General features: G+C 47.4%; 53 protein-coding genes (2 of these 53 running past the window's edge). 43 read left to right on the top strand and 10 right to left on the bottom strand.

The window, feature by feature from the left end:
* The 10 genes from bshA to ACH33_RS12160 all read left to right on the top strand — a co-directional run.
* Positions 1 to 720, top strand: the 3' portion of a protein-coding gene (gene bshA, locus ACH33_RS12205; RefSeq protein WP_057899271.1) for an N-acetyl-alpha-D-glucosaminyl L-malate synthase BshA. The gene continues 423 nt to the left of window position 1, outside the view; only the last 720 of its 1,143 coding nucleotides appear in the window; its start codon lies beyond the left edge, outside the window; it ends in the stop codon at positions 718 to 720.
* Positions 717 to 1,937, top strand: coding sequence for a CCA tRNA nucleotidyltransferase (locus ACH33_RS12200; RefSeq protein ID WP_057899270.1), 1,221 nt, complete (start codon positions 717 to 719; stop codon positions 1,935 to 1,937). The genes bshA and ACH33_RS12200 overlap by 4 nt, the downstream gene beginning before the upstream one ends.
* The gene (locus ACH33_RS12195; protein ID WP_057899269.1) at positions 1,924 to 2,901 is read left to right on the top strand and encodes a biotin--[acetyl-CoA-carboxylase] ligase; all 978 of its coding nucleotides are present in this window, start codon (positions 1,924 to 1,926) and stop codon (positions 2,899 to 2,901) included. The genes ACH33_RS12200 and ACH33_RS12195 overlap by 14 nt, the downstream gene beginning before the upstream one ends.
* Before the next feature lie 300 nt (positions 2,902 to 3,201).
* A complete protein-coding gene (panB, locus tag ACH33_RS12190) occupies positions 3,202 to 4,056 on the top strand; it encodes a 3-methyl-2-oxobutanoate hydroxymethyltransferase (protein ID WP_057899268.1) in 855 nt (284 codons plus the stop codon).
* A complete protein-coding gene (gene panC, locus ACH33_RS12185) occupies positions 4,053 to 4,922 on the top strand; it encodes a pantoate--beta-alanine ligase (protein ID WP_057899267.1) in 870 nt (289 codons plus the stop codon). The genes panB and panC overlap by 4 nt, the downstream gene beginning before the upstream one ends.
* Positions 4,907 to 5,290, top strand: coding sequence for an aspartate 1-decarboxylase (gene panD, locus ACH33_RS12180; RefSeq protein WP_057899266.1), 384 nt, complete (start codon positions 4,907 to 4,909; stop codon positions 5,288 to 5,290). The genes panC and panD overlap by 16 nt, the downstream gene beginning before the upstream one ends.
* A 449-nt stretch (positions 5,291 to 5,739) precedes the next feature.
* Positions 5,740 to 7,143 (top strand): tetratricopeptide repeat protein, encoded by a 1,404-nt coding sequence (locus ACH33_RS12175; RefSeq protein ID WP_057899265.1) that lies wholly within the window; start codon positions 5,740 to 5,742, stop codon positions 7,141 to 7,143.
* Positions 7,144 to 7,246: 103 nt separating this feature from the next.
* On the top strand, positions 7,247 to 10,159 hold the full coding sequence (gene dinG, locus ACH33_RS12170) for an ATP-dependent DNA helicase DinG (protein WP_162265036.1): 2,913 nt from the start codon (positions 7,247 to 7,249) through the stop codon (positions 10,157 to 10,159).
* Positions 10,065 to 10,799: a redox-sensing transcriptional repressor Rex gene (locus ACH33_RS12165; protein ID WP_327850987.1), complete on the top strand. Its 735-nt coding sequence runs from the start codon at positions 10,065 to 10,067 to the stop codon at positions 10,797 to 10,799. Before dinG ends, ACH33_RS12165 begins: the two co-directional genes overlap by 95 nt.
* A gap of 45 nt (positions 10,800 to 10,844) precedes the next feature.
* Positions 10,845 to 12,146: an amidohydrolase family protein gene (locus tag ACH33_RS12160; protein ID WP_057899262.1), complete on the top strand. Its 1,302-nt coding sequence runs from the start codon at positions 10,845 to 10,847 to the stop codon at positions 12,144 to 12,146.
* 88 nt (positions 12,147 to 12,234) lie between these two features.
* On the opposite strand, the gene ACH33_RS12155 is transcribed toward ACH33_RS12160, so the two are convergent.
* Entirely contained in the window at positions 12,235 to 12,420 is a 186-nt protein-coding gene (locus ACH33_RS12155) for a hypothetical protein (RefSeq protein ID WP_057899261.1), read from the bottom strand.
* Between the two features lie 137 nt (positions 12,421 to 12,557).
* Here ACH33_RS12155 and ACH33_RS12150 point away from each other — a divergent pair, with 137 nt between their 5' ends.
* The 5 genes from ACH33_RS12150 to ACH33_RS12130 all read left to right on the top strand — a co-directional run bounded on the left by ACH33_RS12150 (position 12,558) and on the right by ACH33_RS12130 (position 18,103).
* Positions 12,558 to 13,046 (top strand): cell wall elongation regulator TseB-like domain-containing protein, encoded by a 489-nt coding sequence (locus tag ACH33_RS12150; RefSeq protein WP_057899260.1) that lies wholly within the window; start codon positions 12,558 to 12,560, stop codon positions 13,044 to 13,046.
* 128 nt (positions 13,047 to 13,174) lie between these two features.
* On the top strand, positions 13,175 to 14,353 hold the full coding sequence (locus tag ACH33_RS12145; RefSeq protein ID WP_057899259.1) for an RNA-guided endonuclease InsQ/TnpB family protein: 1,179 nt from the start codon (positions 13,175 to 13,177) through the stop codon (positions 14,351 to 14,353).
* A 371-nt stretch (positions 14,354 to 14,724) separates the two neighbouring features.
* A complete protein-coding gene (locus ACH33_RS12140) occupies positions 14,725 to 15,156 on the top strand; it encodes a hypothetical protein (RefSeq protein WP_162265035.1) in 432 nt (143 codons plus the stop codon).
* Positions 15,149 to 16,678: an AAA family ATPase gene (locus ACH33_RS12135; protein ID WP_057899257.1), complete on the top strand. Its 1,530-nt coding sequence runs from the start codon at positions 15,149 to 15,151 to the stop codon at positions 16,676 to 16,678. The genes ACH33_RS12140 and ACH33_RS12135 overlap by 8 nt, the downstream gene beginning before the upstream one ends.
* A gap of 246 nt (positions 16,679 to 16,924) precedes the next feature.
* Entirely contained in the window at positions 16,925 to 18,103 is a 1,179-nt protein-coding gene (locus ACH33_RS12130; RefSeq protein WP_057899256.1) for a pyridoxal phosphate-dependent aminotransferase, read from the top strand.
* Between the two features lie 88 nt (positions 18,104 to 18,191).
* Here ACH33_RS12130 and ACH33_RS12125 read toward each other — a convergent pair whose 3' ends face one another.
* Positions 18,192 to 18,722 carry a hypothetical protein gene (locus ACH33_RS12125; protein WP_057899255.1) on the bottom strand — a complete coding sequence of 177 codons (531 nt, stop codon included), beginning with the start codon at positions 18,720 to 18,722 and terminating at the stop codon, positions 18,192 to 18,194.
* Between the two features lie 320 nt (positions 18,723 to 19,042).
* Here ACH33_RS12125 and ACH33_RS12120 point away from each other — a divergent pair, with 320 nt between their 5' ends.
* Positions 19,043 to 19,786: a DnaD domain-containing protein gene (locus ACH33_RS12120; protein WP_057899254.1), complete on the top strand. Its 744-nt coding sequence runs from the start codon at positions 19,043 to 19,045 to the stop codon at positions 19,784 to 19,786.
* Positions 19,787 to 19,884: 98 nt separating this feature from the next.
* The gene (locus ACH33_RS12115; protein WP_057899253.1) at positions 19,885 to 20,292 is read left to right on the top strand and encodes a hypothetical protein; all 408 of its coding nucleotides are present in this window, start codon (positions 19,885 to 19,887) and stop codon (positions 20,290 to 20,292) included.
* Between the two features lie 79 nt (positions 20,293 to 20,371).
* Here the strand turns inward: ACH33_RS12115 and ACH33_RS19410 are convergent.
* Together ACH33_RS19410 and ppdK are read right to left on the bottom strand one after the other, a co-directional pair.
* Positions 20,372 to 21,549 (bottom strand): IS3 family transposase gene (locus tag ACH33_RS19410; RefSeq protein ID WP_409359893.1). Its coding sequence is split into 2 segments (ribosomal slippage): positions 20,372 to 21,273 and positions 21,273 to 21,549, totalling 1,179 coding nucleotides; the frame shifts between segments, so codons are not numbered across the junction.
* Between the two features lie 146 nt (positions 21,550 to 21,695).
* Positions 21,696 to 24,362: a pyruvate, phosphate dikinase gene (gene ppdK, locus ACH33_RS12100; RefSeq protein ID WP_057899251.1), complete on the bottom strand. Its 2,667-nt coding sequence runs from the start codon at positions 24,360 to 24,362 to the stop codon at positions 21,696 to 21,698.
* A 290-nt stretch (positions 24,363 to 24,652) separates the two neighbouring features.
* Between ppdK and ACH33_RS12095 the strand changes: the two genes are divergently transcribed.
* Both ACH33_RS12095 and ACH33_RS12090 read left to right on the top strand, forming a co-directional pair.
* A complete protein-coding gene (locus tag ACH33_RS12095) occupies positions 24,653 to 25,531 on the top strand; it encodes a sulfurtransferase (protein WP_335338941.1) in 879 nt (292 codons plus the stop codon).
* Between the two features lie 243 nt (positions 25,532 to 25,774).
* The gene (locus ACH33_RS12090; RefSeq protein ID WP_082706041.1) at positions 25,775 to 27,574 is read left to right on the top strand and encodes an ABC transporter ATP-binding protein; all 1,800 of its coding nucleotides are present in this window, start codon (positions 25,775 to 25,777) and stop codon (positions 27,572 to 27,574) included.
* Positions 27,575 to 27,589: 15 nt separating this feature from the next.
* Here ACH33_RS12090 and ACH33_RS12085 read toward each other — a convergent pair whose 3' ends face one another.
* On the bottom strand, positions 27,590 to 28,429 hold the full coding sequence (locus tag ACH33_RS12085; RefSeq protein WP_082706040.1) for a serine/threonine protein kinase: 840 nt from the start codon (positions 28,427 to 28,429) through the stop codon (positions 27,590 to 27,592).
* A gap of 251 nt (positions 28,430 to 28,680) precedes the next feature.
* Between ACH33_RS12085 and ACH33_RS12080 the strand changes: the two genes are divergently transcribed.
* The 12 genes from ACH33_RS12080 to ACH33_RS12025 all read left to right on the top strand — a co-directional run bounded on the left by ACH33_RS12080 (position 28,681) and on the right by ACH33_RS12025 (position 40,236).
* Positions 28,681 to 28,902 (top strand): hypothetical protein, encoded by a 222-nt coding sequence (locus ACH33_RS12080; protein WP_057899249.1) that lies wholly within the window; start codon positions 28,681 to 28,683, stop codon positions 28,900 to 28,902.
* A gap of 340 nt (positions 28,903 to 29,242) precedes the next feature.
* Positions 29,243 to 29,512, top strand: coding sequence for a hypothetical protein (locus ACH33_RS12075; RefSeq protein WP_057899248.1), 270 nt, complete (start codon positions 29,243 to 29,245; stop codon positions 29,510 to 29,512).
* Positions 29,513 to 29,808: 296 nt separating this feature from the next.
* Positions 29,809 to 31,092: an EF-P 5-aminopentanol modification-associated protein YfmF gene (gene yfmF / locus ACH33_RS12070; RefSeq protein ID WP_057899247.1), complete on the top strand. Its 1,284-nt coding sequence runs from the start codon at positions 29,809 to 29,811 to the stop codon at positions 31,090 to 31,092.
* Positions 31,093 to 32,382, top strand: a complete 1,290-nt coding sequence (gene yfmH / locus ACH33_RS12065) for an EF-P 5-aminopentanol modification-associated protein YfmH (RefSeq protein ID WP_057899246.1) — start codon at positions 31,093 to 31,095, stop codon at positions 32,380 to 32,382.
* A 21-nt stretch (positions 32,383 to 32,403) separates the two neighbouring features.
* The gene (gene ymfI / locus ACH33_RS12060) at positions 32,404 to 33,141 is read left to right on the top strand and encodes an elongation factor P 5-aminopentanone reductase (protein ID WP_057899245.1); all 738 of its coding nucleotides are present in this window, start codon (positions 32,404 to 32,406) and stop codon (positions 33,139 to 33,141) included.
* A gap of 98 nt (positions 33,142 to 33,239) precedes the next feature.
* On the top strand, positions 33,240 to 33,494 hold the full coding sequence (locus tag ACH33_RS12055; protein ID WP_057899244.1) for a DUF3243 domain-containing protein: 255 nt from the start codon (positions 33,240 to 33,242) through the stop codon (positions 33,492 to 33,494).
* Between the two features lie 162 nt (positions 33,495 to 33,656).
* A complete protein-coding gene (locus ACH33_RS12050) occupies positions 33,657 to 34,457 on the top strand; it encodes a DUF3388 domain-containing protein (protein ID WP_057899243.1) in 801 nt (266 codons plus the stop codon).
* A gap of 31 nt (positions 34,458 to 34,488) precedes the next feature.
* A complete protein-coding gene (locus ACH33_RS12045) occupies positions 34,489 to 35,337 on the top strand; it encodes a helix-turn-helix domain-containing protein (protein WP_057899242.1) in 849 nt (282 codons plus the stop codon).
* Positions 35,338 to 35,440: 103 nt separating this feature from the next.
* The gene (gene rimO / locus ACH33_RS12040) at positions 35,441 to 36,781 is read left to right on the top strand and encodes a 30S ribosomal protein S12 methylthiotransferase RimO (protein WP_057899241.1); all 1,341 of its coding nucleotides are present in this window, start codon (positions 35,441 to 35,443) and stop codon (positions 36,779 to 36,781) included.
* The gene (gene pgsA, locus ACH33_RS12035; RefSeq protein WP_057899240.1) at positions 36,782 to 37,360 is read left to right on the top strand and encodes a CDP-diacylglycerol--glycerol-3-phosphate 3-phosphatidyltransferase; all 579 of its coding nucleotides are present in this window, start codon (positions 36,782 to 36,784) and stop codon (positions 37,358 to 37,360) included.
* A gap of 50 nt (positions 37,361 to 37,410) precedes the next feature.
* On the top strand, positions 37,411 to 38,652 hold the full coding sequence (locus tag ACH33_RS12030) for a competence/damage-inducible protein A (RefSeq protein WP_057899239.1): 1,242 nt from the start codon (positions 37,411 to 37,413) through the stop codon (positions 38,650 to 38,652).
* A gap of 3 nt (positions 38,653 to 38,655) precedes the next feature.
* Positions 38,656 to 40,236, top strand: coding sequence for a DEAD/DEAH box helicase (locus ACH33_RS12025; RefSeq protein ID WP_057899238.1), 1,581 nt, complete (start codon positions 38,656 to 38,658; stop codon positions 40,234 to 40,236).
* A gap of 117 nt (positions 40,237 to 40,353) precedes the next feature.
* Here the strand turns inward: ACH33_RS12025 and bioA are convergent, their stop codons facing one another.
* The 3 genes from bioA to ACH33_RS12010 are packed head-to-tail and all read right to left on the bottom strand — an operon-like array spanning position 40,354 to position 43,102.
* Complete coding sequence (bioA, locus tag ACH33_RS12020; protein ID WP_057900362.1) at positions 40,354 to 41,712, bottom strand: adenosylmethionine--8-amino-7-oxononanoate transaminase; 1,359 nt, start codon at positions 41,710 to 41,712, stop codon at positions 40,354 to 40,356.
* A gap of 41 nt (positions 41,713 to 41,753) precedes the next feature.
* The gene (gene bioD, locus ACH33_RS12015) at positions 41,754 to 42,518 is read right to left on the bottom strand and encodes a dethiobiotin synthase (protein WP_057899237.1); all 765 of its coding nucleotides are present in this window, start codon (positions 42,516 to 42,518) and stop codon (positions 41,754 to 41,756) included.
* Positions 42,515 to 43,102 carry a biotin transporter BioY gene (locus ACH33_RS12010; RefSeq protein WP_057899236.1) on the bottom strand — a complete coding sequence of 196 codons (588 nt, stop codon included), beginning with the start codon at positions 43,100 to 43,102 and terminating at the stop codon, positions 42,515 to 42,517. Before ACH33_RS12010 ends, bioD begins: the two co-directional genes overlap by 4 nt.
* Positions 43,103 to 43,411: 309 nt before the next feature.
* On the opposite strand from ACH33_RS12010, the gene recA reads away from it, so the two are divergent.
* The 12 genes from recA (at position 43,412) to ACH33_RS11945 (ending at position 56,348) form a co-directional block, all read left to right on the top strand.
* Positions 43,412 to 44,467, top strand: coding sequence for a recombinase RecA (gene recA / locus ACH33_RS12005; RefSeq protein WP_057899235.1), 1,056 nt, complete (start codon positions 43,412 to 43,414; stop codon positions 44,465 to 44,467).
* 301 nt (positions 44,468 to 44,768) lie between these two features.
* Complete coding sequence (locus ACH33_RS12000) at positions 44,769 to 45,434, top strand: RecX family transcriptional regulator (RefSeq protein ID WP_082706038.1); 666 nt, start codon at positions 44,769 to 44,771, stop codon at positions 45,432 to 45,434.
* 222 nt (positions 45,435 to 45,656) lie between these two features.
* On the top strand, positions 45,657 to 47,198 hold the full coding sequence (rny, locus tag ACH33_RS11995) for a ribonuclease Y (RefSeq protein WP_057899233.1): 1,542 nt from the start codon (positions 45,657 to 45,659) through the stop codon (positions 47,196 to 47,198).
* Between the two features lie 69 nt (positions 47,199 to 47,267).
* Positions 47,268 to 48,065: a TIGR00282 family metallophosphoesterase gene (locus ACH33_RS11990; RefSeq protein WP_057899232.1), complete on the top strand. Its 798-nt coding sequence runs from the start codon at positions 47,268 to 47,270 to the stop codon at positions 48,063 to 48,065.
* A 117-nt stretch (positions 48,066 to 48,182) separates the two neighbouring features.
* Positions 48,183 to 48,443: a stage V sporulation protein S gene (locus ACH33_RS11985; RefSeq protein WP_057899231.1), complete on the top strand. Its 261-nt coding sequence runs from the start codon at positions 48,183 to 48,185 to the stop codon at positions 48,441 to 48,443.
* 447 nt (positions 48,444 to 48,890) lie between these two features.
* Positions 48,891 to 50,627 (top strand): 2-oxoacid:acceptor oxidoreductase subunit alpha, encoded by a 1,737-nt coding sequence (locus ACH33_RS11980; protein ID WP_057899230.1) that lies wholly within the window; start codon positions 48,891 to 48,893, stop codon positions 50,625 to 50,627.
* 1 nt (position 50,628) lies between these two features.
* Positions 50,629 to 51,495, top strand: coding sequence for a 2-oxoacid:ferredoxin oxidoreductase subunit beta (locus tag ACH33_RS11975; protein ID WP_057899229.1), 867 nt, complete (start codon positions 50,629 to 50,631; stop codon positions 51,493 to 51,495).
* Between the two features lie 146 nt (positions 51,496 to 51,641).
* Positions 51,642 to 52,382: an MBL fold metallo-hydrolase gene (locus tag ACH33_RS11970; RefSeq protein WP_057899228.1), complete on the top strand. Its 741-nt coding sequence runs from the start codon at positions 51,642 to 51,644 to the stop codon at positions 52,380 to 52,382.
* Complete coding sequence (locus ACH33_RS11965) at positions 52,379 to 52,963, top strand: tRNA 5-(aminomethyl)-2-thiouridylate-methyltransferase MnmM (RefSeq protein WP_236781878.1); 585 nt, start codon at positions 52,379 to 52,381, stop codon at positions 52,961 to 52,963. Before ACH33_RS11970 ends, ACH33_RS11965 begins: the two co-directional genes overlap by 4 nt.
* Before the next feature lie 681 nt (positions 52,964 to 53,644).
* Entirely contained in the window at positions 53,645 to 54,100 is a 456-nt protein-coding gene (locus tag ACH33_RS11955) for a chemotaxis protein CheX (protein ID WP_057899226.1), read from the top strand.
* A gap of 258 nt (positions 54,101 to 54,358) precedes the next feature.
* The gene (miaB, locus tag ACH33_RS11950; protein ID WP_082706036.1) at positions 54,359 to 55,879 is read left to right on the top strand and encodes a tRNA (N6-isopentenyl adenosine(37)-C2)-methylthiotransferase MiaB; all 1,521 of its coding nucleotides are present in this window, start codon (positions 54,359 to 54,361) and stop codon (positions 55,877 to 55,879) included.
* A gap of 7 nt (positions 55,880 to 55,886) precedes the next feature.
* Complete coding sequence (locus ACH33_RS11945) at positions 55,887 to 56,348, top strand: YlbF/YmcA family competence regulator (RefSeq protein ID WP_057900359.1); 462 nt, start codon at positions 55,887 to 55,889, stop codon at positions 56,346 to 56,348.
* A gap of 110 nt (positions 56,349 to 56,458) precedes the next feature.
* Here ACH33_RS11945 and ACH33_RS11940 read toward each other — a convergent pair whose 3' ends face one another.
* Positions 56,459 to 57,331 carry an ABC transporter permease gene (locus ACH33_RS11940; RefSeq protein ID WP_057900358.1) on the bottom strand — a complete coding sequence of 291 codons (873 nt, stop codon included), beginning with the start codon at positions 57,329 to 57,331 and terminating at the stop codon, positions 56,459 to 56,461.
* Positions 57,303 to 57,671, bottom strand: partial view of an ABC transporter ATP-binding protein gene (locus tag ACH33_RS11935; RefSeq protein ID WP_057899225.1) — the final stretch only. Its footprint extends 603 nt past the window's final position; the window shows 369 of its 972 coding nt (coding positions 604-972); the start codon falls outside the window, past its right edge; the stop codon is at positions 57,303 to 57,305. Before ACH33_RS11935 ends, ACH33_RS11940 begins: the two co-directional genes overlap by 29 nt.

Genomic DNA, 57,671 nt, shown 5'->3' with positions numbered 1-57,671 from the left:
AGCGATGCTGTAACGGCCGTATCACAAAGCTTAATCAATCAAACACGGGAAGTTCTTCAGGTTAAAACACCGATTGAGCTTATTTATAACTTTATTGATAAGCGCGAGTACTATCCGCGTGATATGTGCGACATACGTGAGGAGTATGCGCCGAACGGTGAGAAAGTCTTTATTCATATTTCCAATTTTCGCGCCGTAAAGCGGACGGACGATGTGGTGCGCATTTTCCATCATATTAAAAAGCGTCTCACCGCTAAACTGCTTATGATTGGCGAAGGGCCAGAGCTACCGGTCGTGCGGGATCTAGCGTCGGAACTGAATCTGCGCGAGGACGTAATTTTTCTCGGCAAACAGGAAGATATCGCATGTGTGTTGTCTATAGCGGATGTGCTCCTGCTTCCATCGGCCCAGGAAAGTTTCGGCTTGGTGGCTCTTGAGGCGATGGCATGCGGGAAACCCGTTATCGCAAGCAATGCCGGCGGGCTTCCGGAAGTGATCAAAGATGGGGAAACCGGATTTATTCGGCCGATTGGCGACGTGGAAGGCATGGCGCAAAAAGCGGTAGAACTCGTGTCTGACCCGGCGATGTATGAGCGCTTTTCACGTCAGGCGATCGAACGGGCGTACCATACGTTCTGCCATAAAAAAATCACCCGTCAGTATGAAGCCATTTACCGGCGCGTGCTAACCGGCGAAACGGAGCCGTGTCCGAAGTTATGAAAACGGACGTAATCGAAGCCGGAAAGCAAGTGCTCAAGAAGCTGGAGGAAGCTGGATACAGCGCTTATTTTGTCGGCGGATATGTACGCGATACGTTGCTTGGCCGACCTGTGCATGATCTTGACATTGCCACGTCAGCCAGACCCGAAGAGGTAATGGTGTTGTTTTCGCGCACCGTGCCTACCGGTCTTCAGCACGGGACGGTCACTGTGCTTGAAGGAGGAGTACCGCTCGAAGTAACGACATTTCGGACAGAGAGCGGGTATAAGGATCACCGTCGTCCGGACGAAGTACGGTTTGTTGCAACAATTGAGGAAGACCTTGCGCGCCGGGATTTTACGGTTAACGCGATGGCGCTTGATTTGCGCGGGCGCGTGGTTGATCCCTTTGGCGGTCAAAAAGATTTGCAAAACCGGATCATTCGTGCAGTTGGCGCACCGCAGGAACGGTTTGCCGAGGATGCGCTGCGCATGTTGCGCTGCATCCGTTTCGCCAGTCAGCTTGGGTTTGCCATTGACCGCACTACATATGAAGCAGTCCGGGAACTTGTGGAAGATATTCGCTATGTAGCCGTGGAACGTATCAATGCGGAATGGAACAAAGCGCTCGCCAGCCGTTATCCGGATCGGGCTGTAATGGATGTGTTGGAAACAGGGCTTGCCCGGGTTATGCCGGGGCTTAACGTATTGCTTTCCGGCAAGCAGGAGTGGAGCGAGACAGAGCGGGAACGACTTCGTGAAGTCAATGGTCTTGCCGCCCGCTGGTCGTATTTATTTTTAGTCTGCGGCCGGGAAGCGGACGTGGAGTCCGTGCTGCGCGCGCTGCGCAGCGAGAAAAAACTTATTAAATCGTGCCGGCAAATGATTGACTTGGTAGAGATGCTGCGGTTGCCGGAAGCGGAAGAAAGAAGCGAGAGATGGCTGCTTGAATACGGATGGGATGCGTTGAGCAACGCCGCTTCCTTATACGAAATCATATATCAGGCTGCAGGCGTCACGGCGCGCCTTGCGCGTACGTACGATGCTATGCAGGTGAAAACGCTCCAGGAGTTAGCTGTAAGTGGGGCGGAGCTACAGCAGGTGCTGGGCCGCAAGGGTGGACCGTGGATTCGCGCTATGTTACTGAGGCTTTCGCTTGATGTAAACAAAGGAGAGGTGCCTAATGAGCGGCACGCCTTATTATTGCAGACAAGGAAGGTAATCGATGAATATACGTGAGAATTTGTTGCAAATGTTTAAGCAGGCTGGCGGCGAATTTATCTCAGGCGAAGAAATTAGCCGCCGCTTAGGTGTTTCCCGGACGGCGATCTGGAAGCATATTGAAGAGTTCCGGGAAGAAGGGTATGTGTTTGAAGCGGTACGCCGCTCCGGTTATCGGCTCGTTTTTGCGCCGGACGTTATGATTGCTGAGGAAATTAAAGTGGGTCTTTCCACACGGGTGCTGGGCCAGAAGATTTATTATTATCCGTCGATTGATTCTACTCAGAACAAGTGCCAGGAACTGGCGAAAGAGGGTGCGCCGGAAGGTACGCTTGTGGTTGCTGATCAACAGACAGAAGGAAAAGGGAGACTTGGCCGTGTATGGCACTCTCCACCGGGCGCGAACATCTCCATGAGCCTTCTCTTGCGCCCGGCGCTTGAGTTACAAAAGTGCCCACAACTGACGCTTTTGACAGCGGTCGCTGTGGTGGAAACGCTGCATGAGTTTTGCGGCATTAGCGCCCAGATTAAATGGCCGAACGATATTTTGATTAACGGCAAGAAAGTGTGTGGCATTTTGACGGAATTGAATGCAGAATCCGACCGTATTCATTCTCTTATTGTTGGGATCGGACTGAATGTTAATACGCTGCCGGAACACTTTCCGGAAGACGTGCATGGGATTGCGACTTCGCTTCGCATCGAAAAGGGCGAACCGCTGCGGCGCGTGCCGTTGCTCCAGCAGATTTTGACACGGCTTGAAGAATTGTATGATCTATATCTTGCCAAAGGATTCGCTCCGGTGAAGAAACGTTGGGAAACGTATGCTGTTACGATCGGCAAAAAAGTGACGATTCGTACGCTGCAGGGATCGCTTTCGGGGTACGCTGAAGGCATTGACGAATCAGGTGTGCTGCTGGTGCGCCGGGAAGATGGTTCGGTAACGAAAGTGTATTCGGCCGATGTCGAAATCCATGGTTAAAAATTAGCAAATTTCAACATAAAGAAACAAAAAAGATTGATAAACCATCATTTTTAAGCTTATAATGAGGATGTCAGGGCCGTATCCACGCGGAATGGCACCAGGATGTGTTTTGTTGTTGTCAGTGAAAAAATATTTGAATCTGCTCTGAGCCGATGAGGACCGAGACAGAGGAAACAAGATGCGACCATATCCATAGAAAATGGTTTCAGTACGCCTTCTCCTCTGTTTGAAGGCGTTTTTCTGTGCCTTCAAGCGCCTTTTTTGCCTTAATCGCTCAAAGCGCAAGGAGGAATGAAAATGGGGGGCAATTCACCGATCACGACTCTCTCTTTAAAAGAAATGAAACGGAATGGACAACGCATCGTCATGCTGACCGCGTACGATTATCCGTCGGCTAAATTGGCGGACGAAGCAGGAGTCGATATGATTCTTGTCGGCGATTCGCTTGGCATGGTAGTGTTGGGGTATGATTCAACGCTACCGGTCACGCTCGACGATATGATCCATCATACGAAAGCGGTTACGCGTGGGGTAAAGCGTGCGTTTGTGGTGACGGACATGCCGTTTTTAACGTATCACGGCACGATCGAAGAAGCGCTGCGCAACGCCGGACGCATCATGCAGGAAGGGCTCGCTAAAGCCATAAAGATCGAAGGCGGAGCGGAGCTTGCACCGTTGATTCGCCGCTGCACGCAGGCTGGCATTCCGGTGGTGGGGCATATCGGACTAACTCCGCAGTCTGTACATCAACTTGGAGGATACAAAGTGCAAGGCAAAACGCCGGAAGCGGCTCAAAAGCTAATGGATGATGCGCTGGCGCTTGAGGAAGCGGGAGTATTTGCGCTTGTTATGGAATGCGTGCCAAAGCAACTTGCGGAGTTTATCTCACGTAAGCTTTCGATTCCGACGATTGGCATTGGTGCTGGAGCCGGCTGTGATGGTCAGGTACTGGTGTATCATGATATATTATCGTACGGCAGCGACCGCGTGCCAAAATTTGTGAAGAAGTACGCGGACGCGGGCTCACTCATCAAACAGGCGATTTCTAGATATGCGGAAGAAGTGCGCAGCGGAGCGTTCCCGGAAGATACGCATACGTTTGCAATAAGCGAAGAAGCACTTGAACAATTGTATGGAGGGGTGAAAGCATGAGAGTGGTCTCCTCCATTCGAGAGTTGCGGGCCATGCTGAAGGAAATGCGCCCAAAGACGATAGGTTTTGTGCCGACAATGGGCTATTTGCACGAAGGGCATTTGAGCCTTGTTGAGAAAGCGAAGGAAATGTCCGATGTGGTCGTTATGAGTATCTTTGTCAATCCGCTGCAATTTGGTCCGAATGAAGATCTAGAGAAATATCCGCGCGATATCGAGCGGGATTGTCGTCTCGCGGAAGCGCAAGGAGTGGACATCCTGTTCTTCCCACCGGTTGAAGAAATGTACCCGCCAGGAAGTAAAACAATCGTTTCTGTTAAAGAGATTACTGAATGTATGTGCGGCGCGTCGCGTCCAGGACATTTCGACGGCGTGGCAACTGTTGTGACCAAGCTGTTTAACATTGTGCAGCCAGATTACGCGTTTTTCGGTATGAAGGATGCACAACAGGTGGCAGTGATTACACAGATGGTTCGTGATTTAAACATTCCTGTTGAGATCGTGCCATGCCCGATTGTACGTGAAGCGGACGGGCTTGCGCTCAGTTCGCGCAATGTATATTTGTCCCCGGAAGAAAGGAAGCAAGCGCTTGTTTTGTCACGTTCGCTGAAACGGGCACAGGAAATGGTAGAATGCGGGGAACGTGACGCGACAGTGCTGCGTACAGCCATTGAATCCGTCATTCAAGAGAGCCCGCTGGCGGACATCGATTATATCGAAATCCGGAGTTATCCGGAGCTTGTGCCGCTTGAGGAACTGCGCGGCGACTGTCTTATTGCGCTTGCGGTGCGCTTCGGTCGCACGCGTCTTATTGACAATATTATGCTTGTGGCGAGTCAGGAGGATATTGCATGTTCCGTACGATGATGAAATCAAAAATCCACCGGGCGACGGTGACGGAAGCGAACTTGAATTATGTTGGCAGCGTCACGATTGATCGGGACATTATGGACGCCGTGGACATTTTGCCAAACGAGAAAGTACAGATTGTCAACAACAATAACGGCGCTCGTCTGGAAACATACGTAATTGAAGGGGAGCGCGGCAGCGGCGTAATCTGTTTGAATGGTGCAGCAGCCCGTCTCGTTCAGCCGGGCGATATCGTGATTATTATTTCCTATGCGATGATGACGAATGAGGAAGCGAAAACGTACAAGCCGAAAGTGGCCATTATGGATGAAAATAATCGGATTGAGCAGATGCTTGGTGAAGAGATTCATGCGACCGTGCTATAAGTAATGTGAATAGGGAATGGAATAAAACCGGCTTATCAGCCGCAGTCTTGGCAGGTTATTTTCGTGTCAAGACTGCGGCCAGCCGAGGTGGTGCCAAGCGAAAGAAACTTTATTGTAACGGAATTTTAATTTCTAAAAAATTTTGTCTTCTTTTACTGTAATTGTACCGTTTTTTCATGTCTGATTATCCTCCTTCACCCTAATTTCCGCACTGCATATTCATTTTTCTTTGCCGGATTAACTAATTCTTCAGTACTACTTATGAACTGGTTTATCGCCTGGTATGCCTTGATCAAAACTTCTTTTACACAATCCCCCACCTTTTTCTAATTATGAATATACGTATATTTGAAATTTTTTACAAATCAAGTATGACAGAATACGCTCATATTCTTTTCTCTTTTGTGTCACACTGAAAGTAATATGTTGATGCGAAAGGTGGTTTTTTTGTGCTGCTTTCCCACTATTTTGCCGCCCTTAAAGATCGGCTGAATCTCATTGAGCAACAGATGGAGACTGCATCGGAGGGTGACAGGAATCAATTGTATTGCGAAGTGCTGAAACTGCGCCAGATCAGCGATCGAATTGTTGAAGAATGGCTTAGTTTTGAAGACCGCCTTATTAAAGTACAGCGGATGTTTGAGGAAGCGGAAGATGCTTCCGTGTCTTCCCAGCTTCACGATGTAACGGCTGAAGAAGAGACGGAGGAAGAAATTTATTTGCCATATACGCTGGCGGCGACGTTTCGTCAAGGACAAGGTTATTTCACGCTATCCATGTACCATGAAGCGGTGGAGTCCTTCAGTAAAGTTCTGGAAGAGGCTCCCGATGTAGCTGTGGCCCGGCTATACCTCGCATTCGGCTTTCTCATGTCTGGGCGCCTGGATGTGGCATATCGCCAGTTTCATTTGTTGACGGAAACGTGTGTACATCCTTTTATTTGTGCCGCTTCATACAATGCGATGGGGTGTATTGCCATGATGGAAGGAAATCCCGAACAAGGGCTCGGCTGGTTTGAGCAGGCGCTGGGGGCATTCGACCAGTTTGCAGACGCCAGATATAACCAAGCGCTTGCACTGTGCCATCTCGGTCGGTACGAAGAAGCGATACAAACTGCTCGGCCATTGCTTAGAGGGACGGCTCCTGATGTGGATGTGCTTTTGTTGCTTGGTGCATGCTGCGCAAAAAGCCATCGCTTTGATGAAGCATACACGCTGCTTCAGCGCGCCGAGGCACTTGCATATCAGGGAAAGCAACACCAAGCGATCGCCCGCATTTATGAGCAGACTGGAAAGTTCGAGGAAGCGGCCCGTTGTTACCGTGAGATGCTGCCTGCGTCACGTGCCGATGCATCGGTGTGGCATGGATTGGGCTGGTCGCTTTGGCAGTCCGGCCAAAAAGAACAGGCACTTGCCTGCATGAAACGTGCGCTTACTCTGTCTCCGGATCAGCCGGATTACGCGTGTTCATACGCTTGGATTCTGCTGTGCGAAGGAGAGGCGGAAAGGGCATGGAAGGTGTTTGAACAGACGGCGCGTAAATATCAACATCCGTTGGCAAGAGCCGGCATGGTGGAAACTTTGCTCAAACAACACCACTTTGTTGCCGCTGAAGAAATCATAAGCAACCTATCCGAAGATCAAAACGCACATATACGGGCACTTGGTCAGTATTTGAAAGGACGGCTGTTGCTTATGCAGGGCAAACGTGAAGAAGCGCTAGAATATTTTTCACTCAGCCACAGGGCCGGCGTAATTCGGGAGAGCGGATTGTATGCCGGACTTCTTCACTATGCTGATGGCGCCCATGAAGAGGCGTACGAAAGGTGGAAAGAATTTATTCCGGCCCCATAAGCACCGGTTTTTCTTTTTTTATATTGCACTTCCTTTCTGAGTGATAGAAAATAATAAGTGCATCCCTCTCTTTGGAGAAGCGAAGGAAGCGGAAAATGATGAGGTGAAACGATTGAACACGTTTGTTGTGGTCGATTTTGAGACGACGGGCAATCGACCGAAAGAGGGGGATAAAATCATTCAAATCGGTACGGTGCTTATCCGGAATGGTAAAATTGCGGAACGGTTTTCAACCTTGGTTAACCCGCAGACTGAAATTCCCCCTTTTATTGAGAATTTAACGGGTATCACGAATGACATGGTGGTGCATGCTCCGATGATAGAGGAGGTGCTGCCGCCATTGTTGAAGATGTTAGATGGAGCTGTGTTTGTGGCTCATAACGTCTTTTTTGATCTGGCGTTTTTACAGAATGCGTTGCAGGAAGCGGGATATCATCCGTTTACCGGACCTTTGATTGACACGGTTGAGCTATCGCGTCTGTTGCTTCCAAGACAGGAAGGATATCGATTATCCGATCTGTCAGTTAGTCTCGACATTATGCATGAACATCCGCATCAGGCTGATTCCGATGCCGAGGCGACTGCGCATATTTTGTTGCATTTGCTTGAGAAATTACGCAATCTGCCGCTCGTTACGATTCAACATCTACAAAGGCTAAGCAGACTCTTTCATTCCGATATTCAGATGCTGCTATCGGACATTGAACACCAAAAAGTTCGTGAAGGTACGTACGAACCAGGAACAGATTTGGAAGTTATTCACCAAATCTGCTTGAAAAAGAGAAAAGCGATCAAACAAGAAAGTGGCAGATCACTGGAACAAGCGATTGATTTTGATGGGTTTGCCGATGGTCTGTTTGGGGAGCAGGGGTTATTAAAAAAATGTATGCCCGGCTTTGAGTTGCGCCCTGCTCAGGTTGCGATGATGAAACAGGTGTACGAATCATTTGCGTCAGGTCGACATCTTATGGTAGAAGCAGGCACAGGAACAGGTAAATCACTCGCGTATTTAATTCCTGCTGTCTTCTGGGCGAAGCAGCAGGAAGAGGTCGTTGTTGTTTCCACGCATACGATTCAACTGCAGGAGCAGATGTACACACGTGATTTGCCGATTTTGCAGGCGATATTTGGCGATGATGCGCCGCGTATTTCCATATTAAAAGGAAGAAATAATTATTTATGCCTGCGAAAGTTTTCACATAGTCTACAGGAAGAGCAGGATAATTACGATATTCAGTTAAGCAAGTCGCAAATGCTTGTCTGGTTGACGGAGACAGAGACAGGCGACGTGGAAGAAATCAGCCTCCCGTCCGGCGGACAGGTATATTGGAAACAGGTGCAGAGCGACGCGGGTTCATGTTTGAACCGACAGTGTCCCTGGTTTTCGCGGTGCTATTATCACCATGCGCGGCGCAAAGCTCAGCAAGCAGAAGTCATCGTAACGAATCACTCACTTTTATTCACCGACATGAATTCGGAGCATCGAATTGTTCCATCGTATAAGTATGCGGTTATTGATGAAGCGCATCACTTTGACGACGTAGCAAGTCGTCATTTAGGGGATACTATCTCTTCCTACCAACTGGAGGGTATGCTGCATCATCTGCACCCGGATCGCGGTGTGGGGCTGCTTGAAGAAGTAGAAGAGGCGGTACGGGCTTGGAGTATAGCTGATTATGAGGAAAGCAAACATCTTATTGAGGCGGCGTATCAGCAAATTCGCGAAGGAAAAGAAACGATCCGTGAGATGTACAATTTGCTTTATCAGTGGTCCCACCAGCGGGCGAAAGAAGGTGAAGAAATCGGGCATACGGTGCTTCGTTATAAACAGGAGCACTTAACAAGCCGCTGGGGACGCGCCGTTGTTTCTGCCGTGCGTAACAGCGTGGACTTATTGCTTGCCATCGGCAAGAGGTTGGAGGCGATTTACGCAAACATTCAAAGCGATGACGCGCCGATTGGCATGAAAGGACTTTTGACTGATTTAAACGGGGCTGTGCAGGATTGTCTCGAATACGCGGAGCTATTGCATCATATGTTGCTTACAGAAGATGAAGAGCATGTCTATTGGATTGAACTTGACACGCGCACAACCCGCAAAACGATTTATTTGCACCGCGTGCCGATCGATGTATCGAGCACGTTGCGCGAGCGTTTTTTCAACAAAAAAGAATCTGTCATTCTTACTTCGGCTACGCTAAGCGTCAATTCTTCTTTTGCTTACGCGACGGAACGGTTCGGGCTTGCGGACTTGCTCGCGGAGAACAAAGTAAGTACCATCGTGCTTTCCTCTCCGTTTAACTATAAGCAACAGATGCTCGTTTGCATCCCGAGTGAGGTACCGAATATCAAAGGTTCCTCGGAAGAACAATTTATCCGCGCGCTAATAGATTCACTGGCACGGGTGGCCGTTGCAACGAAAGGGCGAATGCTTGTCTTGTTTACTTCATATGCGATGTTGCGCGGCGTATATGAACATTTGAAAGAAAGGTTAAAAGAAGCGAACATTACTGTTCTGGGACACGGGGTGGACAGCGGTAGCCGCAGCAAATTAACCAAGCAGTTTCGCTCCCTGGAAGCCTGTGTATTGCTTGGCACGAGCAGCTTTTGGGAGGGTGTTGATATTCCTGGCGACGATCTATCCTGCCTTGCAATTGTTCGCCTTCCATTCGTCCCGCCGAATCATCCGCTTGTTGAAGCGCGTAACCAGCAGCTGGAGCAGCAAAACAAAAATGCTTTCATGCAGTTGTCCGTGCCTCAAGCGCTCATCCGGTTTAAGCAAGGATTCGGTCGCCTTGTGCGGACAGGAACGGACCGGGGGGTCGTGCTTATCTATGATCGACGCGTTATCGATGCTCGCTATGGCCGGCTATTTCTTCAGTCGTTACCTGAGACAAACGTAATTGTGAAGCCAACGGAAGATTTATTACCCGAAATTTCGGATTGGCTCGCAAGAACAAAAAGCGCAGAAAGAAACAGCAAGGAGGAAGCGACCGAGCCAAAACAGTGGGGGTAAGGTAAGAAGGAGAGGACAAAAAGTGAAAGTGCCAAAAATATCCGAAGCCGTTGTTAGAAGGCTTCCCGTTTATTTGCGTTATTTGAACAATTTAAAAGCAATGAACGTTCGTACCGTTTCATCGCAGCAGCTTGGCGAAGCGCTTGATTTAAACCCGGCACAAATTCGCAAGGATCTTGCCTGCTTTGGCGAGTTCGGCCGCAAGGGGATTGGCTATGAGGTTAACTATCTTGTGGAAAAAATCAAAAGCATTCTTAAGCTTGACAAGCAGGTTAACGTTTTGTTGGTCGGAGCGGGGCATCTTGGACATGCGATTAGCAATTACAACGCTTATTTAAAAGATAGTATGCGAATTGTCGCTATTTTTGATGCAGATCCGCATAAAATCGGTAAAAAAATCGTAAATATGATGATTCAACCATTGGAAGAATTGGCGAATACGGTAAAAGAAAAGAATATCCGCATTGCCATTATTGCGGTGCCAGCGGACGCAGCACAGGCGGTGGCCGATCGCCTTGTCGCCGCCGGTATTACTGGCATTCTAAATTTCGCACCAACGAATTTACGCGTGCCGGAAAACGTTCGCGTCCATGATGCGGATGTAACGATGGAACTGCATAGCTTGGCGTATTATTTATAAAAAATAGAGTAAGGAGGGAAGGCGCGCTTCCCGCGCGCCTCACATATTATGAAAACAATTATCATTCATGCAACAGTGCTTACAGTGAATAACACGAATGAAGTCATCTATGACGGAGCCATCGCATTTGAAAATGGGGTTCTTACATATGTAGGGCCAACGCCGGAAGAATTGGACACATACGGTGAAGTGATTGACGCGCAGGGTCGGATTGTTATGCCGGGCCTTGTGAATACGCATGGGCATACCGGCATGTCGCTTTTGCGTGGATATGCCGATGATCTGCCGCTACAGGAGTGGCTGGAGACGAAAATGTGGCCGCTGGAAGCGCAATTTACCGAAGAACATGTGCGCTGGGGCACTTCTTTGTCTATTGTTGAGATGCTGAAGACGGGTACGACGACATTTGTGGACATGTATGATCATATGGACATAGTAGCTGAGCTTACCGTCGCATCCGGCATGCGTGCCCGTTTGTGCCGCGGCGTTATCGGACTTTGCCCGCCGGAAGAACAAACGAGAAAACTCGAAGAGGCGAGTGCTTTTGCCGCGAAGTGGAACGGTGCGGCAAACGGGCGCGTTATGACAATGATGGCGCCGCACGGAGCTTACACTTGTCCTCCGGATTATATTGAGCGGATTGTGGCACGCGCCCATGAATTGGACTTGCCGGTGCATATTCATATGTCCGAGACGGAATGGGAAGTACAGCAAAATGTGAACGATTACGGCACCCGTCCGGTAGAGCATCTGGAGAAGCTTGGTGTATTTAACAGGCCGACGCTCGTTGCGCACGCTGTTCATTTAACGGATGAGGAATTGGATACGCTGGCGAAATATGATGTAAAAGTATCACACAATCCGATCAGTAATTTGAAGCTGGGCAGCGGTATTGCACGCGTGCCGGACATGATGGAACGGGGGATTTGTGTTTCGCTTGGAACGGATAGTTCTGCAAGCAATAATAACCTTGATTTATTTGAGGAAATGAAAATGGTGGCGCTTTTGCACAAGGGTCACCGCCAGAATCCGGTGCTCGTTCCGGCGACGGAGGCGCTGCGTATGGCAACGATTTATGGCGCAGAAGCGGTTTTTATGGAGGATCGAATTGGATCGTTGGAAGTCGGCAAACAGGCAGATTTTATTATTCTCGACTCCGGCAGGGTGTTTTTCCATCCGTCGCATGATCCGATTTCGCATGTGGTATACGCGGCGAGCGGGCGGGATGTAAAAGACGTATTCGTTCAAGGCGTGCAACTGGTGAAAGACGGCAGATGTTTGACGATGGATGAGGAAGCGGTTATTGAAAACGCAAACCGGATGTTTGCCAGACTGGAGAAAAAGTAAGGGAAAGAAAAAATTCCCCGCCGTTTGCGGCAGGGACAATGGAAGATGGATAGGTAGGGGAATTAAAATGCGAATCCTTGCCTGTGGTTTAAGGCCGTTCCATTATGATCCAAGAATGAAGGTTCGGCTGACGGAGAGATGCAAAATCATCTTCTCCCGCATGGCGAAACGGGGAGGAGAGAAGCATCCATGAAGGATTTCGTTCATCCGACAATAGCCTGGCCACTTCTTCCGGCAATTGTTCAAAAAGACGCGCAAGGTGCGGTTGCTTCACACCCGCTCACCTCCTCCTGCGCTTACGCTTAGTATTTCCGGGGGGGAAAGGCAGTATGTTTAGCATTTTTTGATTCCCCTGCCGCGCTCCGGCGTGGAACATCTTTGAAAATACGGAAAACAGGTAAGGGTAAACTTATGAAAAAGTTTTGGCTATATGGGCTGTTTGTTTTACTTGTTGCGGCATTGTGCGTGGCGACTTTCATTTATTTGCATCTGCGCGGACAGCAACATGCCATTATTGAGCGTGGAACGGAACTTGCGTTGACACGGACGCAGATAAATGAGGTCACTTCCGTTGACGTGTATTACGGAACAGAAGATTATATTGTTGTCAGAGGAAAGACGCAAACAGGAGAAAAACTTGTGGCCTGGTTTCAGGGGGAGCAAGGGGAAGTGGAGAAAATGTCCCGTCTCATCCCTGAAGAGAATGTTATCGAAGCATTAACTAAACAATACCCGAACTTCCAGCTTATCCATATCATTCCAGCCAAGCAGGGGAAGCAGAAGATGTGGGAAGTATTATTTGAAGATGGAGACAATAGTTTGAACTATTACTACATTGATATGTATACCGGTAAATTTTTGAAGGTATATCGAGTGCCCATTGCAGAAGGTGATTTTTAACATAACACGCGAGAAGTCCCCTTCCTCCACGCCTCCGGCGTAGGTGGGGGATGAATCGCGCTTCTTTTTCCCTTCTATTCGTTGTATAATAGGAATGTACGTTCGTAGTGAGAAAGAAGGGGATTCGAATGATTCGAACTGCAAAAGTCGCTTTTACTGCATCCCGCTCCACCATAGATGCCCTGTTTGCTTTAAATCGCTTCTCGGCAGAGGTGTGGAATATGTGCTTGGCTGAAGCGAAAGTCTACCACCAGCAAACCGGGCAGTGGATCGGTAAAACCGAACTACAAAAACGCTTGAAGCGTCGTTTTCCAATGCACAGCCAGAGCATACAAGCTGTGTGCCACAAATATCTTTGGGCGCGAGATAGCGCACATCAGGCCCGAAAGGAAGGGTACACGAACGTCCGCTATCCATATAAGCAAAAGAAGTATTTCAACACAAAGTGGGCGGCGGACGGTTTTACCATTCATCCCAACGGACGCATCTCGTTGAGTCGCGGCATCTGGGAAGGCAAGCGTCAAGCACCGCTCGTTGTTCGTGTGACTCAGTTACCCGCTGGAACTGTAAAAGAGATTGAACTCGTCTACGACCGGGGCCTGCATCTGTGTCTTACCTACGACGATGGCAAGAAAGCACCGAACCCGCCGGGTTCGCATACATGCGCCATTGACCCGGGTGAAATTCATACGCTTGCAGCCGTCGCAACAACTGGAGACAGTCTCATTGTGACCGGACGAAAAATCCGAAGCATTCACCGCCTGCGTAACAAGAAGCTTGCAGAGCTTCAGCGAAAAATGAGCAAGTGCCAGAAATACAGCCGTCAGTGGAAGCGGTACAATCGGGCGAAACAATATCTTCTTTCTAAAAGTAAACGCCAGTTACAGGATGCCTTGCACAAAACGACGAAACAGTTTGTCGAATGGGTGGTCGCCCAGCAAGTGAACGAAGTCTACCTTGGAGACGTCGAAGGTGTCCAGCGAAAGAAGAAAAAGAAACGTTCTCGCTGCCACAATCAGCGAATGAGCCAGTGGCAGTTTGGGAAAGTAAAGAAGTACCTAACGTACAAACTGAAGGCGGAAGGCATCATGCTCCACAAGCGCGAGGAACGTTATACATCGCAAACCTGTCCGGTTTGCGGGGCGAAAAAGAACGTGCGTGGGCGTATGTATCGCTGTTCGTGCGGCTATACCCAACATCGGGACATTCACGGTGCTGCGAATCTACTGTCCAAAGTGTTGTATGAAAATCAGATTCAGTCCTTGCCGTTTGAAATTCAGAAACCCACGTATCTACGGATCGCCTAAGCGAGAAGTAGTAGATGGTTTGTTCCGACCCACGCCCGTAAGGGTGTGTTGCTGAATGATTCCCCTCGCAGACGGCACGTGTCTGTGAGATCAGCGACAACCCGCTGATCGCCTGTTCTATCGAGGTGGATAGTTCAGAAACCCCCACTTCAACCTATGGTAAATGGGGGAGGTTCATCATTATTCCGGAAAAAAAAGCTTGTCCAAATGGGGATATATTTGTGATATACTACGTGATATACAAAGTATATATCACTTCTGTAGAAAGGGGTGGGTAGGGAATGAAGGTACGTGCATTACCCATCTTTTTATCCGTTTTAGTGAGCAGCTTGCTGTTATTTGGGGGTTGGTATGTCTTTCAAAATCAATTTGTGAAAAAACCAATCTCCAATGAAATTGCAGCAATGCAAAGCGTAAAGCTAAACAACATTACTGTCGGCCGTGATGCCATTACCCTTAATGTTTCGTTTAATGATCCGGAGAAGTTTGCCGAAGATTATAAAACGATAAAGAAAATTGCATCGGATAAGGCAAACGGAAAAACGGTAAAAATAGAATGTTATTCTCCAAATATTTCCTTGCAGAAGATTTGGGAGGAGAACGCTTTTGCCGTTGCGGAGGCGATGGAACTTCACACATATTCAAAAATTCCCATCGCGCTTGAAGAAATGAAAAAAAAGCATCGTTTAAAGAATGCAACTTCTTATATGGACGAGCAGAATGTGTACATTTATTTGAATGACGGCAAAGGTCCGTATTATGCGGTATTGCCGCGCGAGCGAGAGGTGAGCCGGAATGGTTAAAGAGATCATCATCGGTGCGGTACCGGTTATCATCGTGTTTCTTGTATTTCTTGGTATCAATGTAGCTCCGTTAATTATTGTAGCGATGGTTATTAGTTTTATTGCGTTTCTGATAATGAGACAAGGCGGCATGCCTATTGCACAGAAGAAAAGCGCGCTGGATACGCCAAAAACGACAGTAAAATTTAAGCAAATCGGCGGACAGGAGCGCGCGAAGAAAGAGTTGATGGAGGCGCTTGATTTCCTGATTCACAAAGATGCGTTAAAAGAATACGGAATTCGTCCGCTGAAAGGCATACTTTTGACCGGACCTCCAGGCACCGGGAAAACGTTGATGGCCAAAGCGGCAGCGAATTATACGAACTCTGCGTTCGTCGCGGCTTCCGGCTCCCAGTTCGTTGAAATGTACGTCGGAGTCGGCGCGCAGCGCATTCGCGATTTGTTTAAAGAGGCAAAGCAAAAAGCCGAAAAGAATAATCAGGACAGCGCGATTATTTTTATCGACGAGATTGACGTGCTGGGCGGGAAACGCGAAGGGAACCAGCATCGCGAATATGACCAGACGCTTAACCAGTTATTAACAGAGATGGATGGTATTACGACTTCTGAAAATCCACGCATTCTGATGATTGCGGCTACCAACCGGGTGGACATGCTAGATGACGCGCTTTTGCGCCCGGGACGTTTCGACCGGCAAATTGTAGTCGATCTTCCGGATATGAAAGCGCGTAAGCAAATTCTCGAGATTCATGTGAAAAATAAGCCGCTCGCAGACGATGTGGATATTGAAGCGATCGCACGCGATACGTTTAATTTTTCCGGTGCTCAGTTAGAAAGTGTAACCAATGAAGCGGCGATTTATGCATTCCGTGAGAAAAGCAAAGTAATTACGCAGCGTCACTTTGCTCAGGCAATTGATAAGGTAATGATGGGTGAACAGACGGACAGAGAATCAACTGCGGAAGAACGGGAACGTGTGGCCAACCATGAGCTCGGACATGCGATTGTCTCCGAAGTTGTTCGTCCGTTATCCGTGTCCCAGGTATCTCTGCGTCCGCGCGGCCAAGCGCTGGGATATGTGCGCCAAAGTCCGCAGCAGGATCGCTACCTGTACACCTTGGAGAACCTTGAACAACAGATTATGATTGCGCTCGGTGGCGCGGTGGCGGAAGAGATGATTTACGGCGGCCGTAGCACCGGTTCCCGTAACGATTTTGAACAGGCGCTTCGTTTGGTGAACACAATTATTGACAGTGGCTTGTCGGAGCTTGGCATTGTAAAAATGGAGATGGTCAGCAAAGAGGCGCTGCATGAAGAGCGTCAGCGCATCTTGAATGATTTATTAGAGCGTACGCGCCAAATTTTGAGCGATTATTTCCCGGTCTTTTCTCATGCGCTACATCATTTACTGCGCGAGGAAGTGCTTAACGGTGATCAATTTCGCGCGATGCTCGAAGAAGCGCGCGCCTTGCCGAAACAAAATAAAATCGAGGAATTGGAGGCTCACCGCCTTAAGGCATAGAACAAAGAAGAAAGGCTAATTCAATCGGATTAGCCTTTTTTCTTTGCTGGTTCAGATGTTTTACGGGTCAGCCTGCTGTGACACAAAACGGTTGTTTCTGCTACATGAGCAGGAAAAGAAGAAATGAGTAGTGTCTACAAGTCTCTCTTACTACTTGTATTTTTCTGCAAGAGAGTTACAATGAAAAGGTATTGAAAAAATAAAATTGTTGCATATTTTGTTGTGGCAGTAGAGGAGGGTTTATTTATGAAAGTAGCGAAGCGCGTGGCGCAAATTACGCCATCTAAGACGCTCGCCATCACCGCTAAAGCGAAGGAATTGCGGAGTCAGGGGTATGACGTGGTTGGCTTGGGAGCAGGCGAACCGGATTTTAATACACCAAAGCATATTATCGATGCTGCTGTACAGGCGATGGAAGAAGGACAGACGAAATATACGGCCGCTGCCGGCATTCCAGAGTTGAAAAAAGCAATTTGTGAAAAGTTAAAACGCGATAATCATCTTACATACAAACCATCACAAATTGTCGTATGCAATGGTGCAAAGCATGCTTTATATAACTTATTTCAAGCAATTGTTGACCCGGGCGACGAAGTTATTGTCCCGATTCCATACTGGGTGAGCTATCCGGAAATGATTACGCTTGCTGATGGGGTTCCGGTATTCGTAGAAGGAAAAGAGGAAAATGAATTTAAAATTACGCCGGAACAGTTGCGCCAGGCGATCACAGATAAAACGCGCGCAGTTATTCTTAACTCTCCGAGCAACCCGACCGGAAGCGTTTATGCTCGCGAGGAACTGGAGGCGCTCGCGCAAGTATGCATTGAAAAGAAAATTCTCATCGTATCCGATGAAATATACGAAAAACTTATTTATGACGGAGAAGAACATGTAAGTATTGCAAGCCTGAGTCCGGAAGCGTATGAGCTGACGATTGTGATCAATGGTATGTCTAAACCGTATTCCATGACCGGCTGGCGCATCGGTTATGCCGCAGGAAACGAAGAAATCATCAAAGCGATGGCGAATCTCTCCAGCCACAGTACATCCAATCCGACAACATTTGCGCAGTATGGTGCATTAGCAGCGCTCACAGGAACGCAGGAGCCGCTTGAAATGATGAAAGCGGAGTTTGACAAGCGCCGCAAAGCGGTTGTCAAACTGATGAACGAAATCGACGGCATTCATTGTGTGGAGCCGAAAGGCGCTTTTTATCTTTTTGCGAACGTAAGCGAAGCCATGAGAAAAGGCGGATATAACGATGTGGACGAATGGGCGCAGGCGTTGCTTGAAAAAGAGTACGTAGCCCTTATTCCGGGTTCCGGTTTTGGCGCGCCGAATCATATCCGTATTTCTTATGCCACTTCTTTGGAGCAATTGGAAAAAGGCATTGCCCGCATCAAAAAATTTGTAGAAGGCAGGTAAGCAAAAAGCTCGGAGCCGACTGTTACGGCAGTCTCCGGGCTTTTTTTGAGAAAAAAAGCGGCGGGCAGAAAACCCTCCGCTTTTGGATTTATAGCAGTTTGAATGAAGTTTTAATTTGGGCGTACATATCATTTAACATATCGGAAATTTCTGTTACTTCCTGATCGCCCACAAAAAGCGTTTCAGATGGAAACAAGGCTGCATACACTGTGCTGTCCCGTTTGGCCAATTTTAAATAAAGGGACTCGTTATAGTCTTCGCTATTCCATACTTTCTCGGGAATTTTTACAATTTCTAATAATTCAAATGAGTGCTTGGTATCCGAAAAAATGACAGCCGGAAATCCATCCCAGTTTTTATCCGTTTGTTCTGTGCGATACTTTCCTTCCCATGAAGCAGGCATATGAAGCGAAAAGCCCATCTCTTCATTGGTGTATACGTTTTTCTCTTTTGCTTCTTCAGCGGAAACGACAGAGACCGGAGTAGTCTGTTGCCCGGTTGGTTGAGATGAGGGAATGTCATCTGCGCGCACGTCCGGTTGTATGATGGCAAGGGCGCTTGCCGTACCGAGCACGCAAATCCCTAGCATGAAGGCCAACAGCTTCGTAGAAAGTTTCATCGCTGCATCTCCTACTTTCTAAATGAAATGTCAAATGTCACTTAACTTTTACCACCGGTTTATTGTTTTCATGCTGCATTTCCCCTTTTTCTGCGCTATACTTTCTCTGGAAATACTTATGATATAGTTATTGTAACAGGTTATTTTTATTTTTTCCTCCGCCTTAAGGCCGAGAGAATAAAGGAAATTCTTACGGCAAAGGAGGAAAGACAGCGTCTTTTGAACCGACTCTACCCATAAGCGAAAAACAAAACTTTTGCAAGACTAAACTTGTCGCGCCAGTCCTGCTATAATCGTTCATACATGAGAGGTGGATTTCAATGAGTGATGTCATAGCGAGGATGCTTGCGGCTGGTACGACTTCGCTTTCCAATCTGGTTTTGCAAAATTACCGGAAGCTCGGTCTTTCTGATGAGGAGATGATGCTAGTTATTCATCTCCTTGGCTTTAAGGCAGAAGGTAAACCATTTCCGACGATTGGTGAACTAGAGGAGAGAATGTCCGCTGACGCCTCAGTCATTATCAAAATGCTGCAGCGTCTGGTGCAACAGGGATATCTTTCAATTGAGGAAACGGTCGATCCTGTAACTGGGGTGCGTTCTGAATGGTACTGTTTTACGCCTTTATATAAAAAAATTGCCGCCTGTCTAGAGAAAGGACAGACAGATAGAGAAAAGCAAGAACGCAGAGATATTAAAAATTTGTACGCGATTTTCGAAGAGGAATTTGGGCGGCCCCTGTCGCCGATTGAATGCGAGAATTTGGCGATGTGGCTTGATCAGGATGGGTATAGTGAAGCGCTTATTATGGCGGCGCTTCGAGAAGCGGTTATTTCCGGCAAACTGTTTTTCCGTTATATTGACCGGATTTTATTTGAATGGCACCGCAACAACATACGGACGCCACAGCAGGCGCGCGAGTACAGCCTTAAGTTCCGCAAGCACCAGCATCGCGGCGAACGTTCTGGAACTGTTTTACAACAAGGTATATCGGGGGCGACCGCGGACGCGTTGCCGCAGGAATTTTCTTTTTACAACTGGTTGGAAGAAGAAAATGATTCATAGATGAGAGCGGTTAATTAACGATGATTTTCCACTGATTTTTATTTAGTAAAGAACGGTCGATGTCATACATATTTGGAAACGATGTGGGAGGCGGACGAATGAGCAACCTGGATGATTTGTTTTTATATACAAATCCGACGCGGCGTGACGTGAAAAATATTTATCGTGAGGAAAAATATGCGCGGGGCATTCTGTTGAAAAATGGTGATATGATCGTCTGGAACGGTGATATTATGCATACAAAAGTGATGCCGTTTATTACCGAAACAGGTGTTCATTTTAGCCTGTTCAATGATAAGCTGGAGATTTGCTGGCAGTTCGAATCATGGGCGGAGATTCAGAGGCGACTGGTAGCAGCTAAGCCGTATTTTGACAACTTAGAGTTTCCGGAAGATGGGCGGATTGTGATTGATACGCGCTATTATACACATACTGATGTGTCGTTTCCGGAAATCCGTTATTATCAATTGTTTGAAGAAGGTTTTGAATTAGCGCCGTTAGAATAGAGAAATGTAAAAACCCGGAATTCATCGACCGAGTGGTCTTACCCCTGTCAAGTAGACAGTGTTAAAAAAGCCTATATTTTTATGCGTCCATTTTTTCCCGATATTCGATCGGCGACAGATAGCCGAGCTTTTTCTGGAACCGTTCACTGTTGTAAAAAGTCATATATTGCCCAATGGCTTGATGAAGTTCGTCCATTGACGTACACTTATCCATGTACAACTTTTCTGTTTTGAGATGCGAAAAGAACGATTCGATGCAGGCGTTGTCTAGGCAGTTTCCTTTGCGAGAGTGGCTGCCCACCATGCCCCACTGCTCGATTCGTCTGTTGTACGAACGAGACGTGTATTGGAATCCTTGATCGGAGTGGATCATGGTTCCAGTCACGTTTCTTTTTCTTTTTGCTTTATCCAATGTATCCAGGACAAGCTTGAGGTCATTTCGTTCGGAAATATGATAGGCAACAATTTCGTTACTATATAAATCCTGTATGGCAGACAAGTAAAGAAACTGGTTTTGGAAAGGAAGATACGTAATGTCGGTTACCCATTTTTGATTTGGTGCTTCTGCCTTAAACTGGCGTGCAAGAAGGTTTGGGTACACTACGGATGGTTGTTTGCCAAAGAAACGTCTCTTCTTACGGATCACCGACCGAAGGTCGAGATCTTTCATTAAGCGGTAGACACGTTTGTGATTGACATCGTATCCTTCTTTTCGTAAAGCAACGGTCATACGTGGATAGCCATAAAACGGACATATGGTATATATGGCTATGATGTGCGCCTTGAGCTCCTCTTCTAACTGTTTACGTCTCGCTTTATGTTCCCCTGGTTTCAGCCATTTATGGTATCCCTGACGGGATACCTTTGCAATCTCAAGCAACCAACATAAACGGTAGGTAGAGCGCAGGGTATGGATGATTTCAAATCGCTTCTCTTTTGGAATCACTCCTTGTGTAGATTTGGATATCGCTTTTTTAGGTAATCACGCTCCGCTTTCACATACGCCAGTTCTTCCTCTACACTTTTAAACTTCGTCTTTGGTCGTCCTTTTCTCCAGGCTGTTGATTCCCCTCTTTTATCTTTAAAATCTTCTCCGTTGCGGTACTTTTTCACCCATCGCTTCACCTGTGTATTGCTTCGAATCTCCAGTCGCTCTGCCACTGCTTGATAACTCATTCCCTCTTCTTCATACAGTCGAACCGCTTCCGCCTTAAGCTCCGGTGTGTAGTGTTGAAACTTCTGTCCCTTTTTAGCCATAAAAAATCCCCTCCAGTTAACAGTGAAAATCCATTGTAACACAGGGCTTTTTTACACTGTCAACCACAAGGGGATAATATCAGAGTTTAGTCAGAATCCGGGTTTTTTCTTTTGCCCGTGGCATGCCCACGAGTTTTTCTCATGAATTAGTTGCCATTGATTGCTTGTTGTCGGCGCATACGAATGGCAGCCTGGGCAGCAGCGATGCGCGCGGCGGGAACACGTGGCGGGAGTGAGGAAATAAAGTTTATGCCAACGTTCTGAAGGAACAGTACAGAATGTTTTTCACTAGTGTGCTCGCCGCACACGCCGATGGGCAGATTTGGTTTACGTTTCCGGCCCTTTGCAATGGCAATTTCAATCAGCTTGCCTACGCCTTCTTCGTCAAGATACACGAACGGATTTTCTGGCAAAATATTGTGATCCAGATAGTGAGCTAGATATTTGCCTTCTGCATCGTCGCGGCTGAATCCGTAAGTAGACTGCGTCAAATCATTTGTGCCGAAGGTAATAAAGTCAGCGTATTCAACCATTTTATCAGCGGTTATGCAAGCGCGCGGCAACTCAATAAACGCTCCGATCGGAATATCGATTCGATCGCGGTAGACGCTGAATACCTGTTCGAGCGTTTCTTCCACGGTTTCGCGTACAGCTTTCATTTCGCGCCAGTCACTTACAAGAGGCACGATAATGTTCGGGTAAACGGTCATGCCTTCCGCTTTCAGTTCAAGCGCCGCTTCCGCAATGGCACGGGTCTGGACTTCGTAAATTTCCGGATACGTGATGCCGATTCGGCAACCACGGTGCCCAAATGAAGGATTCAGTTCGTGCAGCATTTCGATCCGTTGCTGTAGCGCTTCTTTTTCGGCGAGCAGTTCTTCATCACCTGCTAGGCGCGCCCGTTCGATTTCGAGCGCAACGGTTGTCGGATGCGGCAAGAACTCGTGCAGCGGCGGGTCAATGAGACGTATTGTAACTTGCTTGCCTTCCATCGCCCGAAAAATGCCGATGAAATCCGATTTTTGTAGCGGAATCAGTTGCTGTAGCGCTTTTTTACGCTCGCGCGAAGTGCGGGCAAGAATCATCCGAGTAACCCGTGGCAGGCGTTCCGGGTCCATAAACATTAATTCCGTGCGGCAGAGTCCGACTCCTTCAGCGCCCATTTTGCGCGCCAGTTTGGCTTCCTGTGGCGTATTGACGCTGCTGTAGACAGCAAGCGTTTTATATTCATTGGTCCATTCGAGAAGGGTGCAGAATTCTTTCGAGAATTTTGGTGGTACCAGCGGAACTTCCCCGAGGATGACACGCCCGGTGGAGCCGCAGATGGTAATGACGTCACCTTCTTTGAGGATAACGGTTCCGGTGTGAAGCTCGCGCCGTTCCATATCAACGGTAAACGATTCGCAGCCGACGACCGAAGGCGTGCCCAAATCGCGTGCTACAACCGCCGCGTGACTGGTTACGCCGCCGCGCGTTGTCAGCACGCCAGCGCTGGCGAGGATGCCATGAATATCTTCTGGAGTCGTTTCCTGACGGACAAGAATGACAGAATGACCGGTACGGTGCTGCCGCTCCGCTTCTTCCGCATCAAACACAATAATTCCCGTGGCCGCTCCGGAACTGGCATCGAGCCCTTTGCCGATAATGTTAAGTTCGGCATTCGGATCGATTGTGTACTGCATGAGCGGTGCAAGCGATGCTGGGTCAACTCGCATAATGGCTTCTTCACGCGTGATAAGCCCTTCATTTGCCATATCGACTGCGATTTTAATATTTGCTTCGGCGGTTCGTTTGGCGGAACGGGTCTGCAGGATGTACAGCTTGCCTTCTTCTACCGTAAATTCGATATCCTGCACGTCACGATAGTGTTTCTCAAGGTTATAGGCAATTTCTTTGAATTGCTCGAATGTTTCGGGCAGCCGCTCCTGGAGGACGGTTAGCTGCTGTGGTGTGCGGATGCCAGCCACAATATCCTCGCCTTGCGCGTTAAACATGAATTCGCCGAACAGTTCGTTTTCTCCGGTGGAAGGGTGACGGGTAAACGCGATGCCTGTACCGGAGTTTGGCCCCAGATTGCCGAACACCATTTGTTGAATGGTAACGGCCGTTCCAATATATTCCGGAATTTTTTGAATTCGTCGGTAAATCATCGCGCGCTGGTTGTACCAGGAATCGAATACTGCGCCGATGGCGGTGATAAGTTGCTGTTTTGGGTCTTGCGGGAATTTATGTCCTGTTTCTTTGAAAACAATTTCTTTGAAAATGAGAATCAAATCAAGAAGATGGTCGCAGCTTAATTGTGAATCCTGCTCTACGCCTGCCTGTTTTTTTATTCGTTCCAGTTCGTCTTCGAATTGTCTTTCATCCACGCCCAGGACGATGGAGCTAAACATTTGAATAAACCGGCGATAAGAATCATAAGCGAAACGCTTATTTTCCTTATGCGCTGCCAGAGCGGCGACCGTATAATCGTTTAGACCGAGATTGAGGATGGTATCCATCATACCGGGCATGGAAATGGATGAGCCGGAACGGACCGATACGAGCAGCGGGCTACTCGGATGACCGAAGCGCTTGCCTGCTGTTTCTTCAAGCGTATGCAGCGCCCAATAGATTTCCTGTTCAATCTCTGGATGGATGTTTTTTCCTTCCTCATAAAAGCGACGGCAGGCGCTTGTTGTAATGGTGAAACCCGGAGGGACGGGGAGCCCAAGCCCGGTCATTTCGGCCAGATTGGCTCCTTTCCTTCCGAGAAGATCATTCATTGTTGCATTGCCTTCGTGAAACAAGTAGACGTATTTTTTACTCATCATTGTCGCCTTTAAGTGGCGGGCACCTCCGATTCAAGTAGCCAATTTGTACATTTTGCTTCCTTTTTACACTATTATAATTACGTATCATAGCGAATACGCCATGATTTGTGAACAAATATTGACTTTATTTTCAGGCATTTGCTACGATATAAAGCGACGAATTCAAATCGTTCTTTATAAAATAATGCTTATTTTTCAGAAAATTAAAACCTGAGCTTCTTGTCAGCAGAAGGCTTGTCCGATATACATAATTCACTTCGAGACAGACAAAAAAATTCCTGCCAAAAGCGGTGCATGATCGTACAGAAATTCAGGGGAGAGTGAAGGATACGGTGGACATGGTAGTTTCTGTTTCGTGGTTAGCAGAACATTTGCATGATGAAAAGCTGGCGGTGGTGGACTGTCGATTTGTGCTGGGACAGCCAGAGAAAGGAAGGGACGGATATAAAACTGAACACATTCCGGGTGCGATTTATTTCGATCTGGAACAGGATTTATCAGCGCCGAAAGCTGTACACGGTGGACGTCATCCCTGGCCGGATGCGGACGTGTTCGCGACTAAGCTTGGCCAAGTAGGGATAGACAATGATACAGCGATTGTGTTGTACGATAAGCAACAAGGGGTGATGGCTGCTCGTGCATACTGGGTATTGCGCTATGTTGGGCATGAAAAGCTGGCGCTTCTTAACGGCGGATTTCCGGCGTGGAAAGCAGCAGGGTATCCAGTAACCGCGGAAATGCCGAAGCGTAGTTCTGCTACATACGTACCCCGCGTCAGGAAGGATTTGCTTCGCAATGTGGACGATGTGCGTCGCCATGTAAAGGGCGGGCAAGCTCTCTTGGTTGATTCACGAGCACATAACCGTTATACCGGGGAAGTGGAAACGATAGATCCGGTTGGCGGCCATATTCCGGGCGCAGTGAATTATGAGTGGCAGTGTGTTGTTGACGAAACCGGGAAATGGAAGGATGAGAAAGTGTTGCGTGAGCATTTTTCCGAATTGCCACGGGATCGGGAAGTGATTGTCTACTGTGGTTCAGGTGTCACCGCCTGCGCGAATTTGTTTGCGCTTGAACGTTTAGGATACGAAAATGCCAAGCTGTATGCTGGCAGCTGGAGCGATTGGATTTCTTACCCCGACAACCCGGTAGCTACGGGCAACGAATGAAAAATCAGGAGACGGGCACTCTGAGTACAGACCTTTATTCGATTCAAGCGACGCCAATCATCCGAACGAAATCTTCGCTCGGCAATTATAAATAACGATAAGATAAAAAGCTTGCCCTTGACGTTACGTCAGGGGCTATAATTTTTGGTAAGCAAGGAGTTAGAAAGAGATGACATACGAACCATTGATTACGAGTTTGTTTGAAAGGAAAGAAATTTCTGTTGAACGAGAGGGAGAAATCGAATGAGGAACTCGAACAAGTTAGCCAATCCTGAAGCTGTTCAGGGTAAAAGAATGGGTTTGCCCAAATGGGGGGATTTCTGGTCTTTATTAAGTAAGCACAGGCCAGCTCTTTGGATTATAATCGTTGCTGTTGTGCTAGGTCTCGGGGAGACGCTTCTTTCCTTGCTTATTCCTTTGTTTACGATGGATATGGTGAATCAATTGTCAGCAGCAAGTCTGCAAGGAACTACAATTGTTTCAATGATAAGCGTCTTTTTATTTCAGGCGTTGATGTCAGGTTGTTCGATTTACACGATGTCTTATGTCGGTCAATATGTCGTAGCCCGGTTGCGCAGTGAGGTATGGCAACGGGTGCTGAAGCTACCTGTTTCGTTTTTTGACCGCAATACTTCAGGGGAAGTGATGAGCCGGATTACCAACGATACGAATGTCATCAAAGATTTTATTACAGCTCATGTTATTTCCTTCTTTTCCGGACTCCTTTCCATTATCGGAGCCGTCATTTTATTGCTCATGATCGATTGGAAAATCACGCTGTTTATGTTGCTCGCTGTGCCTGTAGCCTTGCTCATTTTATGGCCGATCGGTGCCAGAATGTTCGGGGTTTCCAAGAAGATGCAGGACGAAACCGCGCTGTTTCAAGGGGATCTTGGCCGCGTGTTATCGGAAATTCGCCTTGTCAAAGCGTCTCTGGCAGAACCGCTGGAACGAGAGCGGGGGGATAAGAGAATAACCCATCTGTTTCGTTACGGTTTGAAGGAAGCCAGGATTACGGCAATTTTGTCACCTCTAATGATGAGTATTATGATGCTTCTGCTTGTTATGTTGATCGGCTATGGAGGAGTGCGGGTTGCTGAAGGATCGTTAACCGGCGGTGAATTGGTAGCGATTATTTTGTATATGTTTCAAGTTGTTGTTCCTTTCACGCAACTGGCTTCGTTTTTCACTCAATTCCAGAAAGCGATGGGGGCTTCTGAACGGATCATTGAAATTTTACGGGAAGAACTAGAGGAGTCACACCCGCAGGTGATCGAGCAACCGCTGCGTGAGCAAGCGAGTGATCGGCAAAAGTCGCTCCGGTTTGATACAGTCAGCTTCGGTTATGCTCCGGACAAGTTCATCTTACGTGATTTGTCTATGACGATAGAAGCAGGACAAATGACTGCCTTCGTCGGTCCGAGCGGAGCAGGGAAGACGACGTTGTTCTCGCTGATCGAGAGATTTTATGAGCCGTCAGCAGGAACTATTTTTTATGGTTCTATGCCTCTCTCATCCTTACGTATTCAGGATTGGCGAAGTCGTATTGCGTATGTGTCACAGGAAAGTCCGATGATGGGCGGCACGATCCGCGACAATTTGACGTATGGCCTGGAAGAAGTTGACGAAGAAAAAATGAAAGAAGCGGTGGAACAGGCGAATCTGAGCGCGTTTATCAGCTCGTTGGAGAAGGGATATGACACGGAGGTTGGAGAAAGAGGAGTAAAATTATCGGGTGGGCAACGCCAACGCCTTGCGATTGCCCGGGCGATATTGCGCGACCCGGAAATATTGCTCCTTGATGAGGCAACAGCCCATCTGGACAGTGCTTCTGAGCAGTTGGTGCAGGAAGCGCTACGAGTGTTAATGCAAGGTCGAACCACGCTGGTCATTGCCCACCGTCTATCCACAGTACGCAATGCAGACAAGATCTTTGTTCTTGAAAAAGGAGTGATAACAGGGCATGGTACTCACGATGAACTGTTAGTAACTCACGAATTCTACAGAAAGCTGGTGCAACAGCAATTTGATCAAACCGGATGAACTCCGGTTTTTTTGTTAGAACCTTTTTTCCTGTTGTTCTAAAAAATCTTGAATATCTCGCTCAAGTTCTGCCGTTGTTGCGTACGGCGTATCAAGCTGGAGCATTCGCCGCAAAATCCGCACAGTCGCTGGAGTAAGCGTCAATTCTTCTTCCCAGATTCGCTCCGCCTCTCCTGCTTTGGCTTCATACGTACTGTATAGCATAAACAGCATAAAATGGCCGAGCGCGTATATATCGCTCCGTGGGTGGACTTCGCGTTTCAGCCTTTTTTCCGGCCAGTAATGGTCATTCGTTGTTTCCAGGTAAGAAGGGGAGTCGTCTAGATAGCGGGCAAGTCCGAAATCAAGCAGATATATTCCGTCGTCGTTCCAGATGACATTTGGAATGCGTACGTCACGGTGGATGATTCGCCGTTCGTGCAGGTGTTTTATAAGCGCGAGAAGTTCGAGAATGATTTCCCAAGCTTCACGTTCCCCGAATTTCCGGTTTTCCTCAAATAGCAAATCCTCCAGTGTCTTTCCCTGTATATAGTTCATTACGTAATAAAGCTGTCCGTTTTCTTCAAATGAGTCAAATAAACGGGGCATTCGCGGATGGCGCAGCGCGGCAAGCATATTTATTTCATATTCATACAGCGTTTTGCCTTTAGGACTGTTTAGACGGCTTGGACGCATCTGCTTCAGCACTCTCTTTTCTTTTGCTTTATGGTCAAAGACAAGGTAGGAAATGCCGTAGCTACCCATCCCCAGCACATGAATAATTTCATAGTTGCCTTTAATAACAGCGCCGGACGGGTGTGGCCGATCCAGCCACCATTCTTTGATTCGTTGCCGCCATCGTTTGATTATATTCACTGTTCCATACCCCTTTTTTTGAAGCTTGACTTTTGGATTTTGTTCAGAGTACTTCGCTTTTCTATCTTGTTTATACGTAAATTAGGATTTACAGGTTTCAATCAGCGCGGAATGCCTGGGAAATATGATACATTTTGCTAGATAAAAACGAAAACTTTTTGCTTTTTCCATGACAAGATTAGACAAAATCTATGGGACGCTATTTGTATAATAAATATAACAATAATAGAAAAAGAAGGAGGGGCTTTGTTGTGTTTCGTAATGAATTTTTGCAAGTTGTCTGGGAGAAGGGGTGGGTTGATGTGCAAGAACTGGCCAGGCTGCTAAATACGACAGAGGATTTAATTGAAGCAGAGGCAGGGGTGTGTGCGGCGCACGGTTGGATTCGTATGCTAGATTCTCTTATCGTGGCAACGCCTGCGAGTTTTTTTTATTTTCATGATGCAATTTATTTTGACACTCCACATGGCTGAAGCCGTGGGATTCTTAAGTCATTAGCGTCCACAGTTCGTTTTGGACAATACCAGAACCTCATACCATGACGTTCAAAGGAACATGTGACCTACTACCAGCAGGATGAGCACCGCTCATGGATTTGATTCTATAGGAAATGGTTGCTCTAAGTCATCCCATGAAGGGATGGTTGAGCAGCACCGCCTTTTATTCCACAATTCAAACGGTAGGCTTTTAGACGGCATTTTTGTAAGCATAAAGATAGACGGAAAATTCTATTTTTAGACAGTATGGCCTGTCTCTTTTTCTCCTATTTTTTCATAATATGGAATATAAAGGTGAAGGAAGGAGGGACAGGTCATGGAGATCGACATTACCGCGATTACGGCACTTGGCATGGCGCTAACTCCCGTTGTTGCACAGTACTTAAAAGTTCCTAAAAAATTGCGTTCTTTTCTCGCCGTTATATTAATCACACTTTTAAATATGGGGAATGCTTGGTTGTATGGCGATGACAATTTGCTTGCAGCAAGCAAGGAAGGAATCATTGCAGGATTGATGGCGGTTGGGATTTATTCCACGGGCAAAAACGCAATCGAGCAAACACAGCAAAGGCGCAGGAAATTATAATGTGAAGCGGACATAAAACTCCTTTCTAGGTACAGACTACGAATAGTACCGGATGAGAAAGGGGTTTTTTTATGTGGAAATGTCCTTATTGCGGAAGTGAATATGGGATGCCTTATCGAGACAGTAATTTAACGGGAATGCTTTGTCTTGAGGAAAGATGCGGCCGGTTTCATACGATGACGGAGGAAGAAAGCCAGAGGGAAGAAAGGCATGTCTATGAGTCCGATATGTAAGCGTTTGTTGGTATCGTTTGCTAAATCGGGTACAATAGAAAGAAAGCTGAAAGGAGCGAAGATATGAGCAAACTAACGTTCGTAAGTCGCGAGCAAGACGGGCTTAGTATTCACGTATTGCCCACAGAAAAATTTAAAACGACGACCATTCTTATACATATTCAATTGCCGCTGCAAGAGGATCTTGTTACAAAGGGAGCATTATTGCCGAACGTGCTCCAGCGCGGGACAGCAACCTATCCCAATCCAGCCCAACTGCAGCGGCATCTGGATTCATTGTACGGTGCTATTTTTAGTGCGGGTGTTATGAAGCGTGGGGAGAAGCAAATTCTCCAGTTTTACCTTGAAATCGCGAACGAAAAGTTTCTCGCCGATTCCCGACCATTGCTTGAAGACGGCATGCGTTTCCTGGGGGAAGTGTTGACGCGTCCGTTGCTTGAAAACGGAGCATTTACAAAGAAAATAGTGGAGTTGGAAAAAGAAACTCTTGCTAAGCGGATTGAAGGGCTCATCGATGATAAAATGCGGTATGCCAACCAGCGGTTGACGGAAGAGATGTGCAAAGATGAGCCGTATCGGTTGCTGGCATACGGGATTCATGAACAAATCCCGGGAATCACTCCGGAAGATTTGTACGGATTTTACCAAGAGGCGCTTACTTCTTATCCGATTGACATGTATATTATCGGGGACGTGAATCCAGAGGATGCGGTAGGACTTATACGGAACTACATTCCGCTGACCCTTTCCAGGGTGAAGCAGCTTGCGCCGACCCCATACAAAAAAGAGGTACGGGAAGAGCGGATCGTAACAGAAGAAATGAACGTGGTGCAAGGCAAGCTTAATATCGGGATGCGCACTCAGATTAGCTACGCAGATGACAATTATGTGCATTTGATGATGTATAACGGGGTGCTGGGCGGCTTTCCGCACTCCAAGCTGTTTATGAATGTGCGTGAAAAGGCGTCGCTTGCTTACTATGCAGTGTCACAGTTAGAGACACAAAAAGGGCTTTGCATGATTATGTCTGGAATTGAGACAGCGAACTATGATAAAGCGCTTGCCATTATTAAAGAGCAGCTGGAAATGATGAAGCAAGGCGAAATTACGGACGTCGAGCTGAACCAGACGAAAGCGACGCTGTCAAACCAGTTGCGTGAAACCCAGGACAGCGCTTCTGCTATCGCCAGCATGGATTACAGCGGACGTTTGGCGGGACGCCACCGTACGTTAGAAGAGACGCTTGCCGCCATTGAAAGTACGACGAAAGAAGATATTGCGCGCGTAGCACAAAAGGTAGAAATTGATACCATTTATTTTTTACGTGGAAAGGGGGAGACGAAGTAAATGAAAACTCGCCATTATGATCGGTTGAATGAGACAATTTATTATGACCGTTTGGATAACGGTCTTGAGGTTTACATTTTGCCTAAGCAAGGCTTCAGCAAAACGTACGCTACGTTTACAACCCGTTATGGATCGATCGACAATGAATTTCGTGTACCAGGAAAAGAGAGAGTAAAAGTGCCGGATGGCATTGCTCATTTCCTTGAGCACAAAATGTTTGAAGAAAAGGAAGGGGATGTGTTTACAGAATTTGCCGCGCACGGGGCGTCCGCGAATGCGTTCACCAGCTTTGATCGCACAGCCTATTTGTTTTCCAGTACACAGGATGTGTCTCATAATGTGGAGACATTATTGAATTTTGTGCAGAGCCCATATTTTACTGATCAAAGTGTAGAGAAGGAAAAAGGCATCATCGGTCAGGAAATCCGCATGTACGATGACGACCCGGACTGGCGGGTATACTTCGGACTAATATCAAATTATTATCATGACCATCCTGTGAAAATCGATATCGCAGGCACGGTTGAGTCCATTAGCAAAATTACGAAAGAAATGTTGTACGAGTGCTATGAGACGTTTTATCATCCGTCCAACATGCTGCTTTTTATTGTAGGTGCGGTAAACCCGGAGGAAATAATGGAACTTGTGCGACAGAATCAGGCACAAAAAACGTACGGTCAGCAACCTCCGATTGAGCGTTTTTATCCAGAAGAGCCGGAAGGTGTAGCCAAGAAGCGCTCGGTAGTCCATCTTCCGGTTGGCATTGCGAAGTGCTTGTTCGGTTTTAAAGACAAGAGGGCTGGGCTGGAAGGCGAAGCGTTGTTAAAACGGGAAGTGGCGACCGAAATTCTGCTTGATGTGCTCTTTAGCCCAAGTTCGGATTTGTATCAGAAGTTATACGAACAAGGACTGATTAACAGCGGGTTTGGCGCCGATTATTCAGGTGAGACGCAGTACGGATTTTCTATTATTGGGGGCGACACGAAAGATCCGGATGCGCTTGTTTCCATTGTTGAAAGCGAGCTGAACGATGCGCTTGCACGCGGCATTGCCGAAGAGTCTTTTATTCTTTCAAAAAAGAAGAAGACAGGCGAATTTCTTCGTGCGCTGAATTCGGTGGAATTTATCGCTAATTCATTTACAAAATACCGGTTTGCCGGGACGGATTTATTCGCGCGTGCAGACATGCTAGAAACGATGACGCTGGATGATGTAAACGCACGCTTTAGGGAGCATATTGATTTCGAACAGTTTTCTGTATCGATCGTGACATCGCCTGAAAAACAGTAAAATATACGGGAAAGGAAGAACATGATGAAAGAACGCAAGCAGGCGTGCGTGACTGGAGCAAGCCGCGGCATTGGAGCTGCGATTGCCCTTAGACTTGCACGAGCCGGCTGCAATGTTACGCTGCATTATCATTCTTCAGCGCGTGAAGCGGAACAGGTAGCTGAGCAGTGTCGCGCTGAAGGGGTGGAAGTAACGCTTGTGCAGGCAGATTTGACAGCAGTAGATGGAGTCGAACACCTGTTTGATCAGATGCTCAAATCACCAGATGTTCTCGTATTGAATGCAGGGCTTAGTTCTTACGGTCTGATTCAGGATGTGACGCCAGATGAGTGGGAGAAGATGATGAATGTGCATGTACGGGCGCCGTTTTTCTGCGCCCGTCTTGCGCTTCCACATATGCTGCGCCAGGGATGGGGACGCATTATTACCATATCTTCTATCTGGGGAATAACGGGCGCAAGTTTTGAAGTGTTGTATTCGACTGCTAAGGGTGCGGTCGTCTCGTTTACGAAGGCGCTGGCGAAAGAAGTGGCGCCTGCAGGGATTACTGTTAACTGCATCGCTCCCGGAATGGTTCGCACGGAAATGATGACGGGTGCGTTCAGCGAAGAAGAGCTTGCGGGGATTGTAGAAGAGATTCCGGCTGGCCGCATGGGCACACCGGAAGAAATCGCCGCGCTTGCCGCGTTTCTTGTCGGCGATGAAGCTGGGTATATCAACGGTCAGGTTATTAGCCCGAACGGGGCATGGTATTGCTAAAATGAAAGGAGCTATGCATAAAACTGTCCCAAGCTGTGCATCTTAAACGTGAAGGGCAAATATGCCCTTGTATACGCAAAACGAAGGAGGAAGACGATATGTCAGTCTTGGAAAACTTTCAGGATTGGAAAACGTTTTTGGCGCAACGCGTGACCCAGGCGGCAAGTGCTGGAATGGAAAAACAAACAATGGAAAATATAGCATATCAAATCGGCGAATATCTTTCCAATCATGTTGACCCGAAAAACGAACAAGAACGCCTCCTGAAAGAGTTGTGGGATGCCGGTACGGAAGAGCAGCGTCATGCGATGGCGGGCGCTATGATTAATTATGTACAGAACAGGAAGCAATAACGTATTTTTTTATCTTAATCCCCTCTTCGTTGAGGGGATTTTCTATTTCTATCTGTTTTTTATTCATTTGCTGTTTTTTGTGTTGGAAGAATTTTATTTTTTAGTGTAGAATAGTGTCGTTACGGAAGAAGAATCAAGCAGGGAAAGGGCGTTTTACTCAAGATGGAAACAGAAAAACAAGATTGGTATCTTGAATACGAAATTCACAAAAATCGGCCCGGATTGTTAGGGGATATCGCTTCCATTCTTGGGATGCTGAAAATTAACATCGTGACGATTAACGGTGTCGAATCGCTGAATGGGAAGATTAATCGCCGACGCGGTTTACTGATTCGCACTGATGATGCAAAAAAAATCGAATTATTGGGCAGCATACTGGAGAAAGTTGAAAATATAACACTGCGCAAACTGCGTCAACCTACAATTTTGGACTTGCTTGCCGTGCGCCATGGACGCTACATTGAGCGTGACGCGGAAGACAAGCGGACGTTTCGCTTTGTGCGAGAAGAAATTGGGGTACTGGTTGACTTTATGGCTGAGATTTTCAAGCGGGAAGGTAACCAACTTATCGGCATTAGGGGCATGCCTCGTGTGGGCAAAACCGAATCAACGGTGGCGGCGTGTGTGTCTGCCAACAAGCGCTGGACATTTATTTCTTCCACGCTCTTGCGCCAGACTGTACGAAATCAGCTCACGGTGGAGGAAATGAACGGAAGCAAGCATGTGTATTTAATTGATGGCATTGTGTCAACCATGCGCAGCACCGAACGCCACGCGATGCTCATGCGTGAAGTTTTACGTATGCCGTGCACAAAAGTTATTGAACATCCGGATATTTTCGTGCGGGAAACCGAATATGAATTGTCTGATTTCGATTATATTATCGAGTTGCGTAACGATCCTGATGAGGAGATTACATATGAAAATATAGAAACAGGATTCTCCGGGTTCGACATTCCGTAGGGAGTTCCCGGAGTGGCAGGAGGTGGATGATTTGTCTGAGCTCGCAGAAGTTTTACGAAAAGCCAGACAGGCAAAAGGAATGTCGCTTGCTGAAATACAAGAGACAACTAAAATACAGCGCCGCTATCTGGAGGCGATTGAGAACGGAAATTTTGATGTGTTACCGGGGCATTTTTATGTCCGTGCGTTTATAAAAAGCTATGCCGAAGCGGTTGGACTTAATCCTGATGAATTAATTAGTCAGTATAGTTCCGAGCTTCCAGACCCGCCAAAGGTAGAGGAGTCTCCCCCACCGCTAAGGCAAAATCGGCACGGGCGTAAGGAGCGAGACGGCGCCAGCAGCAAATGGATGTCGCGTATTTTGCTTTATTTGTTCGCCATTCTTGTCATCGGGGTGATTGCGGCCGGAATTCATTATGCCCTGAAGAATCAGGGAGCCAATCCGGCTCTGCCACAGACGGAACCGAAAGAAGGGACGACTCCGGCAAAGAAAGAAATTATCGTTCCGCCGCCGGATACGCCTGAAACGAAGCAGCCGCCTCGGCAGCAACAGCCGCCGGTTGCGAACGGAAAGCTTACACCTGCACCGAAAACCGGCTCAGTTATTAATTATGAATTGACAGGTGCCGACAAAATTGTTGTAAAAGTAACGGCCAAGAAGGGCGATCACTGGATGGATGTATCCGGAACGAACGGTCGAGTTGGCATGAAAACGCTGAAAGAAGGTGAAAGCCAAACGTTTGAAGTGACGGAAGGAAACATGGCGCTTATCCGTGTTGTACGGGCGCGCGATGTCGAAGTGTTCGTCAATGGACAGCCTGTCGATACATCGGAAGCGAAGAAAAGCGGTACACAAAGAATTAAGATTGTTCGTAAATAGTCCCTGAAGTATCAGGGGCTTTTCTTTTGACACCTTTTTTTCAGTATATTATACTGATAAATGGAAAAATGGACGCTTGTGTCTACTGGACGGAGGAAATAGAGTGGATAAAACAGCAACAACAGAGAAAGTAGCGATCATCACGCTCGGATGCGAGAAGAACCTTGTTGACTCCGACATTATGTCACAGTTGATTGATGAGCGAGGCTACCTTCTTGTGGACGATCCGCAGAAAGCCGATGTCGTGATTGTAAATACGTGCGGCTTTATTGATGCGGCGAAAGAAGAGTCGATTAATACGATTCTCGAAGTTGCCGATCTGAAAGAACACGGGAACTTGAAATCTTTAATTGTAGCCGGCTGTCTTACGCAGCGCTATAAAGAAGTATTAATGCAGGAAATGCCAGAAATTGATGGGATTGTCGGAACCGGCGATTTTGATAAAATCACCCGGATTATCGAGGAATCGCTGGAGGGCAAAAAACCAGTTTTTGTTGGAAATCCGGTTTTTTCCTATGAGAATGCAACACGTCGCAGAGTTGAGAAAGGAACATATTCCGCGTATATTAAAATTGCGGAAGGTTGTGATAACAAGTGTACATTCTGTATTATTCCGCAACTTCGGGGCGCGTTCCGGAGCCGCACCATTGAATCCATCGTGGACGAAGCAAAAGAACTTGCTGCTCAAGGTGTGAAAGAGGTTAATCTGATTGCTCAGGATTCCACAAATTATGGGTTTGACATTTATGGTGAACGTGTGTTGCATAAGTTGTTGCGCAAAGTATCGGAAGTCGAAGGGATCGAATGGATTCGCCTTCACTATGCATATCCAGGATATTTTACCGATGAATTGATCCAAGAATTCGCGACCAATCCGAAAGTATGTAAATATATCGACATGCCACTACAGCATAGCGAAGACCGGGTGTTGAAACGCATGTTGCGCCCAGGACGCCAGCGTGATGTGCGTGAGCTTATCGCCAAAATCCGGTCAGCTGTGCCGGATGTGGCGCTTCGTACGTCCATCATTGTCGGTTTTCCGGGAGAAACGGAAGAAGAGTTTGAGAATCTTAAAGCGTTTTTACGGGAGATTCAGTTTGACCGTTTGGGCGTCTTTACGTATTCACAGGAGGAAGGAACGGCGGCCGCAAGATTGCCGGAACAGATCCCGGCGGATATTATCGAACGTCGAGCCAACGAATTGATGGAAGTTCAACGGGAGGTGGCCAGCGAACGCAACGGACGTTTTGTCGGTAAAGTGATTTCTGTGCTGATTGAAGCATATGATGGCAAGAATGATGTATACATTGGCCGTTCACAGTATGATGCGAGCGAAATTGACGGCGAAGTGTTTGTCACCGGCTATAAAGGCGAACTGGGACAAATCGTTCCGGTGCGTATCACCCATTCGTACGACTTTGATCTTGCGGGGGAGGTTATCTAGTTGAACCTGGCCAACCGGATTACGCTGGCACGAATTTTTCTTGTGCCAGTAGTTATGATTTTTTTGCTCGTGCGGTTTGATGATTTCGGATCGGTTAAAGTTGGAGGCGTGCAGATTACATACAGTGAAATGATCGCCGCGCTTATTTTTATTGTTGCCGCCGCGACGGATGGGCTTGACGGCTACATTGCCCGCTCCCGCAAAATGGTAACCAACTTGGGAAAATTTCTTGATCCGCTCGCTGACAAGCTTTTGATTTCCGCGGCTCTCATTTCGCTTGTGGAAATGCAGCGGCTGGACGCTTGGATAGCCGTGGTCATTATTAGTCGTGAATTTGCTGTAACGGGACTGCGTCTGGTAGCCGCGGCAGAAGGATTGGTTATTGCTGCAAGCAGGCTTGGCAAATGGAAGACGGTATTTCAGATTATCGCCGTAGCCGCGCTTATTTTGCAGAATTTCCCGTTTGAAACATGGCATTTTCCGTTTGCCACAATTATGGTTTGGGCGGCCGTGATTATGACAATTGTTTCCGGTGTGGAATACTTTGTAAAAAATAAAAAAGTGATTCCGCTCGCGTAACGTTCACCCGCCATTTTCGGCGGTTGATTTATTTGGGAGGCGTTTTACATATGAGAGCAGAAATTATTGCGGTCGGAACGGAGTTATTGCTTGGGCAAATCGCCAATACAAACGCCCAGTTCCTCTCGCAAAAGTTAGCGGAAATTGGAATCGGTGTCTATTACCATACTGTCGTCGGCGACAATGCTGATCGGCTGTACGTACAGATTCAAGAAGCGCTCAACCGTTCGGATTTGCTTATTTTTTCTGGAGGATTAGGGCCTACCAAAGATGACCTGACAAAAGAGACAGTTGCCAGAGCTGTCGGGAAGCCATTGGTGCATGACGAACAGGCGCTTGCGCGCATTATCGCTTACTTTAAACAGCGCGGCATGACGATGACGGAGAACAACCGTAAGCAGGCGCTTGTGGTGGAAGGAAGCCATGTATTGCCGAACGACCATGGCATGGCACCGGGGATGGTTATTGAACATAAAGGTAAACATCTCATGATGCTACCAGGGCCTCCGCGTGAATTGCATCCGATGTTTAACACGTATGGAATCCCCTACCTTTTGTCACTGATGGGTGGCAAAAACGTGGTGCACTCCAAAGTGCTTCGTTTTTTCGGTATTGGTGAGTCGGCCCTTGAAGAAGAGTTGATAGATTTAATTGATTCTCAAACGAATCCGACGATTGCGCCGCTTGCGGCTGAAGGGGAAGTCACGATTCGCTTGACCGCTAAAGCCAAAAGTGTGGTGGAAGCAGAGACGATGATCCGTTCCGTTGAAGAACAAATCGAAGCGCGCGTCGGACAATTTATTTATGGATATGACGATGATTCGCTCGCTTCGGTGCTGGTGCGTGAGTTAAGCGTACGTGGTGAAACGGTGGCATTTGCGGAGAGTGTGACAGGAGGTTTGGCGAGTCATTTACTCACTTCTATTCCGGGCAGTTCGGCCGCGCTGAAAGGTTCTATCATTTGCTATACAAATGAAGTAAAGGAAAAGCAACTAGGCGTGCCGCGGGATGTGCTTCAGACCACGGGAGCGGTGAGTGGCGACGCAGCGCGTATTATGGCGGAGCAAGTGCGTCTTAGAATCGGAAGTACATATGGAATTGCGATTACAGGAGAAGCTGGCCCACACGCGTCGGAGAAGTCTATAGGTCTCGTCTATATTGGCGCAAGCGATGGAAAACATACGAATGTCAGGGAACTTCGCCTATCCGGTCAGCGTGCCGCAATCCAGCTTCGTGCGGCAAAACATGCAATATTTACAATGCTTGAACGAATAAAAAAAGGTGGTTTTTAATATATGGCAAATTTTTCAGACTTCGCTTTACACAGGACGATTCAGCAAGCCATTTACGATATGGGCTTCGAAGAACCGTCGCCAATTCAAGAACAGTGTATTCCGAAAATTCTTGAAGGATACGATTTAATTGGACAGGCACAGACCGGAACGGGGAAAACCGCCGCGTTCGGTTTGCCGCTAATTGAGAAAGTAACAAACCGTAACGCTGTGCAGGCGATTGTCCTCACACCGACGCGAGAGTTGGCGATTCAGGTGTCCGGAGAACTGCGCAAAATCGCTAAATATAAGCGGATACGTACGCTTCCTATTTATGGTGGACAGTCCATTGGACACCAGATTCGTGCGCTGAAGCAGGGGGTACAGGTCGTCATTGGCACGCCGGGACGAGTGTTGGATCATTTGCGTCGTAAAACGTTACGTTTGGATCAGATCAGCATGCTGGTGTTGGACGAGGCGGATGAGATGCTCGATATGGGCTTCCAGGATGATATTGAGGCAATTATTAAAGAAACGCCATCTGATCGCCAGACGCTCCTTTTTTCGGCGACTATGCCACAGGAAATCCTGCGGCTTGCTCATAAATACATGAGCAACCCGAAGACGGTATCCATCAGCCGCAAAGAAGTGACCGCTCCGACGATTGAACAAGTGTATTACAAAGTATTTGAACGCAGCAAGCTTGAAAGTTTGTGTCGTATTCTAGACAGTGAAGAAATTGAACTCGGCATTGTATTTTGCCGTACGAAGCGCGGTGTGGATGAACTTACGGAAGCGCTTCAAGAGCGTGGATATCTGGCAAGCGGTTTGCATGGTGATTTAAGTCAGGCCCAGCGCGACAAAGTTATGCAGGCATTCCGCGACTCTACAATTGAGCTGCTTGTGGCGACTGATGTTGCAGCGCGTGGTATTGATGTGGGAAATGTGTCCCATGTCGTGAACTATGATATTCCGCAGGATCCGGAAAGCTATGTACATCGTATTGGTCGTACCGGCCGCGCCGGTCGGAAAGGCATCGCGATGACACTGGTAACCCCGCGCGAGATGAAGCAGTTGCGTACGATTGAAAAAATCGCGAAAACGACATTGGAGTCCCGTAATGTACCTTCATTTGAGGAAGTGATGGAACGCCAGCAAAGCATTTGGAAAGAACAGTTGATTTCCCTGTTAGAAAGCGATAGCGATTTGGCGCCGTTTATGGAAATGGTCGAGCAGCTGAAAGAAGAATACACGCTGGAAAAAGTGACAGCGGCCGCCCTTTCGCTTGCATTTGCACCGTCCGTTTCTTCGGTGGAAGAAGAGATGTACGACTTTGGCGAAACGGGTGCTTCCAAGGGAATGGTTCGCTTCTTTATGAACGTCGGCCGTAGCCTTGATCTCCGTCCTCCGGATTTGGTGAAAGAGATTTCCGAGCTGGTTGGTGTCCCAAGTAAGGCAATTGGTCGGATTGATATTTTTGATAACTTCACGTTTATTGAAGTAGCGCAAGATATCGCACCGTTCGTGTATGAAGCGTTGCGTCATTCCCGCATCAAAGGAAAACGGGTGAATATTGAACCCGCCAAACCGCGCACCAAGCGATAAAACAAAGCTGAAAAAGCGCAAGCCCTCCCGCTTGGCATACTTGTCAGACAGGAGGGCTGTTTTATTGGATGAAGAACAGCAACGCTCGCGAGCTTTTTTCAGTGAATCATTGACCGCTTATCGGCAGGAAGCGTATGCCTGCGCTGTCACTGTTTTAATCGCTTCGTACGTAATATCAGTCAGCTGTTCTAATTCTTCCAAGCTCATCGAAAGAATCGGCATTAGCACGATTACCGGGCCTAGCGGGCGGATGATGGCGCCGTTTTGCCGTGCGTGCAGAATAACGTTATGCTCTACTTGCATATGCATGGGGAATGTTTTTTTGCTATCTTTATCTTGTACAAGTTCGATCCCGACCATCATGCCGCGTTGCCGCACGTCGCCGACGTGTGGAAGAGTGTGGAATTTTTCTAAATTCTGCGCAAGACACTCGATTTTTGCCACAAGGGAATCGATAAGCTTTTCGCGCTCGATAAGTTCAATGTTTTTAAGCGCGACCGCACAGGCAAGCTGATTTCCGGTATACGTATGTCCGTGGAAAAACGTGCGCAACTCTTCCGGTTCGCCCAGAAACGCTTCGTAAATTTCTTCCCGCACGAGCGTGGCCGCCAGAGGTAAGTAGCCGGCTGTCAATCCTTTGGCTACGCAGAGAAAGTCCGGCTCTACATTTTCTTGCTCGCAGGCGAATAGAGTGCCTGTACGACCGAAACCGACCGCCACTTCGTCGGCGATCATAAGTACGTTATAGCGGGTGCAAAGTTCGCGCACGCCGCGTAAAAACCCGTCTGGAGCGGTAATCATGCCGGCGGCTCCCTGTACAAGCGGCTCGATAATGAGCCCGGCAATTTCCTCATGATGTTCTCTTAACATCGTGTCCAAAGCTTTCAGGCACAACATTTTACACGCTTCCGCGTCGTTGTTTTCCGTAAGGCGGTACGTATACGGTGCCGGGGCTTCCAGACGTTCGAATAGCAGCGGCTTAAAGATATGGTGAAATGTTTCCATGCCTCCGACGCTAACCGAGCCGATCGTATCTCCATGATATGCTTCGCGCAGGGATATGAACTTGTTCTTTTTTCCGGCATACCGAATCGGATCTTTCAGCTGCCAGTATTGGTAGGCCATTTTCAGCGCGATTTCTACTGAGGTAGACCCTGAATCAGAGTAGAAAACTTTTGTTAGTCCTTTCGGGGTAATTTCTACTAACTTTTTTGCCAGCAGAATGGAGGGGACGTTTGCTGCTCCGAGCAGCGTTGAATGCGCTATTTTTCCCGCCTGCTGAATCAATGCCTCGTTCAGTTCTGGGTGGTTGTGGCCGTGCACGTTCACCCAGAGCGAAGAGTAACCGTCCAAATATTTGTTTCCTTCTACATCGTACAAGTAGCTTCCTTCGCCGCGTTCGATAATGAGCGGCTTTTCCCGGCGGTACGTTTTCATCTGGGTAAATGGATGCCACACATACTCTTTGTCCCACATCTCAAGGCTTTGAACTTCTTTTTTCTGCACAATTATCCCTCCTATTGTGATGATTGCGATACTATTATTTCTGCCCGTCTCAGACGTTCAAGCAGCAACGTAAGACGCAAGCTGCGCCCGATTTCAGGAAGTCGTTCACGTATCCGCTCAGGCTTAAAGTCCGTTATGTCAGGCAGCATACCGAGCACGGGCAGGTTCGTGAGGCTGCTTATGATTCGCACATTATCTTGCATCATTTCGCTTGGATTGTCCGGCATACGGTTTACAAGCAAGCCGAGGATCGGGATGCGGCAGGCCCGGGCATACTCAACGGTTAATATCGTATGGTTAATAGTACCAAGACCCGGATGCGTCACAATCAGCAGGGGTAGCCGGAGGTCGCGAATCAAATCCGCGGTCATGTACACCTCTTGCTTCTCTTCCATAATGGGTACTGCAAGCCCGCCTGCGCCTTCCACCAGTACAACATCATGCTTTTTCCTTAAGGTAGACAATTGCTGAGCGATGTGCCCCGGATTAATGCGTGTTCCGGTTTGGCGGGCCGCAAGATGGGGCGAGACGGCGGGCTCCATACAGTACGTACAGAGCGTATTCTGTTCATACGGGAGAGAATGAAGCGAACGGTAAAACGTCACATCTTCCGCAACAAGTCCTCCATCGCCCTGCACGCCTCCGCTTTGGATTGGCTTGTAAGGCACCGCGTCGTATCCGCACATGGATAAAAAAGCTGTCAGGCAGCCTGTAACCATTGTTTTGCCAACTCCCGTATCTGTTCCGGTGACGAAAAACGAAAGCCCCTGTTTCATGCTTTCACCGTCCAAGTAAAACGTCCTTTTAGCGGAGCGATTTGTTTATATACTTTGACAGCAATAATGGAGGCTATGATACAGAGTAAAAGATCGCCAGGCACTGCCAGCAGGAATCCGTAGAGAAACGTTTGCCAGAGCGTGAACGTTTTGCCTGCAATTATGTTCATGGCAATGTAGAGATAGGCTGTCCCCATCATGTATACGATGAATAGCCCGGCGAAATGGGCAAGGATGAAATCACGCAGATTCGGGTTCGTTTTTTTTTCGACAAAATGCCCAATTGTATAGGCGGCAATAGCAAATCCAACAAGGTAACCGAACGTAGGCTTCAGCACATATCCGAGTCCGCCGCCTTCGGTAAATACGGGTGCTCCGGCCAATCCAACGGCCAGATATACGAGTTGGCTGATCAGCCCGAGACGGCTACCAAGCAGTGAGCCGGCAAAGTAGACAAACAGAATTTGCAACGTAAACGGGACGACCGGCACGGGAATTTTGATGAATGCACCGATGGCGGTAAGCGCCGCGAACATGGCAGCGAGGATGAGGCCTGTTGTTGGAAGACCTGTTTTTTGTTTCATAGTTGCATTCCTCCTTCATGTAATCATTTTTTAGAAAAATGTTTCACCACGGTATGTATGTCGAAACATCAAAGGAAATGGACGAAGAACCGTGTTATTGTCAGAGTAAAAGCAATTCCTATCAATTGTCAACCTTTTTAATTTTTTAGTTAACAAATATATGGAAATAAATTCAAAATAAACTTGTGAAGCGAATGAGTGTTCGTAAAAAATGCTTGGCAAACATCTAAAAAAGAGGTAAAATAAATTACGTTGATAGGATGCTTATCAGTAGAATTGATATAAATATGAACGAAGGGAGCGATGGCTTTGTCCGATCGCAAAGCTGCTTTAGATATGGCCCTGCGCCAAATTGAAAAACAATTTGGCAAAGGTTCGGTAATGAAATTAGGAGAAATGGCTGCGACACAGCAAGTTGCCACTGTATCAAGCGGTTCAATTGCGCTTGATATTGCGCTCGGTATCGGTGGATACCCACGCGGTCGCATTATTGAGATATACGGTCCGGAGTCTTCCGGTAAGACGACGGTTGCACTACACGCCATCGCTGAAGTGCAGAAAACGGGCGGCACCGCCGCCTTCATTGATGCGGAGCACGCACTTGATCCGGTATATGCGCGCAAGTTGGGCGTAAATATCGACGAATTGCTTCTGTCTCAGCCGGATACGGGAGAGCAGGCGCTGGAGATTGCGGAAGCGCTCGTGCGCTCCGGTGCAATCGACATCATTGTCGTAGACTCTGTCGCCGCGCTTGTTCCGAAAGCGGAAATCGAAGGCGAGATGGGAGATTCACATGTCGGTTTGCAGGCTCGCCTGATGTCTCAGGCATTGCGCAAATTAGCTGGCGCAATTAATAAATCGAAAACGATTGCTATTTTTATCAATCAGCTCCGTGAGAAAGTGGGCGTTATGTTTGGTAACCCGGAGACAACACCGGGCGGACGCGCTCTAAAATTCTATTCGAGCGTGCGGCTTGATGTCCGCCGTGTTGAAACACTGAAACAGGGGAACGACATGGTAGGGAACCGCACGAAAATTAAAGTCGTGAAAAATAAAGTGGCGCCGCCGTTCAAAACGTGCGAAGTGGATATTATGTATGGCGAGGGAATTTCTCGCGAAGGAAGTTTGCTTGATATTGGAACTGAGCTGGATATTGTCAGCAAGAGCGGGGCTTGGTACTCCTACAATGATGAACGACTCGGTCAAGGCCGGGAGAACGCTAAACAATTCCTTAAGGACAATCCGGATATTGCGCACGCTATTGAGATGAAAATTCGCGATCATTTTGAATTGAACCAGAGCGTATCCTTGCCAACTGCGGAAGAAGACAACAAGGACGAAGAGTTTGTACTGGATTTCGAATAGGTGACGCATGTCTCTATTTAAAACGAAAGAAAGTTTAATTGCTTTATTTGTGTAAAGCTTTTAAACTTTCTTTTTTTTCTCATGGTATGGGAAAGCATATGCTGCTTTGTTTCGGTCGTTAAAGAATAAAAGAGTGCCTTTAGTAGCAAGTTGCTACCCACTGGTTTTCTCTTAGCTTGATTCTATCACAGAAAGGAGGGGCAGGGGGGAATATCGGACAACGGAACAGGCAGGAACTTGTTCTTGTCCGAAGCCTATTCCTTCCCCACCTATAGAGGTAGGGATCTCCTGCGCGAATACGATGAATGAAGAGGTACGGAAGGTGGCCGTTATTACACGGCTGGAACGCCAAAAAAAGAACCGGCACCGGATCAATGTGTATTTGAATGGAGAATATGCATTTGCTATCCATGAAGACGTTCTGATCAAGTACCGGCTAAATAAAGGGTGTGAGCTGGACGAGGCGGAGATGAGAGATGTGTTGGAGGCCGAAGAAAAGAACAGGGCCGAGCAGTATGGTTTACGATATATCAGCCACAGGCCACGCACGACGGAAGAAGTCCGGCAGCATTTGCTAGCGGGAGGCTTTCCACGTGAAGTGGTTGAGGAAGTAGTACAGGGCTTTATTCAAATGAAGTATTTGGATGATGCGCGGTACGCCCAACAGTGGGTTGAAGAGCGAATGCGGCTTAAGCCTCGGGGACGTCATCTGCTTCGGCAAGAACTGCAAAGGCGTGGTGTCGACGCGCGTCTGATAGAGGAAGCTTTTCATAATATGGAACAGGACGTGGAGGAGTCTGCTTGTCTGGAAGTCGCGCGGAAAAAATATGCTCGCCAGCATTTTGCATCGTATACGGAAATGCGGAATAAAATTGGTCCTTTTCTTCAGCGTAAGGGGTTTCCGCTCGACATTATCGCAAAAACGCTTGAAAAGCTGAAGAATGAGCGGCTAGAGAGAGAAAGATAACATCAATTGCTCATTCTTGACATTCTTGCGGTATGATGGCAAAATAAATTTGTATATTCTTCTTTATCGTGGTCCTCTATTTTTTCGCTAGCCTCGATTTGGAATATACACATATGTTTTACAGCGGAGAGATTGGGAAGCGATCTCGTTTTTTAACTAAATCGGTACTTGCTACAATTGTAACAAGACAAAAGACCTCAGATGCAAGGAGGTGACAGAAAGATGAACTTAGTACCTGCAATTCTCATTGCACTTGCATCTCTGGTGGTCGGAGCGGGAATTGGTTATTTTGTTCGTAAATCGTTGGCGGAGGCGAAGATTTCAAGCGCGGAAGAAGCCGCCCGCCAAATTGTAGACCAAGCCGAAAAAGAAGCGGAAGCACTGAAAAAGGAAAAAGTGCTTGAAGCGAAGGACGAAGTTCACAAACTGCGAACGGATGCCGAGAAAGACTTACGTGAAAGACGGAACGAGATCCAGCGCCTTGAGAAGCGCGTGTTGCAAAAAGAGGAATCGCTTGACCGGAAAATGGAGCTTTATGAACGGAAAGAAGCGGAGATTGAGCGCCGTGAGCAGGCGGTTAATGAAATGCACGCCAAAGCGGAAGAGTATCTGCAAGCTCAGGTAATAGAACTGGAACGTGTGTCCAATCTGACACGCGAAGAAGCGCGCGAAATTATCCTGCAGCAGGTAGAACAGGAAGTGCGTCATGAAGCGGCCATGATGGCTAAAGACATTGAACAGCAGGCGCGGGAAGAAGCGGACAAGAAAGCGCGCGAAATTATCACCACCGCAATTCAGCGTTGTGCTGCGGATCATGTGGCTGAAACGACCGTTTCGGTTGTCTCGCTACCAAACGATGAAATGAAAGGCCGCATTATCGGTCGAGAGGGACGAAATATACGCGCTTTGGAGACGCTTACGGGTATCGACTTGATTATTGATGATACTCCGGAAGCTGTTATCTTATCGGGTTTTGATCCCGTTCGTCGTGAAATTGCGCGAACCGCACTGGAGAAGCTTGTGGCAGATGGACGCATCCATCCTGCGCGCATTGAAGAAATGGTGGAGAAAGCGCGCCGTGAAGTGGATGAACGTATCCGTGAGTACGGCGAGCAAGCGACGTTTGAGACGGGGATTCACGGGCTTCATCCTGACCTTATCAAAATTCTGGGCCGTTTGAAGTACCGTACAAGTTATGGACAGAACGTGCTGAAACATTCCATTGAAGTTGCCCATTTGTGCGGCTTGATGGCTGCGGAACTAGGCGAAGACCAGACGCTGGCGAAGCGAGCCGGTCTTCTGCATGATATCGGCAAGGCGATCGATCATGAAGTCGAAGGTTCACATGTTGAAATTGGGGTCGAATTAGCGAAAAAGTATAAAGAACATCCTGTTGTTATTAACGGAATTGCCTCACACCATGGGGATTGCGAACCAACATCGGTTATTGCGATGCTGGTGGCCGCGGCAGACGCTTTGTCCGCCGCTCGTCCAGGGGCGCGCCGCGAAACACTTGAGACGTATATTCGTCGTCTAGAGAAACTTGAAGAAATTTCCGAGTCGTTTGAAGGCGTGGAAAAATCGTATGCGATTCAGGCAGGACGCGAAGTCCGCATTATGGTGAAGCCGGAGCAAATCGATGATTTGGAAGCGCATCGGTTGGCGCGCAACATTACTAAGAAAATTGAAAGCGAGCTCGACTACCCGGGACACATTAAAGTTACGGTTATTCGGGAAACCCGGGCAGTTGAATATGCAAAATAAGAGACAAAAGCTTCTCCGAGCGATCGGCAGAAGCTTTTGTTTGCATCGGCCCATGAAAGGAGAGACTACATGAGATTGTTGTTTATCGGTGATGTGGTGGGGGCTCCTGGCCGCAAGATGCTTCAGGAAATGTTGCCGCGCTTGAAAAATAAATACAATCCGCATTTTACGATAGTAAATGGAGAAAACGCGGCATCAGGGCGAGGCATTACACCGAAAATTGCAAACGAGTTTTACGAGTGGGGGGCCGGCGTCATTACGCTTGGCAACCATTCATTTGACAACAAGGAAGTGTTCGAGTTTATTGATGATGAACCGCGCATTGTGCGACCGGCAAACTATGCGCCTGGCGCGCCCGGACGCGGCGTCACATTCTTGAAAGGCGCGGCGGGAGGAGAACTTGCGGTAATTAATTTGCAGGGGCGTACGTTTTTGCCTCCGTCCGATTGCCCGTTCCGCACAGCCGAACAAATCGTGGAACAGGTGCGGAAACGCACACCATATATTTTCGTCGATTTCCACGCAGAGGCGACGTCGGAGAAACAAGCGATGGGCTGGTTTCTGAATGGTAAAGTAAGCGCTGTGGTTGGAACCCATACGCATGTACAGACCGCGGATGAAAGAATTCTTCCTGGGGGTACGGCGTATTTGACCGATGTCGGGATGGTTGGTCCGCGCGATAGTATTTTGGGAATGGAGCGCGAAGCGGTGCTGAAGAAATTTTTGACTGGTTTGCCCGTACGATTTGAAGTGGCCATGGTTAAAGCGCAATTAAACGGGGTAATTATTGATATGGAAAAAAACACCGGTCGTGCGATCTCTATTCAGCGGATTATGATTGACGAAGCTCACCCGTTCATGGAGTAGTTGGTTTTGAATTTTCGTATTTTTTTCTCCCAAAATAGTAAGGAACAGGAATGATTTGTACCTTCGCCGAATAGAGTAATTGTGGTAATTATCAATCTATCTAAGGAGGTACTTGAGATGGAGGTATTAAAAGTTTCAGCAAAGTCCAACCCTAATTCTGTCGCTGGTGCCCTGGCCGGTGTTCTGCGCGAACGCGGCGCAGCTGAGCTTCAAGCCATCGGAGCGGGTGCACTTAACCAAGCAATTAAAGCCGTAGCGATCGCAAGAGGGTTTGTAGCACCGAGTGGTGTTGACTTAATCTGCATCCCCGCCTTCACCGATATTATGATAGAAGGCGAAGAACGAACCGCGATTAAATTAATCGTCGAACCTAGATAGTTGAATAACCACACCGGTCTTCTATTAGCTGTGCCTGTTTATTCATTAGAATAAGCAGGCTTTTTTTCGTCGTATAGGAAAGGATATGTTGCTTTAAAATATTTCCGAAGGAGAGGATCGTGTTTTAGCATTGCCGAAAAGGGTGTTAAGCGGAGAAAAAGACAGAATTTCGTTTTTTTATTTGATTTTTTTTTATGTTTTTTCATATTAGGGAAAGGGAAAGTTAATTTTGTTAGAATAAATCTTTAAGGAAGGGTTGAAATTTACATGAGAGAGGACTACAATGATAAAAGTTTGAAGTACACAATTTGTTCATATTTTTTAAATAGATACATACAGTAATGACCTGACCAGTGGAAAAGGGCTCAACACTTAGTGTATCTGTTTAAAAAATGATACACTTTTCAGCTGAAAAGATCGATTTATCGTCTTGAAGGGGTGGAGTTCATGATTAGTCAACTTTCTTGGAAAGTTGGAGGACAACAAGGTGAAGGGATTGACAGTACGGGCGAGATTTTTGCGATTGCGCTCAATCGTCTCGGGTATTACTTGTATGGGTACCGCCATTTCTCTTCCCGCATCAAAGGTGGTCACACCAATAATAAAATTCGCGTAAGCACAAAGCCTCTAGGAGGAATTTCTGACAAGCTCGATATTTTGGTTGCGTTCGACCAGGAAACGATCGACGTTAACAGCCCTGAGCTTCGCAAAGGCGGCGTGATTATTGGCGATTCCAAGTTTAACCCGAAAGCGCCTGAAGGAATGGATGTTCGTCTATTCTCTGTACCTTTCACTGAGATTGCCGAAGAACTCGGAACGTCTCTAATGAAAAACATGGTAGCCATCGGAGCTTCCAGCGCCCTGTTAGGTCTGCCGGTAGAATCGTTCACTGAAGTGGTGGATGAACTGTTCGGCAAAAAAGGTCAAAAAGTTGTAGAGAAAAACATGGAAGCCATTAAGCGTGGTGCCGAGTTTGTAGATAAAGAAGCGGGCGGTCCGATTGAAGATCTGCGCCTAGAAGCTGCTGACGGCAAAAAGCGCATGTTCATGATCGGTAACGACGCCATTGCGCTTGGCGCACTTGTGGCAGGCTGTCGTTTTATGCCGGCCTATCCGATTACTCCAGCATCAGAAATTATGGAATACTTGGTTAAGAAGCTGCCTGAATTCGGTGGTACGGTTATTCAAACCGAAGACGAGATCGCTGCTGTAACAATGGCGATTGGCGCCAACTACGGCGGTGTACGTGCGATGACAGCCTCCGCCGGTCCTGGTCTTTCCCTGATGGCGGAAGCGATTGGTCTGGCCGGTATTACGGAAACACCGCTTGTTATCGTGAATACGCAACGTGGTGGCCCGTCCACAGGTATGCCGACCAAGCAAGAACAGTCCGATGTAAACGCGATGATTTATAACACACACGGCGAAATTCCGAAAGTTGTAATTGCGCCGAGCACGGCGGAAGAAGCGTTCTATGATACAGTGGAAGCATTCAATATTGCTGAAGAATATCAGGTGCCGGTCATCGTGCTTTCCGATTTGCAACTATCTCTTGGTAAGCAAACAGTTGAGCCGCTTGATTTGAATCGTGTGGAAATTCGCCGCGGTAAGTTTCTCGGCGGACAAGACATTCCAGAGCAGGAAGGCGAACTTTTTAAGCGCTATGAGGTAACGGAAGACGGCATTTCGCCGCGCGTAATTCCGGGACAGAAAAACGGTATTCACCACGTAACGGGCGTTGAGCATACCGACACAGGACGTCCAACGGAAGATCCGGTACTTCGTATGAAGCAAATGGATAAGCGTCTCCGTAAGCTGAAAAACCTGAAAGTAGATACGCCAGTATACAAAGACGTACAGCACGAAGAAGCTGATGTGTTGCTGGTGGCGATGGGCGGTACGCGCGGTGCCGTTATGGAAGCGAAAGAACGCCTCGCGGCTGAAGGCGTAAAAATTAATTATGCCCATGTTCGTCTTATCCATCCGTTCCCAGTGGCTGAGATGAAGAAATTGGTGGAGAAAGCGAAGAAAGTAATTGTTATCGAGCACAACGCAACCGGTCAATTAGCTGACCAGCTCAAACTGCATGTGGGAATGGCCGAGAAGATTAACAGCATTCTGAAGTATGACGGCAATCCGTTCCTGCCTGGCGAAATCTACAATAAATGCAAGGAGCTGTTGTAAGATGGCAACATTTAAAGATTTCCGCAATAGCGTTAAACCTAACTGGTGTCCGGGATGCGGAGATTTCTCCGTACAGGCGGCGATTCAACGTGCTGCGGCCAACGTAGGGCTCGAACCTGAGAATCTTGCAGTTATTTCCGGTATCGGATGTTCCGGACGTATTTCCGGTTATATCAATGCATACGGCGTGCACGGTATTCACGGGCGTGCGCTTCCGATCGCGCAGGGACTGAAAATGGCCAACCGCGAATTGACGGTTATCGCTGCCGGTGGTGACGGCGATGGTTTTGCGATCGGAATGAGCCATACGATTCATGCGATCCGCCGTAATATGGACATTACGTATATCGTAATGGATAACCAAATCTATGGCCTGACGAAAGGTCAAACCTCTCCTCGTTCGGCTGAAGGATTTGTGACGAAATCCACGCCAAAAGGCTCTATCGAGCCTGCAATGAAGCCGCTGGAACTGGCGCTTGCATCCGGCGCGACATTCGTGGCACAAACAATGTCCAGCGATCTGAAAGGTATGACCAGCTTAATCGAACAAGGTATTAAGCATAAAGGCTTTGCGCTGATCAACGTATTTAGCCCATGCGTAACATTCAACAAAATCAACACGTACGATTGGTTCAAAGAGCATGTGAAAAACCTGAGCGATATCGAAGGTTACGATCCGCATGACCGCATTGCCGCAATGCGTGTGCTTATGGAAACAGACGGTCTGGTAAATGGTCTGATTTACCAAAACACGGAACGTGAATCGTATGAAGCGCTGGTACCTGGCTTCCGCGAAGAAGGTCTTGCGAAACAGGAACTCAAAATCGACGAAGCGAAATTCCAAAAGCTTGTCAGCGAGTTTATGTAATCATAAGCGAAATCAAGCACCGACTGCCGTATGGCGCTCGGTGCTTTTTTTTATCTCTGTTGCACAAAAAAACATGGAATTGGCAATGCGTTGTCTGCTTTTGTTATCATAAGTGTGCAGGAGAAAAACGAAAGGATGGGCAAAGAATGAGGCTTACGGTATTAGGCTTTGAGTCACCGGCCCCAGGTCCGGGCGGAGCGACCCCTGGGTATCTGCTGGAAACAGCGGCAGGAAAGCTATTAATTGATTGCGGAAGCGGTGTGTACGCGCAATTGATGAAGCATATTCGGATAGAGGAATTGTCTGCGGTTGTGCTTTCTCATTATCATCATGATCATATTTGCGATATGCCGATTTTGCAGTACGGCGTTATGATGGCCTCCATTTTTGGCAAGCGAAATGGTACGTTTCCGGTATACGGTCCGGCCGAGCCGCAGGATTGGGCGCATAAGATGACATATCACCAGTATACAGTTCTACACACGGTAATGGAGAATAGTGTGCTGCATCTGGCCGGCGTTGAGATTTCGTTTTTACGCACCGATCATCCGATCATGTGTTATGCGATGAAAATAACGGATGGGAGGAAGACGATTGTATACGGGGCTGACACCGGGCCAGGCACAAATTGGGACATCTTTGCGGTGGATTGCGATTTGTTTATTTGCGAAAGTACGTTTACAACGGAATATGTGCCACGGGGAAAGCGTGCCCATCTTTCTGCCCGGGAAGCAGCACAGATGGCGGAGCGCATTCGGGCCAAACAATTGCTACTTACGCATTTGTCGCCTGACATCCCACGGAAGAAGTATGAGGACGACGCGGCGGCAGGAAGGTATTCCGGCTGCTGGCAGCTTGCCGAAATCGGGCAGGTGATTGAGATATGAACACGATGGAGGCGCATAACCGCGCGCGCTTGCCGCGTATTACGGAGATGGCGCACCGTCTTTTGGCTGAGCGTGTAAAGGCGGGGGATACGGTTGTCGATGCAACGGCCGGCAACGGGCATGACACGCTGTTTTTAGCCGGGCTAGTTGGAGAGACAGGCATGGTACACGCCTACGATATTCAGGAAGCCGCCATTCAAGCGACTGCCGCGCGCTTGGAGAAAGCGGGCATGAGCGACTGCGTTGTTCTGCATCATGCTTCCCACACCGAGATCTCAGCGCTTGCCGCTCCGTTACAAGCCGTCATTTTCAACCTAGGGTATCTCCCTGGTTCTAATAAAACGATCATTACGCGCGCTGATTCAACGTTACAGGCTGTTCAGGCGGCGTTGTCCCGCCTTGTATCCGGCGGCATCGTACTGTTGGTTGTATATCGCGGTCACGCGGGCGGAGAAGAGGAAGCAGCCGTCTTGGAAGCGTATGTACGCAAATTGCCAGCGCGAGAATTTCTTGTTCTCAAATATGAATACATAAACCCGGAGAATCAGCCACCATATATTTTAGCCATTGAAAAAAAATGAGTGCAAAGAGGGGTACGCAAACGCGTATCCCTCATTTATTTTATGCCCGGTTCCCTGGCAGACCAGCTTTTCGTTGGAAGGGGACTTTGACATTTTTGAAGCCGGCGTTATGCGGTGTGGGTTGATGTTGCTGTGTGTGAGCTTCTCGAGCGCGTGGTTTTCCGGGCGGCTTATACAGTTCCGTTGCGAATTCAGCTCGTGCAAAGTCCCGTTTGTTGCGAAAAATGTCATGATGATTCGGCATTTTGGTCACCTCCAGGTTTTTTCGGGGCGTAATTGTAGTATATCCGTCATAAAGAGGGACATAGATGTTAATATTTTCAACGCTTATTTGCGAATTTTATAGGTAAAAAAGTATGATTTGTATTTTTTTCTAGGAACTTCCTCATCTTTTTTGTTGAAAGTTATTTTACAAATGGGTATAATTGCCTAGTAAAGAATTATCTCGCTATGTAAAAAAAAGCAGAATAAATAAGCTGATTTTAATTGTGGATGGCGTTTCATTGATACGCATGATGTGATGAAAGGCTTTTTAACATAAGTAGCGAGAAGCCCCCTTTTTCTATAGGCGGGAGATGGATTGTTCTTTCTTTTGTATTTACAAAAAGTATGTTTCGTAAATGGGAAGAACGGCTACACATTTTGTACACATTACATGAGATATATGGGGGATGGAGAAGCATGCAAGCAGATCAAGTGAACGCGATTCTTTGTGGGACGCGAAGCGTGCTGGAAAATCATTTGGGAATGCAAGTTGTACCTGGCAAACCTTCTTTGCAGGTGAATCCGATCTTTTCTGGCCAGATATCTGTCATCGTCGGAATGACTGGATCGTTGAAAGTGGATTTGATCCTTGGAATGACGCAAAAAATGGTTTGTTCCATCATTGGACGGATGTTTGGTGGTATAGAAATAAATGAAATCGACGAAATGGGATGGAGCGCGTTTTCTGAATTTGGGAACTGGGTAGGTGCGGCATGTTGTACAGAATTGGCGAATAACGGTTACAGCGTTAATATTACGCCGCCGATTATCAACGAAGGGGAAAGCAAATTCCGTTCTGTGCATAAGTTTATCAGCATTCCATTCTGTGTCGAAGGAAGCGAAATCATGGTACACATAAGCGCACAAGGATAGGAAAAAGGGAACAGGCGGATAAGCGGAGGACCTACTTTTCGCTCACCCGCCTGTTTTTTATGGCAAATGGGTTTCGTCATTTACGGGCCAGGAGGCGTTATGGTCGTTATAAAAACCATGTTGGCTAAACCTTCCTTTGTATGTAAAGGATTTTTATTTTATAATTAATTACTTGACTTTTCCTTTGTTTTTATGCTGTTAGTTATGTATAATTCTAGTCGTATCAATATTAAATCATTATTTTTTACGGAGGTTATTATGACACAAGAAGTAAAAAACAATGCATCTTCTTCCGTGGACTTAAAATCCACCAAGAAGGAGAAGGATTACAGCAAATATTTCATCGGTACGCCGCCGAGTTTGAAAGAAGCGAAAAAACGGACGAAAAACGGAATCGCCTACAATCAATTCGAAGGCATTCCAGATGACCTAAAAGATCTGGGGAAAGGCCGCATGTTTCTCATTCGCACGTACGGATGCCAGGCCAACGAACATGACACAGAGACAATTATCGGCCTGCTTCAGGCAATGAGCTTTACACCGACGGAAGATGAGAAGGAAGCGGACATTATCCTGTACAATACTTGTGCAGTTCGCGAAAATGCGGAAGATAAAGTATTTGGTGAGCTGGGCCGTCTGAAGCCATTGAAGAAGGAAAAGCCTGAGCTTATTCTTGGCGTGTGCGGCTGTATGTCACAGGAGGAAGCGGTTGTGAACCGCATCCTGAAAAACTTCCAGCATGTCGATCTTATTTTTGGTACGCACAATATTCACCGCCTGCCGGTGCTTTTGCGTGACGCATTCTTTAACAAGGAAATGGTCGTTGAAGTGTGGTCCAAAGAGGGCGACGTTGTAGAGAATTTGCCGAAAGTCCGCAAAGAAGGCTTACGCGCATGGGTAAATATCATGTATGGCTGTGATAAGTTCTGTACGTACTGTATCGTGCCGTATACGCGCGGAAAAGAGCGCAGCCGCCGTCCGGAAGACGTGATTGCGGAAGTACGGGATCTGGCGCGCCAGGGCTACAAGGAAATCTATCTCCTTGGTCAAAACGTAAACGCCTACGGCAAGGATTTTATGGATATTGAGTTTGGTTTTGGCGACTTGATGGATGAAGTGCGCAAAATCGACGTGCCGCGTATTCGTTTTACGACAAGCCATCCACGTGACTTTGATGACCACCTGATCGAAGTGCTTGCCAAGCGCGGCAATCTTGTAGAACATATTCACCTGCCCGTGCAATCCGGCAATAATGAAATTCTAAAAAAGATGGCACGTAAATATACGCGTGAACAATACCTCGAACTTGTGCGCAAAATCAAAGAAGCGATTCCGGACGTTGTGCTGACGACGGACATTATCGTCGGCTTCCCGGGCGAAACAGAAGAGCAGTTTGAGGATACGCTGTCGCTCGTGGAAGAAGTTGGATTTGATTCCGCCTACACGTTTATTTATTCGCCGCGTCATGGCACACCAGCCGCAGGCATGGAAGACAACGTAAGCGAAGAAGAAAAGAAAGAGCGTTTGCAACGCTTGATTAATCTGGTACAGCGCATCGGACGGGAGAAAAATGAAGCGCTCCGCGGCAAAGTTGTAGAAGTATTGGTAGAAGGCCCAAGCAAAAACAATCCAGATATGATGACTGGCCGCACGCGTACAAACAAAATTGTCCATTTTAAAGGAACTGAAGACTGTATCGGACAGTTGATTCATGTTAAAATAACAGAGCCACAAACTTGGACATTATACGGTGAGGTCGTCACCAAAGTAGAGGTGTAGCGTGCTGATGGAAGAGAAACAGGAACGTACGTATGACTACTCGTCCATTATTGAGTCGGCAAAAGAACTGGCTGCGCTCATTGCAAACTCAGAAGAAGTCGAGCGGTTTAAGCAGGCGGAGAAAAAAATCAGCGCCAACGGACGGGTGCAGGGATTAATTATGCAAATTAAACAGAAGCAAAAGCGCATTGTTAAGCTGGAGCACAGCCGCCAGTACGATCAAATCCCGGAAATCGAAAAAGAAATCGACGCGTTACAGGATGAACTGGACACAATTCCGATTGTCCAGGAATTTAAGCAAACGCAGCAGGACATTAATGAGTTGTTGCAAATGGTTACGAGCGTTATTGCCAATAAAGTGTCCGAAAATATTATCGTATCTACCGGCGGTGATCCGCTGTACAACGACACCGGATACCCGAAGGCCAGGCCAGAAGGCATCAGCGACGGCTGCGGCGGCTGTTCGTAAGCGAGAAAGAAAAATGCATCGAAGTTTGATAAATCAAGGAGCCAGCTACATTTATAAAGCTGGCTCCTTTTTCAGCTCTTTCTATGGTTTTATGAACAAAATACAATTTTTTATAGATCTCGGGCTGTAAACTTGCGTATTGCCAGAAGAAGGGCTGCGATACCATATAGTGCAGTGTATGCCAGCATAATATTGCTCGGGGCAGACAGGCTGCCGAATAAACCCTGGGCAGCGAAAGATAGTGGATTGTCTGCTGTGTCAAACAAGTAGATCGTCATTTTGCGGAAGAGAGAATCCATTGGGAAAAGTAGGCTGGAGATGATTCCGATATTCATCATTGCTGTTTTCTCCATGAGAACGCCTAGCTGCTCTACAAATCCACCGATAAAGCTAATTCCATATAGAATAATAAGAACAATTCCGCCGTTTACTGTCGTCATCATACTACTGCACAAAAGAGCTACAGCGACAAGAATGAGTGGCTGCACGATGAAGATTCCCAGTGCTTTAATAGCTTGTGAAAACGTAATTTCGACGCGGAGTATGTCACCACCAATCAACTGGTTAATGAGTAGAATCCCAAGAAACAAGCAAGCAGCATATCCAGCAAGCAAGAGACTTAACCCGATGAATTTGCCGCAAATGACGGTACGCCGGGAAATAGGCCTGGCGAGCAGCGTATCAATCTGATGGCTTTCGATTTCGCTGGCGATGCTGCCCACGCTGCTCAAAATGGCGAGCAACGCTGTGATAAATGTAGCGAAATATAAACCGATCCCGAGAATTTGCGTTGCGAAAAATGTTTCTACTATTACGAAGTCAGGCGAATTTATCACTCGTCCTGCTTTTGCTGTCGCTTCCTGGGCCGCAAAATAGGTAGCTATTCCGTAAAACAGGAGAAACGCAAGCGACATGAGTACGGTAATATAAAAAATTCGTTTGTATAAAATTTCTTTACATGTTAGTTTCGCGATTGTCCACATGAGCTGTTTGCGCCTCCTTTTTGTTCACCCAATACATAAATACATCTTCGAGATGCGGCTGACGGGGAGTTGCTTGGTAAATTGCAATTCCTTTGTCGCTCAGATGACGAATCATAACAGGAATATTCTCTTCCTGTTTCAGTGTAAGCAGCCAGTGGGTACGCCCTTCGTCTGTAAAACCAGTGCATTCTTTCTGGATAATAAAGGGGGACAGTTCATCCCATATCGCTGAGGGAGCTGGCCCGATTGTCATATCCACTTGGGGTTTCACAGCGGACAACTTGCGCCAGTCCCCTTGAACAACAAGTTCACTTTTATGAATAATGGCCACATGGTCACA

It is taken from the genome of Aneurinibacillus sp. XH2, from assembly GCF_001439585.2.
GTDB lineage: Bacteria > Bacillota > Bacilli > Aneurinibacillales > Aneurinibacillaceae > Aneurinibacillus > Aneurinibacillus thermoaerophilus.
The sequence above is the reverse complement of the archived record's forward strand: the minus strand, read 5'-3'. Positions and strand labels throughout refer to the sequence as shown.

Excerpts from the sequence above, each read along its gene's own strand:
- ACH33_RS12030 (WP_057899239.1), top strand. The coding sequence starts at position 37,411 with ATGAGAGCAGAAATTATTGCGGTCGGAACGGAGTTATTGCTTGGGCAA.
- ACH33_RS11985 (WP_057899231.1), top strand. The coding sequence starts at position 48,183 with ATGGAGGTATTAAAAGTTTCAGCAAAGTCCAACCCTAATTCTGTCGCT.
- ACH33_RS12010 (WP_057899236.1), bottom strand. The coding sequence starts at position 43,102 with ATGAAACAAAAAACAGGTCTTCCAACAACAGGCCTCATCCTCGCTGCC.
- ACH33_RS12135 (WP_057899257.1), top strand. The coding sequence starts at position 15,149 with ATGGTTAAAGAGATCATCATCGGTGCGGTACCGGTTATCATCGTGTTT.
- ACH33_RS12125 (WP_057899255.1), bottom strand. The coding sequence starts at position 18,722 with ATGAAACTTTCTACGAAGCTGTTGGCCTTCATGCTAGGGATTTGCGTG.
- ACH33_RS11975 (WP_057899229.1), top strand. The coding sequence starts at position 50,629 with ATGGCAACATTTAAAGATTTCCGCAATAGCGTTAAACCTAACTGGTGT.
- panB (WP_057899268.1), top strand. The coding sequence starts at position 3,202 with ATGGGGGGCAATTCACCGATCACGACTCTCTCTTTAAAAGAAATGAAA.
- ACH33_RS12130 (WP_057899256.1), top strand. The coding sequence starts at position 16,925 with ATGAAAGTAGCGAAGCGCGTGGCGCAAATTACGCCATCTAAGACGCTC.
- ACH33_RS11965 (WP_236781878.1), top strand. The coding sequence starts at position 52,379 with ATGAACACGATGGAGGCGCATAACCGCGCGCGCTTGCCGCGTATTACG.
- bioA (WP_057900362.1), bottom strand. The coding sequence starts at position 41,712 with ATGTGGGACAAAGAGTATGTGTGGCATCCATTTACCCAGATGAAAACG.
- ACH33_RS12025 (WP_057899238.1), top strand. The coding sequence starts at position 38,656 with ATGGCAAATTTTTCAGACTTCGCTTTACACAGGACGATTCAGCAAGCC.
- bioD (WP_057899237.1), bottom strand. The coding sequence starts at position 42,518 with ATGAAACAGGGGCTTTCGTTTTTCGTCACCGGAACAGATACGGGAGTT.
- panC (WP_057899267.1), top strand. The coding sequence starts at position 4,053 with ATGAGAGTGGTCTCCTCCATTCGAGAGTTGCGGGCCATGCTGAAGGAA.
- rny (WP_057899233.1), top strand. The coding sequence starts at position 45,657 with ATGAACTTAGTACCTGCAATTCTCATTGCACTTGCATCTCTGGTGGTC.
- ACH33_RS12120 (WP_057899254.1), top strand. The coding sequence starts at position 19,043 with ATGAGTGATGTCATAGCGAGGATGCTTGCGGCTGGTACGACTTCGCTT.
- yfmH (WP_057899246.1), top strand. The coding sequence starts at position 31,093 with ATGAAAACTCGCCATTATGATCGGTTGAATGAGACAATTTATTATGAC.
- panD (WP_057899266.1), top strand. The coding sequence starts at position 4,907 with ATGTTCCGTACGATGATGAAATCAAAAATCCACCGGGCGACGGTGACG.
- ACH33_RS11955 (WP_057899226.1), top strand. The coding sequence starts at position 53,645 with ATGCAAGCAGATCAAGTGAACGCGATTCTTTGTGGGACGCGAAGCGTG.
- ACH33_RS12090 (WP_082706041.1), top strand. The coding sequence starts at position 25,775 with ATGAGGAACTCGAACAAGTTAGCCAATCCTGAAGCTGTTCAGGGTAAA.
- ACH33_RS12195 (WP_057899269.1), top strand. The coding sequence starts at position 1,924 with ATGAATATACGTGAGAATTTGTTGCAAATGTTTAAGCAGGCTGGCGGC.
- ACH33_RS12000 (WP_082706038.1), top strand. The coding sequence starts at position 44,769 with ATGAATGAAGAGGTACGGAAGGTGGCCGTTATTACACGGCTGGAACGC.
- ACH33_RS12145 (WP_057899259.1), top strand. The coding sequence starts at position 13,175 with ATGATTCGAACTGCAAAAGTCGCTTTTACTGCATCCCGCTCCACCATA.
- ymfI (WP_057899245.1), top strand. The coding sequence starts at position 32,404 with ATGATGAAAGAACGCAAGCAGGCGTGCGTGACTGGAGCAAGCCGCGGC.
- ppdK (WP_057899251.1), bottom strand. The coding sequence starts at position 24,362 with ATGATGAGTAAAAAATACGTCTACTTGTTTCACGAAGGCAATGCAACA.
- yfmF (WP_057899247.1), top strand. The coding sequence starts at position 29,809 with ATGAGCAAACTAACGTTCGTAAGTCGCGAGCAAGACGGGCTTAGTATT.
- ACH33_RS11970 (WP_057899228.1), top strand. The coding sequence starts at position 51,642 with ATGAGGCTTACGGTATTAGGCTTTGAGTCACCGGCCCCAGGTCCGGGC.
- miaB (WP_082706036.1), top strand. The coding sequence starts at position 54,359 with ATGACACAAGAAGTAAAAAACAATGCATCTTCTTCCGTGGACTTAAAA.
- ACH33_RS12115 (WP_057899253.1), top strand. The coding sequence starts at position 19,885 with ATGAGCAACCTGGATGATTTGTTTTTATATACAAATCCGACGCGGCGT.
- ACH33_RS12150 (WP_057899260.1), top strand. The coding sequence starts at position 12,558 with ATGAAAAAGTTTTGGCTATATGGGCTGTTTGTTTTACTTGTTGCGGCA.
- ACH33_RS11945 (WP_057900359.1), top strand. The coding sequence starts at position 55,887 with ATGGAAGAGAAACAGGAACGTACGTATGACTACTCGTCCATTATTGAG.
- ACH33_RS12075 (WP_057899248.1), top strand. The coding sequence starts at position 29,243 with ATGGAGATCGACATTACCGCGATTACGGCACTTGGCATGGCGCTAACT.
- ACH33_RS11980 (WP_057899230.1), top strand. The coding sequence starts at position 48,891 with ATGATTAGTCAACTTTCTTGGAAAGTTGGAGGACAACAAGGTGAAGGG.
- ACH33_RS12200 (WP_057899270.1), top strand. The coding sequence starts at position 717 with ATGAAAACGGACGTAATCGAAGCCGGAAAGCAAGTGCTCAAGAAGCTG.
- ACH33_RS11990 (WP_057899232.1), top strand. The coding sequence starts at position 47,268 with ATGAGATTGTTGTTTATCGGTGATGTGGTGGGGGCTCCTGGCCGCAAG.
- ACH33_RS11940 (WP_057900358.1), bottom strand. The coding sequence starts at position 57,331 with ATGTGGACAATCGCGAAACTAACATGTAAAGAAATTTTATACAAACGA.
- ACH33_RS12055 (WP_057899244.1), top strand. The coding sequence starts at position 33,240 with ATGTCAGTCTTGGAAAACTTTCAGGATTGGAAAACGTTTTTGGCGCAA.
- ACH33_RS12050 (WP_057899243.1), top strand. The coding sequence starts at position 33,657 with ATGGAAACAGAAAAACAAGATTGGTATCTTGAATACGAAATTCACAAA.